The 57,671-nt window shown below is 33.1% G+C and carries 57 protein-coding genes, 5 tRNA genes, 2 pseudogenes and 1 riboswitch; of the genes and pseudogenes, 26 read left to right on the top strand and 38 right to left on the bottom strand.

Annotated elements, in window-relative coordinates:
* Positions 1–45 precede the first annotated feature (45 nt).
* Entirely contained in the window at positions 46–1,536 is a 1,491-nt protein-coding gene (locus tag AB671_RS01655; protein WP_066679444.1) for a xylulokinase, read from the bottom strand.
* Positions 1,537–1,829: 293 nt separating this feature from the next.
* Between AB671_RS01655 and AB671_RS01650 the strand changes: the two genes are divergently transcribed.
* From AB671_RS01650 to AB671_RS01605, 12 genes are all read left to right on the top strand, one after another.
* Entirely contained in the window at positions 1,830–2,543 is a 714-nt protein-coding gene (locus tag AB671_RS01650; protein WP_066679443.1) for a DUF434 domain-containing protein, read from the top strand.
* A 2-nt stretch (positions 2,544–2,545) separates the two neighbouring features.
* Complete coding sequence (locus tag AB671_RS01645; protein WP_066679442.1) at positions 2,546–3,196, top strand: hypothetical protein; 651 nt, start codon at positions 2,546–2,548, stop codon at positions 3,194–3,196.
* 89 nt (positions 3,197–3,285) lie between these two features.
* Entirely contained in the window at positions 3,286–4,650 is a 1,365-nt protein-coding gene (locus tag AB671_RS01640; RefSeq protein WP_066679441.1) for an SDR family NAD(P)-dependent oxidoreductase, read from the top strand.
* A gap of 9 nt (positions 4,651–4,659) precedes the next feature.
* Positions 4,660–4,733: transfer RNA gene (locus tag AB671_RS01635), tRNA-Asp, on the top strand.
* A gap of 7 nt (positions 4,734–4,740) precedes the next feature.
* Positions 4,741–4,810, top strand: a tRNA-Ser gene (locus tag AB671_RS22150).
* Positions 4,811–4,816: 6 nt separating this feature from the next.
* Positions 4,817–4,888 (top strand) — tRNA-Gly (locus tag AB671_RS01630).
* 4 nt (positions 4,889–4,892) lie between these two features.
* Positions 4,893–4,966 (top strand) — tRNA-OTHER (locus AB671_RS01625).
* Between the two features lie 103 nt (positions 4,967–5,069).
* Positions 5,070–5,456: a hypothetical protein gene (locus tag AB671_RS01620; protein ID WP_082987211.1), complete on the top strand. Its 387-nt coding sequence runs from the start codon at positions 5,070–5,072 to the stop codon at positions 5,454–5,456.
* Positions 5,443–7,377 (top strand): hypothetical protein, encoded by a 1,935-nt coding sequence (locus AB671_RS01615; protein ID WP_066679440.1) that lies wholly within the window; start codon positions 5,443–5,445, stop codon positions 7,375–7,377. The genes AB671_RS01620 and AB671_RS01615 overlap by 14 nt, the downstream gene beginning before the upstream one ends.
* Before the next feature lie 8 nt (positions 7,378–7,385).
* Positions 7,386–7,455: transfer RNA gene (locus AB671_RS22145), tRNA-Val, on the top strand.
* A 20-nt stretch (positions 7,456–7,475) separates the two neighbouring features.
* Complete coding sequence (locus tag AB671_RS01610) at positions 7,476–7,796, top strand: hypothetical protein (RefSeq protein WP_066679439.1); 321 nt, start codon at positions 7,476–7,478, stop codon at positions 7,794–7,796.
* Positions 7,793–8,578: a TatD family hydrolase gene (locus AB671_RS01605; RefSeq protein ID WP_066679438.1), complete on the top strand. Its 786-nt coding sequence runs from the start codon at positions 7,793–7,795 to the stop codon at positions 8,576–8,578. The genes AB671_RS01610 and AB671_RS01605 overlap by 4 nt, the downstream gene beginning before the upstream one ends.
* Positions 8,579–8,631: 53 nt before the next feature.
* Here the strand turns inward: AB671_RS01605 and deoD are convergent, their stop codons facing one another.
* Complete coding sequence (gene deoD, locus AB671_RS01600) at positions 8,632–9,342, bottom strand: purine-nucleoside phosphorylase (RefSeq protein ID WP_066679437.1); 711 nt, start codon at positions 9,340–9,342, stop codon at positions 8,632–8,634.
* A 195-nt stretch (positions 9,343–9,537) separates the two neighbouring features.
* On the opposite strand from deoD, the gene AB671_RS01595 reads away from it, so the two are divergent.
* Complete coding sequence (locus AB671_RS01595) at positions 9,538–11,679, top strand: S9 family peptidase (RefSeq protein WP_066679436.1); 2,142 nt, start codon at positions 9,538–9,540, stop codon at positions 11,677–11,679.
* 189 nt (positions 11,680–11,868) lie between these two features.
* Here the strand turns inward: AB671_RS01595 and AB671_RS01590 are convergent, their stop codons facing one another.
* From AB671_RS01590 to lpxK, 4 genes are all read right to left on the bottom strand, one after another.
* Entirely contained in the window at positions 11,869–13,341 is a 1,473-nt protein-coding gene (locus tag AB671_RS01590) for an alpha-amylase (protein WP_066679435.1), read from the bottom strand.
* 42 nt (positions 13,342–13,383) lie between these two features.
* Positions 13,384–14,478, bottom strand: coding sequence for a DNA polymerase IV (gene dinB / locus AB671_RS01585; protein ID WP_066679434.1), 1,095 nt, complete (start codon positions 14,476–14,478; stop codon positions 13,384–13,386).
* An 84-nt stretch (positions 14,479–14,562) separates the two neighbouring features.
* Positions 14,563–15,078, bottom strand: a complete 516-nt coding sequence (locus AB671_RS01580; protein WP_066679433.1) for a TlpA family protein disulfide reductase — start codon at positions 15,076–15,078, stop codon at positions 14,563–14,565.
* 133 nt (positions 15,079–15,211) lie between these two features.
* Positions 15,212–16,240, bottom strand: a complete 1,029-nt coding sequence (gene lpxK / locus AB671_RS01575; protein WP_066679432.1) for a tetraacyldisaccharide 4'-kinase — start codon at positions 16,238–16,240, stop codon at positions 15,212–15,214.
* Positions 16,241–16,437: 197 nt separating this feature from the next.
* On the opposite strand from lpxK, the gene truA reads away from it, so the two are divergent.
* The 3 genes from truA (at position 16,438) to AB671_RS01560 (ending at position 19,541) form a co-directional block, all read left to right on the top strand.
* Positions 16,438–17,175, top strand: coding sequence for a tRNA pseudouridine(38-40) synthase TruA (gene truA / locus AB671_RS01570; RefSeq protein ID WP_082987210.1), 738 nt, complete (start codon positions 16,438–16,440; stop codon positions 17,173–17,175).
* Between the two features lie 131 nt (positions 17,176–17,306).
* A complete protein-coding gene (locus AB671_RS01565; protein ID WP_066679430.1) occupies positions 17,307–17,660 on the top strand; it encodes a hypothetical protein in 354 nt (117 codons plus the stop codon).
* 123 nt (positions 17,661–17,783) lie between these two features.
* A complete protein-coding gene (locus AB671_RS01560) occupies positions 17,784–19,541 on the top strand; it encodes an ABC transporter ATP-binding protein (RefSeq protein ID WP_066679429.1) in 1,758 nt (585 codons plus the stop codon).
* Here the strand turns inward: AB671_RS01560 and AB671_RS01555 are convergent.
* Complete coding sequence (locus AB671_RS01555) at positions 19,536–19,886, bottom strand: hypothetical protein (protein ID WP_066679428.1); 351 nt, start codon at positions 19,884–19,886, stop codon at positions 19,536–19,538. The genes AB671_RS01560 and AB671_RS01555 overlap by 6 nt on opposite strands.
* A gap of 377 nt (positions 19,887–20,263) precedes the next feature.
* Between AB671_RS01555 and AB671_RS01550 the strand changes: the two genes are divergently transcribed.
* On the top strand, positions 20,264–20,476 hold the full coding sequence (locus tag AB671_RS01550) for a hypothetical protein (protein ID WP_066679427.1): 213 nt from the start codon (positions 20,264–20,266) through the stop codon (positions 20,474–20,476).
* A 47-nt stretch (positions 20,477–20,523) separates the two neighbouring features.
* Here the strand turns inward: AB671_RS01550 and AB671_RS01545 are convergent, their stop codons facing one another.
* The 20 genes and pseudogenes from AB671_RS01545 to AB671_RS01450 form a co-directional block, all read right to left on the bottom strand.
* A complete protein-coding gene (locus AB671_RS01545) occupies positions 20,524–21,285 on the bottom strand; it encodes a DUF3575 domain-containing protein (protein ID WP_066679426.1) in 762 nt (253 codons plus the stop codon).
* 136 nt (positions 21,286–21,421) lie between these two features.
* Positions 21,422–22,243, bottom strand: coding sequence for a T9SS type A sorting domain-containing protein (locus AB671_RS01540; protein ID WP_228390955.1), 822 nt, complete (start codon positions 22,241–22,243; stop codon positions 21,422–21,424).
* A 275-nt stretch (positions 22,244–22,518) separates the two neighbouring features.
* Entirely contained in the window at positions 22,519–23,166 is a 648-nt protein-coding gene (gene ribB / locus AB671_RS01535) for a 3,4-dihydroxy-2-butanone-4-phosphate synthase (RefSeq protein WP_066679424.1), read from the bottom strand.
* Between the two features lie 90 nt (positions 23,167–23,256).
* Positions 23,257–23,382: riboswitch (FMN riboswitch) on the bottom strand.
* Between the two features lie 680 nt (positions 23,383–24,062).
* Positions 24,063–24,476, bottom strand: a complete 414-nt coding sequence (locus tag AB671_RS01530; protein WP_066679423.1) for a DUF1801 domain-containing protein — start codon at positions 24,474–24,476, stop codon at positions 24,063–24,065.
* 29 nt (positions 24,477–24,505) lie between these two features.
* The gene (locus AB671_RS01525) at positions 24,506–25,141 is read right to left on the bottom strand and encodes a hypothetical protein (RefSeq protein ID WP_228390954.1); all 636 of its coding nucleotides are present in this window, start codon (positions 25,139–25,141) and stop codon (positions 24,506–24,508) included.
* A gap of 63 nt (positions 25,142–25,204) precedes the next feature.
* The gene (locus AB671_RS01520) at positions 25,205–26,101 is read right to left on the bottom strand and encodes an urea transporter (RefSeq protein ID WP_082987209.1); all 897 of its coding nucleotides are present in this window, start codon (positions 26,099–26,101) and stop codon (positions 25,205–25,207) included.
* Positions 26,102–26,113: 12 nt separating this feature from the next.
* Entirely contained in the window at positions 26,114–26,551 is a 438-nt protein-coding gene (locus AB671_RS01515) for a DUF1801 domain-containing protein (protein ID WP_066679421.1), read from the bottom strand.
* 28 nt (positions 26,552–26,579) lie between these two features.
* A complete protein-coding gene (locus AB671_RS01510) occupies positions 26,580–26,918 on the bottom strand; it encodes a DUF2200 domain-containing protein (RefSeq protein WP_066679420.1) in 339 nt (112 codons plus the stop codon).
* A 5-nt stretch (positions 26,919–26,923) separates the two neighbouring features.
* Positions 26,924–27,685: a hypothetical protein gene (locus AB671_RS01505; RefSeq protein ID WP_066679419.1), complete on the bottom strand. Its 762-nt coding sequence runs from the start codon at positions 27,683–27,685 to the stop codon at positions 26,924–26,926.
* Positions 27,686–27,831: 146 nt separating this feature from the next.
* Positions 27,832–28,691: pseudogene (locus AB671_RS01500) on the bottom strand (AadS family aminoglycoside 6-adenylyltransferase).
* Between the two features lie 88 nt (positions 28,692–28,779).
* On the bottom strand, positions 28,780–30,837 hold the full coding sequence (locus AB671_RS01495) for a M48 family metalloprotease (protein ID WP_066679418.1): 2,058 nt from the start codon (positions 30,835–30,837) through the stop codon (positions 28,780–28,782).
* Between the two features lie 78 nt (positions 30,838–30,915).
* Positions 30,916–31,383, bottom strand: coding sequence for an NUDIX hydrolase (locus tag AB671_RS01490; RefSeq protein ID WP_082987207.1), 468 nt, complete (start codon positions 31,381–31,383; stop codon positions 30,916–30,918).
* A gap of 81 nt (positions 31,384–31,464) precedes the next feature.
* A pseudogene (locus tag AB671_RS01485) lies at positions 31,465–31,983 on the bottom strand (DinB family protein).
* Positions 31,984–32,068: 85 nt separating this feature from the next.
* Positions 32,069–32,482: an NAD(+)--rifampin ADP-ribosyltransferase gene (arr, locus tag AB671_RS01480; RefSeq protein ID WP_066679417.1), complete on the bottom strand. Its 414-nt coding sequence runs from the start codon at positions 32,480–32,482 to the stop codon at positions 32,069–32,071.
* Between the two features lie 158 nt (positions 32,483–32,640).
* Complete coding sequence (locus tag AB671_RS01475) at positions 32,641–33,720, bottom strand: alpha/beta fold hydrolase (RefSeq protein WP_066679416.1); 1,080 nt, start codon at positions 33,718–33,720, stop codon at positions 32,641–32,643.
* Positions 33,721–33,793: 73 nt separating this feature from the next.
* Positions 33,794–34,342, bottom strand: coding sequence for a GNAT family N-acetyltransferase (locus tag AB671_RS01470; protein WP_066679415.1), 549 nt, complete (start codon positions 34,340–34,342; stop codon positions 33,794–33,796).
* A gap of 14 nt (positions 34,343–34,356) precedes the next feature.
* Positions 34,357–34,998: a GntR family transcriptional regulator gene (locus tag AB671_RS01465; RefSeq protein WP_066679414.1), complete on the bottom strand. Its 642-nt coding sequence runs from the start codon at positions 34,996–34,998 to the stop codon at positions 34,357–34,359.
* Positions 34,999–35,170: 172 nt separating this feature from the next.
* Positions 35,171–36,154 (bottom strand): phosphotransferase, encoded by a 984-nt coding sequence (locus AB671_RS01460; RefSeq protein WP_066679413.1) that lies wholly within the window; start codon positions 36,152–36,154, stop codon positions 35,171–35,173.
* Positions 36,155–36,819: 665 nt separating this feature from the next.
* A complete protein-coding gene (locus AB671_RS01455) occupies positions 36,820–37,410 on the bottom strand; it encodes a hypothetical protein (protein ID WP_066679412.1) in 591 nt (196 codons plus the stop codon).
* Positions 37,411–37,765: 355 nt separating this feature from the next.
* Positions 37,766–38,692, bottom strand: coding sequence for a Kelch repeat-containing protein (locus tag AB671_RS01450; RefSeq protein WP_157444102.1), 927 nt, complete (start codon positions 38,690–38,692; stop codon positions 37,766–37,768).
* A 470-nt stretch (positions 38,693–39,162) separates the two neighbouring features.
* Between AB671_RS01450 and AB671_RS01445 the strand changes: the two genes are divergently transcribed.
* Positions 39,163–39,771 carry a hypothetical protein gene (locus AB671_RS01445; RefSeq protein WP_157444101.1) on the top strand — a complete coding sequence of 203 codons (609 nt, stop codon included), beginning with the start codon at positions 39,163–39,165 and terminating at the stop codon, positions 39,769–39,771.
* 200 nt (positions 39,772–39,971) lie between these two features.
* Here AB671_RS01445 and AB671_RS01440 read toward each other — a convergent pair whose 3' ends face one another.
* The 6 genes from AB671_RS01440 to AB671_RS01415 form a co-directional block, all read right to left on the bottom strand.
* Positions 39,972–40,562 carry a hypothetical protein gene (locus AB671_RS01440; protein WP_066681834.1) on the bottom strand — a complete coding sequence of 197 codons (591 nt, stop codon included), beginning with the start codon at positions 40,560–40,562 and terminating at the stop codon, positions 39,972–39,974.
* Between the two features lie 134 nt (positions 40,563–40,696).
* Positions 40,697–42,322, bottom strand: a complete 1,626-nt coding sequence (gene groL / locus AB671_RS01435; RefSeq protein WP_066681831.1) for a chaperonin GroEL — start codon at positions 42,320–42,322, stop codon at positions 40,697–40,699.
* Positions 42,323–42,426: 104 nt separating this feature from the next.
* On the bottom strand, positions 42,427–42,783 hold the full coding sequence (locus AB671_RS01430) for a four helix bundle protein (RefSeq protein ID WP_066681828.1): 357 nt from the start codon (positions 42,781–42,783) through the stop codon (positions 42,427–42,429).
* A gap of 46 nt (positions 42,784–42,829) precedes the next feature.
* The gene (gene groES / locus AB671_RS01425; RefSeq protein ID WP_066681821.1) at positions 42,830–43,108 is read right to left on the bottom strand and encodes a co-chaperone GroES; all 279 of its coding nucleotides are present in this window, start codon (positions 43,106–43,108) and stop codon (positions 42,830–42,832) included.
* Positions 43,109–43,261: 153 nt separating this feature from the next.
* Entirely contained in the window at positions 43,262–45,640 is a 2,379-nt protein-coding gene (locus tag AB671_RS01420) for a M1 family metallopeptidase (protein WP_066681814.1), read from the bottom strand.
* Between the two features lie 11 nt (positions 45,641–45,651).
* A complete protein-coding gene (locus AB671_RS01415; RefSeq protein ID WP_066681811.1) occupies positions 45,652–46,023 on the bottom strand; it encodes a winged helix-turn-helix transcriptional regulator in 372 nt (123 codons plus the stop codon).
* A gap of 86 nt (positions 46,024–46,109) precedes the next feature.
* Here AB671_RS01415 and AB671_RS01410 point away from each other — a divergent pair, with 86 nt between their 5' ends.
* Positions 46,110–47,495, top strand: coding sequence for an MFS transporter (locus tag AB671_RS01410; RefSeq protein ID WP_066681808.1), 1,386 nt, complete (start codon positions 46,110–46,112; stop codon positions 47,493–47,495).
* Here the strand turns inward: AB671_RS01410 and AB671_RS01405 are convergent.
* A complete protein-coding gene (locus tag AB671_RS01405) occupies positions 47,475–48,053 on the bottom strand; it encodes a HupE/UreJ family protein (RefSeq protein ID WP_066681806.1) in 579 nt (192 codons plus the stop codon). The two genes, AB671_RS01410 and AB671_RS01405, sit on opposite strands and share 21 nt — an antisense overlap.
* A gap of 66 nt (positions 48,054–48,119) precedes the next feature.
* Between AB671_RS01405 and AB671_RS01400 the strand changes: the two genes are divergently transcribed.
* From AB671_RS01400 to AB671_RS01390, 3 genes are read left to right on the top strand one after another with little or no spacing between them, the layout of a single operon-like run.
* Positions 48,120–48,371, top strand: coding sequence for a hypothetical protein (locus tag AB671_RS01400; protein WP_066681805.1), 252 nt, complete (start codon positions 48,120–48,122; stop codon positions 48,369–48,371).
* Positions 48,347–48,649, top strand: coding sequence for a hypothetical protein (locus tag AB671_RS01395; RefSeq protein ID WP_066681804.1), 303 nt, complete (start codon positions 48,347–48,349; stop codon positions 48,647–48,649). The genes AB671_RS01400 and AB671_RS01395 overlap by 25 nt, the downstream gene beginning before the upstream one ends.
* Positions 48,646–49,146, top strand: coding sequence for a DUF6702 family protein (locus AB671_RS01390; RefSeq protein ID WP_066681798.1), 501 nt, complete (start codon positions 48,646–48,648; stop codon positions 49,144–49,146). Before AB671_RS01395 ends, AB671_RS01390 begins: the two co-directional genes overlap by 4 nt.
* Positions 49,147–49,149: 3 nt before the next feature.
* Here AB671_RS01390 and AB671_RS01385 read toward each other — a convergent pair whose 3' ends face one another.
* From AB671_RS01385 to radA, 4 genes are all read right to left on the bottom strand, one after another.
* Entirely contained in the window at positions 49,150–49,743 is a 594-nt protein-coding gene (locus AB671_RS01385; RefSeq protein ID WP_066681795.1) for an ACP phosphodiesterase, read from the bottom strand.
* On the bottom strand, positions 49,740–50,447 hold the full coding sequence (locus tag AB671_RS01380) for a VanW family protein (RefSeq protein WP_066681840.1): 708 nt from the start codon (positions 50,445–50,447) through the stop codon (positions 49,740–49,742). Before AB671_RS01380 ends, AB671_RS01385 begins: the two co-directional genes overlap by 4 nt.
* A complete protein-coding gene (locus AB671_RS01375) occupies positions 50,444–51,115 on the bottom strand; it encodes a class I SAM-dependent DNA methyltransferase (RefSeq protein ID WP_066681793.1) in 672 nt (223 codons plus the stop codon). Before AB671_RS01375 ends, AB671_RS01380 begins: the two co-directional genes overlap by 4 nt.
* A gap of 135 nt (positions 51,116–51,250) precedes the next feature.
* On the bottom strand, positions 51,251–52,600 hold the full coding sequence (radA, locus tag AB671_RS01370; RefSeq protein ID WP_066681790.1) for a DNA repair protein RadA: 1,350 nt from the start codon (positions 52,598–52,600) through the stop codon (positions 51,251–51,253).
* A gap of 100 nt (positions 52,601–52,700) precedes the next feature.
* Between radA and AB671_RS22895 the strand changes: the two genes are divergently transcribed.
* From AB671_RS22895 to yidC, 4 genes are all read left to right on the top strand, one after another.
* Positions 52,701–52,961, top strand: coding sequence for a YceI family protein (locus AB671_RS22895; protein WP_262484079.1), 261 nt, complete (start codon positions 52,701–52,703; stop codon positions 52,959–52,961).
* Complete coding sequence (locus AB671_RS22890; protein WP_262484078.1) at positions 52,937–53,269, top strand: YceI family protein; 333 nt, start codon at positions 52,937–52,939, stop codon at positions 53,267–53,269. Before AB671_RS22895 ends, AB671_RS22890 begins: the two co-directional genes overlap by 25 nt.
* Before the next feature lie 206 nt (positions 53,270–53,475).
* Positions 53,476–55,083 (top strand): CTP synthase, encoded by a 1,608-nt coding sequence (locus AB671_RS01360; RefSeq protein WP_066681787.1) that lies wholly within the window; start codon positions 53,476–53,478, stop codon positions 55,081–55,083.
* Between the two features lie 439 nt (positions 55,084–55,522).
* Positions 55,523–57,346, top strand: coding sequence for a membrane protein insertase YidC (yidC, locus tag AB671_RS01355; protein ID WP_066681778.1), 1,824 nt, complete (start codon positions 55,523–55,525; stop codon positions 57,344–57,346).
* The last annotated feature ends 325 nt before the right edge of the window (positions 57,347–57,671 follow it).

Genomic DNA, 57,671 nt, shown 5'->3' with positions numbered 1-57,671 from the left:
AATCGCTAACAATTGAATGTAAAGCTAAAAGCCAATTGCCATTCGCTAATAGCTAGTAATTACTTGCTCCAGTTTTGTTTTCCACTTTGCATAACTTTCTCTGTACTGATTCATATTTTTAAAATCAGGAATATAAGTTGTGGTAATATCTTTTTCTGTTAAAATATCGTTGAGTGTATCAAATGCTCCTGCTCCGATTGCTGCTGCTCTTGCCGCTCCTGTAGAACCGGTAGTATCAAAAATTCTAATTTCAGTATCTAGCAAAGATGCAATCGATTGCGCAAACAAAGAAGAACGAAATAAATTGTCACCTCCAGCTTTAATGATTCCTTTTTGAAGACCATCATTCATAAGAATTTCAGTTCCATAAACGAAAGAGTAGGCGATGCCTTCCAATCCGGCTCTGAAAAGATGAACGCTTTTGTGACGGTTAAAATTTACGTTGTAAGTAGAAGAACCAATATCTTTATTTTTTAAAACTCTTTCGGCTCCATTTCCAAATGGTAAAACGATGATTCCATCTGATCCGATTGGAATTTGCGATGCTAAATCATTCAGTTCCTGATAAGAATGTCTTTTCTGGTCAACCTGATGTCTCAACCAGCTGTACTGAATTCCTGCCCCATTTAAGCAAAGCATTTTCCCGATTCTTGGCTTTTCCTGAGTATGGTTAATGTGTGCAAAATTGTTTACTCGCACAGATTCTTTAGAATGAATATTATCGGTCACACCGTAAACTACTCCGGAAGTTCCACCCGTTGCGGCAATTTCTCCGGGATTCATTACGTTTAAAGACAAAGCGTTATTCGGTTGATCTCCCGCTCTGTACAGAATAGGAATTCCTTCGGGTAAGCCACTTTCTTCAGCGCCTTGCTTCGAAACGACACATTGCTCCGTAAAATTATCAACCACTTTTGAAACCAATGATTTATCAATTCCCCAATAATTTAATAATGTTTTTGAAGGCTGATGTTTCTGGAAATCCCAAAGTACACCTTCAGAAAGTCCGGTAACCGTTGTTGTTGCTTCACCGCTTAATTTTAAAGCAATAAAATCTCCGGGAAGCATAAATTTCCAGATCTTTTCATACACTTCGGGCTCGTTCTCTTTTACCCATTTTAATTTTGAAGCAGTGAAATTTCCTGGAGAATTAAGGAGTTTATTCATACAAACTTCTTCACCCAAATCATTGAAAGCCTGGTCGCCAGTTTCTACGGCACGACTGTCGCACCAAATAATTGATGGACGAAGAACCTGTTTATCTTTTCCCACCAAAACCAAACCGTGCATTTGGTAAGAAATACCAATTCCTTTGATTTCGTTTTTATCGATATGGCTTTCTGCAATTACTTTTTGAGTAAGAATTCTGAGATTTTGCCACCATTGTTCCGGATCTTGTTCTGCCCAACCAATTTTTGGAGAATCAATAGGCATTTCTGTTTCCGGATATTTTGCATGGGCAATCACTTTACCCTGTTCATCTACGACAGAAGCCTTTATCGATGAGCTTCCAACATCATATCCTATAAACTTCATTAATGAATTAATAATTGTTAACCTTTAAATGTAATAATTTTAGGCAATACTCAGTAAATTTTTAAGAATATGTGAATTTGAAATAACGGATTTAATATTAAGCCTTTATTTTCAGTGTCTTAAGTATATTTTGAATTTGTATTATTTGATTTTAAACTTAAATTATTTTGATTATAGGAAAAACATTTTCCCCAAAAACAAGCTCTAAAATGTAATTTTGAGTAATCGATTGCGCAAATATGTGATTTTAAATGAAAATAGTATGATTTGCTTCAAAAATTATATTTTTGAATATGAACAATAGAAATCGTGGAAAAAACACAGGCGACGACACCTTATTTTCTTCACAAAAGCAGATTGATAAACTGAAATTATCCATTCAGGATATGAAATATTTGCTGAGTCGGAATTATGCAGAAAAAGCGTCCTCCGAATTAGTGGGTAATCATTACCGACTGAAAGCCCGACAAATTCAGGCTTTGCGTGGAGCTTCGGCTTCTGAAAATCAGATTCAGAGCAGAAAAAATATAGAACTTCTAATTTCAGATTTAAAAGATAAAACGATTTACCTGGATGGCTTTAATGTATTAATTTTATTGGAAAGTTTACTTTCTGAAGCTTATATTTTTGAAGGAATCGACGGTTGCTTTCGTGATCTTTCCGGTGTTCATGGAACTTACAAAAGAGTCAATCAAACACAAAAAGCGATTGAATTGGTTGCTACATTTTTTCAGAAATCTCAGGTACAAAAGCTAATCTGGATTTTTGATAAACCTGTTTCAAACAGTGGAAGGATCAAAGAAAAAATTTTAGATCTTGCTCAAGAAAATAATTTTGATTGGAATGTTCAACTGGAATTTAATCCGGATAGATTTTTAGTTGAAAATGCAGAAATAATAGTTTCTTCTGATGCCTGGATTTTAGATTATTCTAAAAATTGGTTTAATCTTGTTAAGTATTTGATTAACGAAGAAAAATTGTATGTTAATCTTGTGAAAATGTTTTAATCATGAACTTATTTGAAGACTATATTCCATTATTTTCAAAAGACTGGAAAGAAAAATATCAGGGAATTTTAGCTGAAGAACATCTTAAAAATTTGAGTCTGAATATTCAAAAATTTAAAGACCAAACTTTAGATCTCGATTTTCCATTTTTTAACGATGAAATTAAAATTAATCGTGATGACAGTTTCAATTTATTTACTCATATTTTACATTCTGAAAATTCAGATACAGTTAAAGTAAAACAACTGGAAGAAATTTCTTTTGAACATTGGTTGAATATTTTGGGACAAAGACTGACTTCAGCAAGTTTGCGAGACGAAAATGCAATTCCTCCTTTGAAAAGTTTATTGATAGAAGCTTGTGAAAGATCTTTCAATAAAGAAATTAGCATTGCACAGAGAGCTTGGGAAAAGCACGTCGGAAGAATGGAAGACCAGTTTTGGGGTGAAATAAAAGGAAATAATCATCAAAAACAGCAAATCGTCATGCAGAAAATCAATTTTGTTTTAGAAAATAAAACGTGGTGGAATGTGTTCTTTCATTACAAACACGAATTGGTTTTTGAGGTCAGAGAAAAAGACGGCCACGGAATTCGTTGGAGCCACGGCGGAAAAAATCTGATTGGTTTTTTGGAAGGTTTTATAAATGAGTAACGAAAAATTAAAATTAATTTTAAATAAAAAATACTGCGTAAAAAGATTGCGTATTACGCAGCTAATTTTGTCAACATAAAATAAAAGCAATGGATTTTTCTAATGAAAATTTTTCACAAAACGAATGGGAGTCATGTCTTAAGGTTTTGAATGCCTTGAAAGATGAGCCATTTCTGAATCCCGATAATAAAACGTTCTCCGGATTAATTACAAAAATTCATAAGAATGCTAAAAAGCAAAACCGTCAGGAAAGTTATTCTGAAATGAAAAACCATGATTTGGAAGTCAATTCTGAATCTGTTTTGATGAAAAAAGCTTTGGCTGGAGTTTCTGATTTTTATGATGACGAAAAAAATGATACTCAACTTACAAAATTACAAATACCCAAAAACTGCTACAGCTGTAATCAAAGCTATCAATACGCTCATTCTTTTTATACAAGATTGTGCCCGAAATGTGCCGATGAAAATTATGAAAAACGGTTTTTATCAACAGATCTATCAGGACGAAATGCGATCTTGACAGGAGGACGTGTAAAAGTAGGTTTTGCGGCAGCATTGAAATTATTAAGAAATGGAGCTAATTTGGTTTTAACAACTCGTTTTCCCGCTTTAGCGTTAGAAACTTTGCAACAGGAAGTTGATTATGAAGATTGGAAAGATAGACTTTGGGTGTATGGTCTGGATTTGAGAAATTTAAAAGCAATTCAGGAGTTTATAGATTTTTATAGATCAAATTTTGAAACGCTTGATATTTTGATCAATAATGCAGCTCAAACCATCAAATATCCTGATGAATACTATTTGCCGATCATTAAACGTGAAAACGAAATGTTGGTAGAATTTAAAAATTACAAGAAATTAATTCCGAATAAAACAGAAATTTCAACTGAAGTTGGAAAGCTTGAATATGCTCAGAACGAAGAAACCAATGTTGCTTTAACACGTTTTGGACAACCCGTTGACAATAGAGATAAAACAAGCTGGAATTCTACCTTGGAAGAAGTCTCGATGTATGAATTGGTTGAGGTGAACTTAATCAATCATATTGCTCCGTATTTCCTAATTAAAGAACTAAAACAATTATTGAAAGACTCATCTTTTAAAGAGAGATTTATCATTAATGTGACTTCTTCGGAAGGGATCTTCAGTTATGATAACAAAACAATGTTTCATCCTCACACCAATATGACGAAAGCTGCTTTAAATATGATGACTCTGACTTCTGCAAAAGAATTTGAAAAAGACCAAATTTATATGACCGCAGTTGATGTAGGGTGGATCTCTACAGGAGCAAAAGAAAGTTTGAGAAAAAAACAATTTGAACAGGGATATATCCCACCGTTGGATTCTGTGGACGGAGCTGCGAGAATTTTGCATCCGATCGTGGAAGGGATCAACGGAAATTGTTTTAGTGGAGTTTTATTGAAAAATTATAAAGTTAATAACTGGTAAAATATAAAGGAAGCGTTAGTTCAGCAGCGAAGAATGCCGCCATATCACGGCGGAGGTCGTGGGTTCGAGTCCCACACGCTTTCCAAAACGGAGATAATAGTTTAAAAGGAAAAATACATCCTGCTAAGATGAGTTGCAGGTTCGATTCCTGCTTATCTCCCAAACAGAAACGTTAGCTCAAAGGAAGAGCGCTGACCCTCCAAGTCAGAGGTTGTGGGTTCAAGTCCCATGCGTTTCGAAAGGAGTACATAGTTCTAATTGGAAGAACACTGACTTCACTGATTAGAGGTTGCGGGTTCGACTCCCGCTGTACTCCCAAAAAATAAAAGAAGTAGTTTAATTTGGAAAAATGGTATTCTATCAGGAATAAGTTGTCGGTTCAATCCCGACCTTCTTTTGTTTTAAATAAATATTATGTCATGTTAAAAAAAATATTAAATTTTTTCAAAATTATAAATAAGCCTCAGATTTTCTTATCTGTAAAAGGGCATGTAAGAATTTCTGTGGAAAAAGAATGCAAAGTACAGCAAGATATTATTTTTTTTAAAGAAGAAAAAAATACTGTAAAGGATAAGGAGAAAAAAGAATATTTTCTTGAGAAAACAGGAAATCCACATGTTTTAAGGACTTTGAACTATGAAGTTTTGGATAAAAAAGGAACAACAGAAACATTCTTTATTTCAGAAAACGGCTTTATAACACATAATGAACATGAAACGCTTCAAATAGACAGTGAATATTTCATAAAATATATTCAGCAGGAATATAATCCGATAACACAAACGATAGAAAATGCATACGATTAATTATATAAAACAGTATAAAATATTCTCCGAAAAAGATTTGGCGGAGAATATTTTTGATGATAATACATCAATAGAAATTTATGCTAATAATATGATTTTTGATTTCGAAGTCATTGAAGGGAATTTACTTTTACGCGGAAGGGGTTGTGCTTTTCCAAATCTTATTAGTATAAAAGGGAACCTTTCCATTGATGCCGAAAATGGAGAGTTTCCTAAACTCAAAAAAGTCGGAGGAAACCTTACGATGCATTGTACAGCAGTATTGGATCAGCTTGAAAAAGTGGATGGAAATTTTAAATGTATAGTAGATTTCAACTTTAAGAATCTGGTAACAATCAGTGGAAATATATCTGTGAAAAATGCTTTAGTTACAGCATTTAACAAAGCGTTGACGAAAATAAAAAAAGTAATACCCGTCAATCATCAGGATGAAGTAGAAAGTCTTTCAGAAAAAGGAATTTTCAATATAGATATCTTTGGAGACAATATTATTATTCCACATCAGGAAATTCATGGTGAAGTTAATATTTATGGTAAAAATACATCCTTCCCTAATCTGGAGTTCATTCATGGTTTGCTGAAAATAGAAAGCCGTGATGAATTAGAACCTCAGTTCAGCTACGACTTTCCGATGCTGAAAAAAATGAAGGGAAATTTGAAACTTATCAAAACAAAATTATCTCTTCCTCAACTTAAGGAAATAAATGGAACTATTGACTTGATTATATCTTCGTATGCAGTTTTTCACATCATGGAAAAATCTGGGAATATAATAATCAGGCATAATTGCGGGGCAAAGCTTTCTGAGTTGAAAGAAATAAACGGAAGTTTTAATAATTATGGTTTTGAAACCTGTTACTTAGATAAGCTTGAGAAAGTAAAAAATCGTTTTTGTGTTTTTAAAACAAACAGTCCGAATCTTACAGAAGTGGGAGATTTATTAATGAATATGGGAGTTGTCTATGATTTTAGACATTTAAAAAGGATTAACGGAAAGGTGTCATATTCTCATAAAACTAATTTTGATACTTTAGAATATCTTGGGAAATGGGGAGATGAACGAATAAAATCAAATTACAAAGATTATACGTTTCCTTCATTAAAAGAAATAGAACATTATTTGTACGACAAAAATGAAGGATTTGAGCATAAAGCAAAAAATATTTATTTTAAAGTCAATGATAATCTTTATGTTACAAAGAATAAATTTATTATTTGCAAACTACCTTTCTATGAGGTTTTTCATTTCCCGAGCTATCATATCAGTAAATTGGTATCTGTTTTAAAACTGCGACATCATAATTTTGAGAACTTTATTACTCGCGAATATGAAAGAGAATGGGAGAGGTATGAAACTCCGTTTTTTACGAAAATTTTAAATAAAATTGAAAAGCTGTGGAACGAAGTCGAACCTATGAAATATGAAGAGTTTTTTAATGCTAAAAACAGAAACTTTAGACTTTTCTGTTTCAGTTATTTTGGAGTAGAAAATTTAATGGAAAAACTCGGAGCGGAGAAAATTAATGAAGCGGAAATTGAAGTTAATTATTATAAATATAACGAAAATAAAAACAAAGTTCTGATTAAAAAGATTAACCGCTATGAAGTTCACGGGATTAAAAATGAAAAACTTAGATTGTTTACCAGAAGAACGTCACCATATTCTTATGCCATAAGATGCTGGTGCCCCTCTACAGAAAAAGAACATTGGTTATGGATAGAGGAAGAATATAAAGATAATGCTTTAATGGCGATTGCTTCAACATTTAGAGTTCATGAAAATATTATTCCATACATCAAATGTCTTAAAAGGCAAGGAGATCTATTAATTTGTGAATTAACAAAAGAAATTATTCCGCAAGGCTTTCCAAGACCGCTTACAGCGGAAGAATATTTCAGTCTTTTAGAAGTTGAGACCTGAAAAATATCGAAGCAGTAATTTAAATGGAAAAATGTCTCAAACCTCGAGAAATTGCGAGTTCAAATCTTGCCTGTTTCCCTTTTATAATTTAAATCAATATGAAAAACATTTACAATAAAGGAACTTTCAGAAGCTTCGAATATGGTAAGATTGGACCTTATTTAAAAAAGCATGGCAATAAGAAATGGAGGAGAACTGAAAAATCTGAAATCGAAGACCAGCTTAGTGAAACCATTAAATTTTTTAAGCAAAGGAGAAAAAGACACAAATTAATCTGGGTTAAAATCACAAGAGAAATCAACGGAACAACTGATTCTGATTACAGAAGTTTCTATTCTGAAAAAGCCTTCAAAAGCTCAATCAACAGAGCACATGTAACGAGATATTTTTTAATAAATAATAAAACAAACAAAAAATGAACATATTTATCGATATTGGCATCAATCTGACCAATAAACAATTTTACAATGAGCAAGAAGAAATCATCAACCGAGCTCTCGACAATGGAGTTGAACAAATGATTCTTACTGGAACGAGCGTCCGTGGAAGCAAAGAGTCAGCGGAAATCGCAAAAGATTATCCCGAAATTTTATTTTCTACAGCAGGAATTCATCCGCACGATGCAAAATCTTTCAACAACGAAAGTATTAATGAATTAAGAAAACTTTTAAAGCAAGATCATGTCGTTTCGGTTGGAGAATGTGGATTAGATTTTGACAGAGATTTTTCACCAAGACCCATTCAGGAAAAATGTTATCGCGCTCAACTAGAATTATCAATTGAAATTAACAAACCTCTTTTTCTTCATGAAAGAGCCGCTTTCAAAAGATTCAACGAAATCACAGACGAATATTTATCAAAACTTCCGAAAGCAGTGGTTCATTGTTTTACGGGAACTTTAGAAGAGGCGAAAATTTATCTGGATAAAGGATTTTATTTAGGATTCACCGGAGCCATAAGTGATACAAACAGATTTAAACATTTGGAAGAAGTCATCAAATATGTTCCACTCGATAGAATGATGATTGAAACCGATGCGCCTTTTATGCTTCCGAAAAATATACCGAGAATGCAAAACCGCAGAAATGAACCGTCATTTTTGCCTTATGTAGCACAGACAATCGCACATCTCAAAAAAATAAATATTTCTGAAGTTGCCGATGAAACTACAGAAGTCGCCAGAAATTTTTTCAGAATATAAAAAAGAGCTCTACTCACAAAGTAAAGCTCTTTTTATTGATCAACTGATTTTTATTAAATTACTTTCAAAGCAGCTTCTAAAGCCAATTCGATCATTGGTTTCAAAGCGGTCTCTCTTTCGTCTGCTGAAATAAATTCCTGGGTTGGAATAATATCAGAAACCGTAAGAATAGTCGCTGCATTTTTACCTAAATGTTTGGCATTGGCAAACAATCCAAAAGCCTCCATTTCTACTGCAGGACAATTGTATTTTGTAGCAATTGCAGGAGTTGCAGGATCTTTTCTGTAAAAAATATCACTGCTGTGAATGTTGGTTGCTTTAGCTTTTAACCCTAATTCTTCAGCTGTTTCGTTGATGATATCATAAATGTTTCCCTGGTGAGAAAAAATCTCTTCTTCAAATCCCCAAGCATATTTTGCATACGTGCTTTCGCTGGCTGCATTTTCTACATTTAAAATATCGAATAATTTCACATCACTCGAATATCCGCCGCAAGTTCCGATTCTGATGATCGTATCAACTTCATATTCTGTGTACAGCTCGAAAGAATAAATTCCGATACTTGGGAAACCCATTCCACTTGCTCCTACAGAGATTTCTTTTCCTTTGTAAGTTCCGGTATAATAAAAAATACCTCTTGTTTGGCTTACTAATTTTGCGTTTTCAAGAAAATTTTCTGCTATATATTTTGCACGAAGCGGATCTCCCGGTTGCAAAACAACTTTGGCGATCTCTCCCTTTTTTGCACTGATGTGTACGCTCATATTTTTGTTTTAAATTTTTTACAAAGATAACAATTTGTAGATTGAGAACAGTAAAATGATATTATTCAGGAACTTTTCAAATTATAATGTATAATTCTTTTTAAAGTTTAAAATGCATTTTCACAATCTTTTTATTTTAACATTTCTTAACGGGTGGTTTTTATTTCTTATTTTTGACGGATTCAATTTTATACAATGAAATTATATAAATTTTCTTTATTGATGGTTGTTTTGGGTGGAACAGCTTTTGCACAAACCCAGAAATTTACCATGGCGGAAGCTGTAAACGGGATGAGAACTAATCTTGCGGTAAAAAATATCTCGCAATTTTCATGGTCAAGCGACAGTAAATCTTATATTCAGGCGGTAAAAGGCGGATATTTGACTACGGATATTAAAACGAATAAGCAGGATACTTTAATCTCTTTATCTCAATTGAACAAAAATTTTGCAGATAAAAAGTTGAAAGGTCTTCCTCCTGTAAAATTTATCACCAATTCTGAAGCTTATTTGACAGCTAATAATCAAATGTATTGGTTAGAAAAATCGGGTAGTGATTGGAAAGTAAAGCGTTCGGTAACTTTAGGAGATAATCCTTCTAATGTAAAAACGTTGGCAGATAATCAGACTTTGGTTTATACAAAAAACAATAACCTATTCATCAATAAAAACGGAAAAGAAGTTGCGATAACGAATGATTCTAACGAAAATATTTTGAATGGAGCTTCTAATGTTCACAGAAACGAATTTGGAATTGACACAGGAATTTTTCCGTCTCCCAATTCTGAAAATGTAGCGTTTTACAGAATGGATCAGACCATGGTTGCAGATTATCCTGTAATTGACTGGTCTGTAACTCCGGCAGTGAATACCAATATTAAATATCCGATGGCTGGAAAAACTTCTCATGAAGTGACATTGGGAGTTTATAATATTAAAAACCAGTCTACCACTTTTCTTAAAGTAGAAGGTGAAAAAGATCAGTATTTAACAGCAGTTACCTGGAGCCCGGATTCTAAATTTATTTTCGTTGGGGTTTTAAACAGAGGTCAGAATCATTTAAAAATGAATAAATATGATGCTGTTACAGGAAACTTCATCAATACATTGTTCGAAGAAACGAGTGATAAATATGTTGAACCACAGCATCCGTTGACGTTTTTCCCGAATTCAAATACAGATTTCATCTGGCAAAGTCAGAGATCAGGGTATAATCATTTGTTCCACTACAGTTTAGAAAAAGGACTCATTGCTCAAATTACAAAAGGCGATTGGTTGGTTACCGATATTTTAGGGTTTAACGAAAAGAAAAAAGAAATTTATTATGTTTCTACCCAAGATAATCCTACCGAAAAACATCTGTACAGAATCAACTGGAATACGTTCAAAACCCAGAGAATGGACAACGCAGAAGGAGTGCATTCAGGAGTTTTGAGCAGCGATGGTAATTATTTATATGATACTTACAGCAATGCAACGACACCTAGAGTTGCAGATATTCTTAACACAACGACTTTAAAGGCGACTAATCTTTTGAAATCCGACAACCCGTTGAAAAACTATGACCGTCCGGAAATTAAAAATATTAATCTGAAAGCAGATGACGGAACAATCTTATATGGAAAAGTCATTCTTCCAACCAATTTCGACCCAAATAAGAAATATCCTGCCATTGTTTATTTGTACAACGGTCCGCATTTGCAGCTTGTAACCAATACTTTCCCTGCTTCAGGAAATCTTTGGTATGAATATATGGCTCAAAACGGATACATTATTTTCACAATGGATGGAAGAGGTTCTTCAAACCGTGGGCTTAAATTTGAGCAGGCTGTTTTTAGAAACTTAGGAACGACAGAGATGGAAGATCAAATGAAAGGCGTTAATTATCTGAAATCACTTCCTTATGTAGATTCCGAAAGAATGGGAATTCACGGATGGAGTTTTGGTGGATTTATGACAACAAGTTTTATGCTTCGCAAGCCTGATGTTTTCAAAGTAGGTGTTGCAGGTGGTCCTGTGATTGACTGGAGCATGTACGAGATCATGTACGGTGAAAGATATATGGATACTCCACAGGAAAATCCTCAAGGTTATGCTACTTCGAATCTATTGGATAAAGTTCAGAACTTACAAGGTAAATTATTAATGATTCATGGAGCGCAGGATGATGTGGTAGTTTGGCAACATTCAATGAAATTTATCAAGTCTGCAGTAGATCACGGAGTTCAGATGGATTATTTTGTTTATCCGGGACATCCGCATAATGTGGTTGGGAAAGACAGAGTACATTTGATGCAAAAAGTGACCGATTATTTTGATTTGTATTTAAAAAAATAATAAAAACGAAATCCAGTCTTGAAAAAGGCTGGATTTTTTGTTTAAATATCAATATAAACGGGCTTTATCCAATTTTTTTTTGATCAATAAATGCTTTAGAATATTAATCTCTCGCAGATTTTGTAGATTACGCAGATTTATTTAATATTCTTAAAATCTGCTCAATCTGCGAGAGTTTTAGAAAGAATCTTATTCAGGAATCCAAACACTTACATTTCCTGCAGGAACAGGAAAATCTCCCCAACCGTCTTCTCGTATTTCTATTTTTTCCTGAAATCTTCCCAAGGCATCGTAAAAGATTTTTCCAATGTATTTTTCGCCCATTTCCATAGGTTTTTCATAAGCATCTTTATTGCTCAAAACAACGGCACAACCTTGATGTTCTTCATCTCCTTCACGAATCCAGCCTAAACAATTGGCATCTTCAAAATAATCTCTTTGAATTCCGTAAGCATTTTCTTTTCTGGCTTTTAAAAGTTCCTCAATACCGTCTACTTTATCTAAAAATATTTCCTGTTCGTTTCCTTCACGATCGTTATCTTTATAATGAGCTCCAAACAAATCCGGATAAAAAACGCAAGGATATCCTTTTTCTCTTAATAAAATAAGGGCATAGGCAAGAGGTTTAAACCATGCTTCAACAGGCGCTTCCAAATCCTGCAAAGGTTGGGTGTCATGATTATCAACTAAACTTACAGAATGCATCGGGTCAGCTTCTGTTAAAGTTTCAGACAAAATATTTCTTAAATCATAAGAATCACCTTCTTTGGATGCGGTGTGAAAATTATTTTGAAGCGAACTGTCGAAAAGACTCATACAACCTTCTGTAGCTTCAATATATTTTTGCAATAAATTCAATTGTCCGGGAGCCCAATATTCACCAACCGCAAAAATATTTTTTCCGGAATTAGAACGGAGCATCGTTAACCATTCTTTATAAAAATCAAATGAAATATGCTTTAAAGCATCCAGTCTTACTCCATCAAAATCTGTTTCATCAAAATACCATTTTGCCCATTTATTCAGCTCTTCACGCACATGAGGATTTCGGTGTTCAATGTCATTAAACATCAGATAATCGTAATTTCCTTTTTCATCATCGATCATTTCTTCCCAGTCATCACCATATTCAGATTTGATTTTATAGATATGTGATTCTTTGCCTTCTGCATAATCTACACCGCTGAAGCAAGTGAAATTCCATTCAAAATCTGAATATTTTTTTCCTCGTCCCGGAAAAGTAAATTTTGTATAAGATTCTATTTCAATTTCTGAAGAAATGACTTTTTCACGGTTGTTTTCATCAACTTTTACTACTTTAAATTTTTCTAATTCATCTCCACCAGCTTTATGACCTAAAACCACATCTACAATAACCTCAATATTATTTTTCTTTAAGCTTTGAATGGCTTTTTTATAATCGTTTTTGGTTCCGTATTTTGTTGCAGTTGAATTTTTTTGGTCAAATTCTCCAAGGTCAAAAAGATCGTAAGCATCGTATCCTACAGAATATCCACCATTCGTTCCTTTATAAGCCGGAGGAAACCATACTGATGTAATACCGAATTCGGATAAATATTTTGCCTGTTTTTCTGCCTGCTTCCATAGTTTCCCATTTCCTTCTGTATACCAGTGGAAAAACTGAATCATGGTTTGGTTCATAGTTAATGTTTTAGGTGAGATTATGTATTGAAAATCAATCTTTTAATTTTCAAACTCCTCAAACGGAATTTTAAGCTGTACTGAAACCTGCTTTTTTTCTTCGGTGTTGAGGTGTGACAATGATAGTCCCAATAATCGTACCGCTTTATCAAAAGGACGGAGCTCCCAAAGTTTTTTTGAAGTTGAAAAATATTGTTCGGGAGATGTAAAATATTCATCCTTCGTAAAACTTCGGGTAAATAATGAAAAATCTTTGTATTTAATCTTCAATGTTAAAGATCTTCCTAGAATTTGATGTTTCTGTAAACGCTGATGAAGTTCTTGGCTAAGATTTTCTAATTTTTCGTTGATCTGCTGTTCATCAAAAAGATCTTCGAAGAACGTACGTTCTACGGCAACGCTTTTTTGGATGCGGTTGGGTTTTACCTCAGAATGATGAATTCCACGAACAACATTGTAATAATATTTCCCCGATTTTCCGAAAAGTCTCGTTAAATCTTCAAGAGATCTGTTTTTTAAATCTTTTCCTTTATAAATTGCGAGGCTAAACATTTTGTTGGCGGTAACTTTTCCGACGCCGTAAAACTTTTCAACAGGCAATTCTTCCAGAAATTTTTCTATTTTTTCGGGGTGAATAGTTTTTTGTCCGTTTGGTTTATTAATGTCTGAAGCTACTTTTGCTAAAAATTTATTAATTGAAATTCCTGCTGAAGCGGTTAAACCGGTTTCTTCAAATATTTTCTGACGGATTTCTTTGGCAATCTGATTCGCAGATTCAATCCCTTTTTTATTTTCGGTAACATCAAGATAGGCTTCATCCAGAGAAAGTGGTTCTACCAAATCGGTGTATTCGTAGAAAATTTCGCGGATTTTTCTGGAAATTTCTTTGTACCGTGCAAATCTAGGCGGAACGAAAATTAAATGCGGACATTTTTCTTTCGCAGTTTTACTGGGCATCGCAGAACGGACTCCAAATTTTCTTGCTTCATAGCTCGCCGCCGAAACGACTCCACGATGACCACCGCCAACTGCAATCGCTTTTCCTCGTAATTCAGGATTATCATACTGCTCCACAGAAGCATAAAATGCATCCATATCAACATGAATTATTTTGCGGAGTGGAAAAGAAAAATCCATATCACAAAGATATGGATTCTATGGTTTTTGTTGAAAAGTTCTGTGTTTAAGATTTAAAATTTAGCCTAAATTTTAACCTCAACTTTATTTTAAAAGTCTATCAATTGTCTTTTGTATTTCAGGATCTTCGGGAGAAATGGCGTAATATTTTGCAATCGCAGATTTTTGATCAATCACCATATATCGCGGGATCCAGTTAAGGTCAATATAATTATTAAAATCATTTTTCCAGCCTGAAGCAAACCAGTAATTTTCTTTTTCTTTCATATTAAATCTTTCCAGGCTGCTGTCAAATTTTTCTTTTGATCTTTCAAGTGAAAAGAAAACGAAATCGATGTTCGGATTATTTTTCTCCAATTCTTCAGCTTTTGGTAATGCTTGAAGGCAGTCTCTGCACCAACCAGCCCAGAAATCAATGACCAAAACTTTTCCTTTATGTTGATTTAATATTTCCTGAACGCTGATGTTTTTTCCATTTTCATCTTCCAGTTTCTGATTTAATGCTTCTTTTGAAAATTGAGTTTTGGAAACTTCAGGTGTTTTTTGTGCACAACCCAGAGTGAAAATGCTCAACATCATAAAAGTTAACAGCTGTTTCATATGCAGATATTTATTTTTACAAATCTAAACATTGAAACGTAATTTAGAAATGAAAATATATGAATTGGCTTAAATTTAAGAATTGAAACAATCTATAGTAAATGAAAAATCTGCAACTTTCGCCGCAGATTTTCTATTGTTTTTTACTTACATAATTCATAATCATTTGATTGAATTCTTCCTTTTTATCAATCACCACATTGATTGGCCAGTAATAGACCATATCTCTAAGATAGTCGAAAGTTTTCAGGCGTACATAATCTTTTTCAGTCGTTAAGATTAATTTGTATTCGCCCATTTTTTTGTATTCTTCGATGATATTTTTAATATCCGCATCAGTGAAATTATGATGATCTCTGAATTTCAGGTGCTTTACACGCTGCGAAAACTTTGCTAAATGTGCCAATAAAGGTTTCGGATTGGCAATTCCTGTGATCAAAAGAATGTCGTAATAATTCAGGTTATTATCTGGAAGCATTTTCTCTCTTGAATAAACATTTTCGTCATATCCAATAGATGAGAAAAACACTTTTTGACTGCGCTCTGGTTTTATCCTTGAAATATAATATTGCTTGGTTTCCTCAGTCAGTTCATCAGGGCATTTGCTGACCATGATAATGTCTGCTCTTTTTGCTCCAGCTCTAGATTCTCTTAAATCTCCAGCCGGAAGAAGATGATCTTTAAAGTAAGGATCATTAAAATCGGTCATCAAAATATTGAATCCTGCTTTGATGGCTCTGTGCTGCATTGCATCATCAAGAATCAACACATCAAGATCCATATCATCGATTACTTTTTTTGCGCCGGGAACTCGGTCTTCAGAAACTGCAATCACAAAACGGTTTTTGAAACGCTCAAAAAGCTGCATCGCTTCATCACCCACAGTTTTATAATTGCTGTCGTAGTTGGTAACGTCATATCCTTTGGTTAATCTTCCGTAACCTCTGGAAAGAACGCCTGTTCTGTAATGTTTAGATAAAGATTTAGCCAAATACATTACCATTGGAGATTTTCCGCTTCCGCCCACAGAAAGATTGCCGACATTGATGATCGGTGTCTTAAATTCTGTAGACTTAAAAATTCCTAAGTCATACATGGTGTTTCGGATGCCCGTAACCATATGATAACCCAAGGAAAAAGGGTAGAGGTACCATCTTTTCATACACTGGCAAAAATAAGAATTTTAAAACCGTTAATGGATGTTTTTAATCAGTTTTCGAAATAAATTAACAATTTTTTTTGCCATCAAATTAAAGTATTTTTGCAGGAACGTTTAAGAAGTAAAAAACAAATGACAATATTTTATCATTTTGATGGGAATTTATCTTCCATTTTATTTCTGAAATTTAATATTGATCGATTTTGAGATATTTTATAGAATTTTCATACAACGGAAAAAATTATTTTGGTTACCAGATCCAACCGAAAGATATTTCCGTACAGGAAGAACTGGAACGAGCGCTTTCTACAATTTTACAAGAAAAAATTAAAACAACTGGAGCGGGAAGAACAGATACCGGAGTACATGCCAAGAAAATGTTTGCCCATTTTGAGACGGATCAGGTTTTAAGCGATCAGCTTACTCATAAGCTGAATAGTTTTTTACCTGCTGATATTTCGATAAAACGAATTTTTGAAGTTAAAAATGATTTTCATGCTCGTTTTGATGCCACTTTCAGAACCTATGAATATTATATTTCTTTGGAAAAAGATCCGTTTACGCAGGATTTGGCTTGGCAACATTGGAGAAAACCTTTAGATATCAATAAAATGAATGAAGCCTGTAAGATTTTATTTGAATACGAAGATTTTACAAGCTTTGCAAAACTGCATACCGACAACAAAACCAATCTCTGCAAAATGTATAAAGCAGAATGGGAGCAAAACGGAACCGAATTGAAATTCACCGTTTCAGCAAACCGTTTTCTGAGAAATATGGTAAGAGCAATTGTAGGGACAATGGTAGAAGTAGGCTCCGGGAAGATACAACCGGAAGATATCCGAAAAGTAATAGAAAATAAAAACCGAAATTCTGCAGGAACTTCTGCACCGGCTCATGCATTGTTTTTGGTGGATGTAGGCTATGAATTTGATTGATATTTAAACACAAATTTCACGAATATCAACACTAATCTTCACAAATAATTTTCGTGCTTTTGTGCTAATTTGTGAAAAATATTTGTGTAATTTGTGTTTAATTCAAAAAACATATTAAAAAACTAAAAACTATGATGTCAATAATTATTCTTGTGGGCGCATATCGTTATTATGCAGGTTTGGCCGAGAGATTTGGTAAAACCAAATGGCATTTCGGGCTTTTGGCAATTGGGATTTATTTGGGATTTCAACTATTATTTTTGTTTTCCTATGGAATGTACGTTGCTTTTACAGATCCTAATTCTTTGAATGATAATAATTATGCAGGTTTTTCCGGTATTAATATTATCAGTTGGCTTTTTGCAATTGGTGCTGTTTATGGAGTTTATAGAATTCTTGAGAACAGATTTAAAAAAGAAAATATTCAAAGTCCGGTTTGGGAGATTGAAGAAATCGGAACCGAGCATACAAAAGATCTTCATTAAATATACATTTGGTAAATAACAGATATCTTTAATTTTCTATCTCAATTCTTCGAGCTGTAAAATTTTAAAGCCGTATTTTTGCAGAGAATTTTTTCAAAATAATTCTTTACGTCAATTTCTATAATGAAAAAACAAGATACCTGGGCAATTGTAAAAAGGCTTTTCTTCATCGGTATGAAGTTTCGTTCCTGGTTTATTTTTACCTTGATTATTTCCATCATATTATCGGTTGTTTCTACGTACAGACCTTATCTTACAATGCAGATTGTAGATAATGACATCACGAAGCTGAAAGATAAAGCGCTCATGATGAAGCATATTTATGTTTTGGTTGGGTTGGTATTTGCCGAAACGATTTTAAATTTCTTTTTGGTTTACTTCTCAAACTACATTTCGCAGAATGTTATCAGAGATATTCGTGAAAGACTTTATAACAAATTGATTTATTTCAGAACTGCTTTTTTTGATAAAACTCCAATTGGTCAGTTGGTGACTAGAGCGGTGGGTGATGTAGAAACCATTGCAACGGTTTATACAGACGGTTTTCTAATGGTTTTCGGAGATGTTTTGAGAATTGTCTTCGTTTTATTTATGATGTTTCAGGTTGATGTGCATCTGAGTTATATTTCTCTTGCCATTTTACCTTTAATGGTTGTGATTACACGATTTTTCCAGAAAAGGCTGAAGAAAGCATTTGGTGATGAAAGAACCTGGACTTCCAATCAAAACTCTTTTGTGCAGGAAAGATTGGCGGGAATGCCGATTATTCAGGTATTCAACAGGCAAAAGGCAGAGTTTAAAAAGTTTGATGATATTAATATCACTTTAAAAAGTGCTTTGTTGAGAACAGTTTTTATCTTCTCCTTATTTTTCCCTGTTGTTGAATTGATTTCATCCCTTTTCATTGGTTTTGTCCTGTTTTATGGAGGTTATATTACCATCAGTGCGGGTGTTGTGATTGCGTTTATTCAGTTTATTTCGATGTTGATTCGTCCTTTACGACAGATTGCAGATCGTTTCAACAATATTCAGCGTGGAATTGTAGGTGCAGAAAGAGTTTTGGGTGTGATGGATGAAGATTACGCGATGCCAAATACAGGGACCGTAAAGAAAGATCATTTCGACGGAAAGATAGAATTCAAAGACGTTCGTTTTGCGTATGATGAGAAACAGGAAGTTTTAAAAGGAATTGATTTTAAAGTAAATCCTGGAGAAACTGTGGCTATTGTTGGTGCAACCGGAGCTGGAAAATCTACAATTATCAGCTTAATTACGAGATTGTATGATATCAACTCGGGTGAAATTTATATTGATGATGTTGAACTTAAAGATTATGAACTGTATAACCTGAGAAGTCATATTGGTGTAGTTTTGCAGGATGTATTCCTGTTCCACGGAAGTATTTACGAAAACCTTGCATTTGGTGACGATGAGGTAACTTTAGAGAAAATAAAAGCCGGTGCAAGAGAAATTGAAGTTGATGACTTTATTGAAAGTCTTCCTGGTGGTTACGAATTTGTGGTGAGCGAAAGAGGTTCGTCTATTTCATTAGGACAGAGACAGTTGCTTTCTTTCTTAAGAGCATATTTGTCAGATCCTAAAATCTTAATTTTAGATGAGGCGACTTCGTCAATTGACCACGAAAGTGAAAAATTGATCCAAAGAGCGACAGAGAAAATTACCCAAAACAGAACATCAATTATCATTGCACACAGACTTTCAACTATTGAGAAAGCCGACAAAATTATTGTGATGGAGCATGGTAAAATCGTTGAAGAAGGTAAACATCTGGAACTTTTAGATAAAAACGGATATTACTCTACATTATATAAAGCACAGTTGAGACACGAAGTTGAAGTAGAAGAAAAGCAGAGTTTATAAACCGTAAGGAATGATTTCTAAATCTTTTTTCCAGCTTTCACCATATTTTTTGTTTAAATATTGGGCAACTTCCTGATTATTCTTTTTTGCCTTCTCAGACATAAATGGAGTGATAACGCAGTTTTCGTAAAGTACATGTACTCCATATTTTTGTTTAAAACTGTCGTGGTTTCGTGACATCATTCCGAACTGTAGAAAATGCTTTATCTCTTCTTTTTTAGCCGAGGCATTTTGCTTTTCATTTCCTTTTTTAGCTTCTAAAATTACGGGCTCATATTTTTGTGCAGAAATGCATACTGAAGTTGCAGTAAAAACTATAAGAGAAACAGTTGTGAAGATATTCATGGTGATATATTTCCCTTTTTGATGTTTGAAATTGCTTAAGGTTAAATTTTTTTTTCATTTTTCATTAAAATTTTATTAGTTAATGAAATTTATTTTAAACCTTATTTTACTAAATGATTCAATAAGAATCAATTATGAAAAGTCCGATCAAATCCGTATTTGTTAACATTTGGTTCATGTTAAATTCATCTTTCATTAATAACTATTCAGTTAGGTATAGTTTTTGCAATTAATATAAATCATTAAAAATTGACCCAACCCCTTTGCTGAGTTAAATATATTTGCTAAATTTATTAAAAATTTAACCTTATGTTGATTTTTATAGGGGTAAATAGTGAAACAAATGATGATTTTATAACTTAAAACAAAATGTAAAGATGAATAATATTCAAGACGAATTTCAGGTCTTAAAAGATGAATTGAAAAAATTGAACATTGATGTTCAAAAAATTGTAAAAGTAGGTAATGGTAGTATGGATTTCCATGAAGTGTTTTACAAATCTCCAAGATATGAAGATGTAAAAACAGTTTATGTACAGAGACATACGATGGATAACTTGATTTCTAGATTTAAAGAATGTTACAGTTAAAATATTAAATGCGCCTCAGAAAACTTTCTAAGGCGCATTTTATATTATTAGAATCTATACCCTAGCGAAAAACCGCTTCTAAATCCTGCCCAAGGACCATCTACTTTAATACGAGCTCCGTTTGCATTAGTTTCTACAGTGTAATCTACAAAGGGAACATCCAGATTTTGAATTTCTTTTTTCAGCTGTGCCTGCATTTCAGGAGTTAGAATAACATCACTTGTCAGCGTGAAGTCTCCTTTTCCTGAACCGTAGTGTGCACCGGCAATCCAGAAATCTAAGATAAAGCTGTGTTGCGTATTCAGAAAAAACTGTGCACCTATCATCAATCCGCCACTGTTACCATTGGCATCACCCAAACCTTTTAGCGGAACAGGATATGTGGTTTCAAAAGCATTGTAATCGAAAGTAAAATCAAAAGTATTGGTAGAGACTTTTGAATATCGGTAATAAGGTGCAAAATAAAATCCTTTGCCATAGCCTTCGCCAATGTAAAATCTAGGCTCTATGGTAAAATTGGTTGCTTTGATTTTAATATTTTGAAATTTTTTCTCATCCTCTTCATCCAGAAAAGCATTCATAAAAGGAACTTTGCCTTCTGCAACGGTTCCAAAGCCTACATTTACGGCAAACCAGCGGTTAATTGATCTTTCGTATGATAAATTGATATTTCTGAAAGCGTAACCTGTAACATTGGTTTTAATAATATTCATTTTATCTTCCGGAAGCGATGGTTCGTTATTCATAATTCCCTGTGCCGTTGCTTCAGAAATAATGAAGTAGGGGATAATAAGAAGTAGTTTTTTCATGGCTTTACAATTTTAATTAAAATAAGAGAAAAGCATCTGGGTAAGTTCACGAATGAAAGAACAAAAGTTTATAAAAACGTTAAATCAAAAACCGTTCTAAAATCTTAGAACGGTTGAAAGTTTTATAAAAATAATTTTATTTCTTTATGAATTTAGTAGTTTCTTTAAGGTTTTTTGAGTCTGAAACTTCAATAAAATAGGAACTTGGAGATAATTCTGAAATTTCAATTTTTTCTGATTTTAAATCTGTAGTTTTAATTAATTTTCCATCCAAACTATAGATTTTAATTTTAGAATCTTTTGAAACATTCCCTTTTAATTGAATAAAATTCTGCGCCGGATTAGGGTAAATGCTTAGTTTTTCTCTTAATTTTAAATCTGAAACAGCCAGGAAAGTCTCATTTAAACCTTGCGCTATATTGGTGTTTTGTGGAGTTCCCTGAACGGTAATTACAGCATTAGTAGTACTTAATAATGGTGCTTTATGTAAATTATCATAATAAGCATAGGTTGTATTGACAATGGTTCCTACCGGAAAACTAAATACAGTCAATGTGAAATTCTGTATTGATTTTATTCTTAAAACATTAGGGTATGTTTTAGTTCCGATGAGAAGAGTTCCATAAGCATCCGCTGAAATATTGATTGTTCCCGAAAAATTCCCCGATCCTGCGGTTGCACTAAATGTTCCGGCTGCTGTATCACTATCCGAATAACCAAAAGCTGCTGGATAGCCGATGAAAGTTCCGTTGTTGGCAGAAAAATTCAGCGTAGCATCAGGAGTTACCAATCCTGTGATCTCAAGTTTCGTTGCGGTCTGTTTGTAGTAAGCAGTACTTCCGCCCCCTGTCATTTTAATAGTCGATCCAGGAAAAGTAGAAATTTCAGTTGAACTTGGTGCAGAATAATTTGCTGAAGATGCCGAACCCGCTGTTAAGCTTGTATTGGTAAAGGTCACATTATTACCTGTTGAAGAATTATCAACCGTTCCGTTGATATTAACATTGTTGATTGTTTCACCGATAATAGGGTCATTAAATGCTTTTGTAATCGTAGTTTGAGCAGATAAGAAACCTGTTGAAGAAATTAAAATAAGTAGAGTTTTTTTTCATTTTTTATTTTTAATAAAGATATATTATTTGTGAAATATTTTACATAATTATTTGATTCTGAATGAAACAGTCCACTTAAGATTACTTAAGTGGACTGTTGATGTGCGTTAAACCTATGTTTTTAGTTACTCAAAATCATTTTACGATAAGCGTAAATATCTTCTATAGTTACTACGGTCATATTTCTTTTTTCTGCAAAATCTACAATTTCGGGAAGCCTTGCCATACTTCCGTCTTCGTTGGTCAATTCACAAAGAACGGCATCATCGCCCAAATTTGCCATTTTTACCAAATCTACACTTCCTTCTGTGTGACCTCTTCTTTCGAAAACTCCATTTTTTCTGGCAATTAAAGGGAAAACATGTCCCGGACTTGCGATGTGTTCTGCCAAAGCATTTTCGGCAATGGCTGTTCGGATGGTTGTAACGCGGTCTTTCGCAGAAACTCCGGATTCAACACCTTCTTTAGCTTCAATGGAAATAGTAAATGCGGTTTGATTTTTTGAATTGTTGGCTTCCACCATCGGACGAAGATTAAGATGTTTACTTTTCTCTTCCGAAATACACAGACAAACGATTCCGCTGCATTCGCGAATTAAAAGTGCCATGTCTTTTTCTGTAATGGTGGAGGCGGGAAAGATGATATCGCCTTCGTTTTCGCGGTTTTCATCATCTACTAAAAGGATGCCTTTTCCTTGTTGCAATTTTAGAAGTGCATTTTCTACACGTTCTCTCGAAGTAGCTCCGAATTTTTCTAATAATTTTTCCATGTTATTTTAATTTTAAGTTAAAATACACTTCGGTACATGGAAATGAAATACAACACAATAAGTCTATCAAAATAGTCTTATTGATTGTTTCATTTTCTTCTCTCATCCAGACTGTAACTGTCGGTTTTGGAATTTCACCAAATCAGTCCTTTCGTAAAAAAGGAGTCGCGGACTATAACCGCCGGTAGGGAATTGCACCCTGCCCCGAAGAAAACTTATGCTAAGTTTTACTGTATGTTTGTTTTAATTGTTCTTTAATTCATTAATTTTTTTGTTTAACGCACAGACTGTAAATTTCGGGAAGTTTTTTGAAATAGAGAAGAGGTTTTAATGAGAATTCAGACTAACTGCATTAAAAATTAAATTCGTGCATTCGTGGTGATTGATTTATTTTATGCAGATTTTATTTTCAATCATCTGTGAAAATGTGTGTGGTTGATGGAAGTTTTGCGTTCAGCTTTTTTGCCACGAATGCACGAATTTTATTTAATAATCTGGGTTCGATTGTTATAAAATATTAAATTGTTGATAATAAAAACTTTTACATTTTAATCAATAGCGTCGGGCTTTAGCCCGATGTAAATGTGAAGACGACAATTGGCTTTAGCCAAAACTTATTGTAAATTTCGGCTAAAGCCAATTAAGTTTACGATTATTTAAAATGGGCTAAAGCCCATTCCTATTGATATTTAGTATTAATTTTAAGAATCAACTCATGTTAATACGCTATTTGCTATAATTCTTAATTTCACGCAAAGGCAAACAAAGAATTTTAAATAATGACCGTTTTTAAGTTGTACAAAGGCGTGAACTTAACAAAAAAATACAAGTATTTTGAATGATGAGAATATTCTATAATTGTTTTAATTATTTGATTTTGCTAAAAATTATTGATTTCAAAGAACAGATTGTATTGCTTCTTTCAAGACTTCCAAATTAATATCATCCAGCTTTTTGAATTTTATACAATAGCTTGTCACGCTGGCTTTACCTATTTTTTCTCCAAATGTATTGACTAAATATTTTTTGTCTTCAATCCCCATGATGTAAACAGAAATTCCTGTTGTATTGGCGCTCAATCCGATTTTATAAAAGTCTCTGGTTTTTCCATCAGCATATTTCATGATATGAAATCCATAGCCGATATTTGGATTGGAAACGGTTTTGTTTTCATCATTTTTACCGTCTAAAAACCATAATTTACATTTCGGCATAAGCTCAAGAATAATCTGATGCAGATTTTCTAAATCACTGCGTTTTGGTTCTTTGTGGCTTGTGATGTATTCTTCTATTTGATTTTGAATGGTCATTGTAAAAGCGAAAATTTAAAGTTATTTTACTAATCAAAATGGTAAGGATAACCAATTTCTTTAAGGTCGGCTTCTAACTGTTCCCAATCTTCAACTTCATCAACAATTGATAAGACCATTTTTTTTGTCAAAATTTGACCAGCGTAAATTTTTTTCACCGTTTCTAAAGGAATTCCAGACTCTTTGTAGCTTTCTTCAAAATATTCTGTCACCCAATCGATGTAAGTTTGAGGATTTCCATCAAAAATATTCAGCATTTCTTCAGAATTATCGTCAACATTTTCAAGCTTTCCTGTGTGCCAGTTTTTTTGCTCGGTAGTCCACAGGCAAAAAGTTGTTCCAATGGAATTAACCGGTTCGCCAAAAATAAATTCATTAAAAATAGAAGGTAGATTTTCGGTTAGTTTTTGTTTGTCTTGTTGCTTATATTCGTTAGCGAAACCATTGATAACGCAATCGTTTTGGGCAAATAAAACAAGCATTTGGTCTCCTGACCCATCACGCATTTCAAAAAACTCTTCGTGGTCTGACCAATTATTATTGTAAGAATAATAACGGTATTCCCATTCCTGAGAAAGTATAGCATCTAAAACCGAAATAGCTTTACAGATAGATTTTAATTTTTGAGCATCGGGTAGGAGTGTGTAATCTTTGGTAGAAATCATGATTAATTCAGAAAGTTTATGGTTATTATAAAATTCTAATTTACAATTTTATTTTTTTTGATATTAATTATTTTGAAAACGGTTCTCGTATTTTTCCTTTACAAAGAGAATAATACAAGAAGCTAAAACAAAAGGAAATGTAAGCTGCATAATATCAAATTTCAATAGTAATAAACTAATGAAGAGTGATAATATGACTGCGATAACACTCCAAATGCAGTCTTTCATTTGTTTCCCTGAAAATACGATTGCGCATAATACGGCATTAAAGCTAAACAATCCGATACTTATGTCTTCTACTGGTGCAGAAAATATAAATGCAATAATTGCTGATATGATAGCACCTGCAAGTCCATACAATGCAGAGATTGGGGAACTGATAAGTATCCCGATAAAAAACAGGATTCCGGAAATAATGCTTCCCTGGAAAATAACCTGTCCATATCCTTTAAACCCAACCGTAAAATAATTAATTGATGAAGCAGTAGTTATTGATACCTCTGATAATAAACCTGTGAAGTAATTGTTTGTAAAAAACAGTATTAACCAAGTTATTACAACAAAAGGAAGTGTGAATACGGGTATTTTACGTTTCATGAAAAAATGCTGTATTACCGTTGCTAGAGCAGAACCAATGACTAAAATTATCCAGCTTATGAATACTGGTTTTAAAAACAGCATGATGGCAACGCCTACCAAAGCTGCGCTGAAACCATAAAGTCCTTTATTAATTTCTGCCTTGTCGTATTTCAATAAAAAGGCTGTAGTAGTTCCACAAATTGTTGCTAAAAGTGCAGCAATCCCCATTGTCAATGACCCATAGAAAATGCCAACTAAAAACAGAAATCCAGTCACAGAATTTCCCTGAAGCATTATTTGCCCGAGACCTTTTAATAGAATAATTGTTAAAGAAATAGCCTTTCTGCTAAATTTATTTTTAATGAAAATGTTGGGAGTCATACTTATGTATTTTTATTTGGCTCTGCAAGAGCATTCATGATGCTCGCTGATGTATTGAATTGATTCCATACAAAGCTCCTTTAAAATAGAAACATCAATATCCGAAAGTTTTTTTATATAAATACAGGCTTTGCTCATTTTAAATTTCCCCAAATTGGGTAGTAATAATTTGCTTTTTTCTGTGTCGGAATAAATGTACAATGAAAATGCAGCTTTTCTGGGCGAAAACCCAATAACCGGCGCATCGCCTTCGTGTCCGCTTACGTATTTATAATGATAATTTCCAAATCCGATAATCGATGGTCCCCACATTTTGGGTTCAGAATCAGACCATTCCTTCATCAGTTCTATCAATTGCAAACTGTCGGTTTTTTTCTGCTCATTGTCAACATAAGAATCCAAAAAATCTTTTACGTCTATTTCTGTGTAAGTTGTCTTTGTTTTTGCCATGATTTTGATTATTATCTTAAAATCTTTTTCATTTTTCTTTTGCCAATTCGTCGACTAATTTATCTAAATTTTTCGTCTGTTTAGTCAGTGGGTTTTCAATTTCTTCAATTCTGTAGCCACAGATTACTCCTGTTATAAGATGAGCCTTAGGATTTAGTTTTGCATTCTTAAAAAACGTTTCAAATGTTACCTTTTCGTGAATGAGTTCCTGCAATTTTTTAGCATCAAAACCGGTTAGCCATTCTATCACCTGATGCAATTCTTCAACGGTTCTGCCTTTGCTCTCTACCTTTGTAATGTAGTGTGGATAGACTGATGAAAAGGTTATTTTTGCAATTCTCTCATTATGTTGAGGTGTGGGTTTCATGTTTTTTATTTTAAGATTAAAGTTCCATCTTGATGCAGAATTGTTTTTTCATTTTCTTCAACTTCAAGGGTGATATCGGGTGTATTTTCTTCGCCCAAAATATTTCTGTAAACTTTATAGATATAATTCCCATTGGTAAAAGTAATCAGATGATTTCCGCCACTTCCCTGAAATTCTAATTCTCCATTATTCAGAATGAGGTCGGGTTTTGAAGATTCTTTTTCACTTATTTTCCAGGAAGCATATCTGTATTTGTTATTTGCCAGTTTGTCAATTCTAATCAGATATTTTTTAGTTTTTATTTTGCAAGTCGGGCTTTCGAAAGTTTTTAACGAAGGATGTACATTTTCTTTTTCTTTATTAATCAGTTCTTTTCTCAGCTTTTTTTCAAAATTACTTTGATGGTTTACTGCAATTATTTTTCCCTCATAACTATCAATCCAGACATCGCCATTGTCGAGCATAATTCCTCTCCAGCCAACTTCCGACCATTGCTCGGTTTTTGAATGAGCTATTTTATCGATTAGTTTTTTATCAAAAACTTCATTGAAACGCTGTTTAAACTGCTCTCTATTTTTAATTTCCGGAATCGGATATTCTCTTCTTAAAGGGAAATTCACGAAGTTTGATATTTTTTGAATATTTTTCTGTTGGAATAGAGTAATAATGTTTTTGATGTTGGCAATTTTACCATCATTGAGTTTTTCACCTTGGGAAAAGTAAATTTGAGATATAAATGATATTAAAAGTAATAATCTAAATTTCATTTCGTGTAGTCAGTTTACGGATTATAATTAATAAGTTGTGGTTTTGTAATTGTAGGATTAATTCTCACTTTGAGCCGATATTTTTTCAATCAAACTAAATTAAACAAAAATGTGAAATAGGAAAATATTGTCTGGAGAAAACAATCCTATTTCATTTGAAGTTCGTTCAAATACTTCCGGATATCTTTTTCTAATTTAAAAGGATATTCATGATCTAATTTTTCCGACAATTCTATTCCAATCTCTGAAACTAAATCAGCCATTGCGAATAAAGCTATCCAATTATCTTTGATGTTACTTCCTGAAAATGTTTGTTCTGTTTTCATCCACATTTCGGTGCTTAGATATTTTTTGAAAAGCCTTCCGTATTTATTGGTTGTTATATTCCAATGATGCTTACTTGCTATATGCCATTCAATAAGAGGAATTAAATATTCAGTTCGGATAATGCTTTCCGACATAAATTTTGCATAAAATATTTCATCTCTTGCTAGACATTTTGCAACGTAGGTTATATCCCACCAAAAGTCTTTGAGAATATGTTGGAACTCTTCATTTGATGGTTTCTTGATGATAGAAACCTGAAAACTCGATTTCTGCATTTCCTTTGTAATCTCCTCTTTGTCAATCAAAACTTTATAACCAATGTCCCAATCTTCAGGTAATTCTTTCAGCCTTACTTCTTCCAGAAACTTGGCTTTGCTGAATAGTTTAAAATCAACTTTTACATAATCATCGTATAAAATCATTTTCATTGCGTGTCTTCCGTCAAAGCTGGTTTCATCCTCTTCAATCATGGCAATTGGATTTCCAAAATGATGAATCCAATTCTTATCTGAAATATATTTGGAGTTATTTCAAAAATAAGTTCGATATCCAAATCACTAAATTCATCAACAGGCGCAAGAGGATTTACAAGCGAACTTGTGAGTAAAACCGCTCTTACATCCTCATTATTTTCTGACCAATTAATGATTGATCTTAATTTTTCTTCTCGGGCTTTCATTTTGAATTGGTTTAATAAACAGGCCAGTTTTTAAGCATTAAATTACACAAAAAAACCGCTCAGAAGATTTGAACGGTTCATGAAATTTTTAAGAAACTTTTTCTACACGCTGATTTTCTTCTAGGTCTTTCATTAGAATAAGCAATTCTTTTTTCTTCAAAAAATACTTTCGGTGAAGGAAATACGGTAAAGTATTGATTGCATTCATGAGTATCTTTAGGTTGTGGTCAAAATATTCTTTGTTATTGAAATATATATGTTCTTTTTCTACATAATATTCTAAATCTTTTACATCCTGTTCGCTCAAATCTTTAGTTAAAAGTGAATTTTGAAGATGAAACCTTAATTCATATTTTAATTTTTCTTCAAGAGTTTTAAGAGTAATAAAATTCTGTTTTATTTGCTCGAACGGAGTTCTTGCACTAATGAAAGCAGTTGCATTTACAAGATCTATATACAGCTTATATTTATCTTCGTATTGCTTATCATAATCTGCAAAAGCTTGATAAAGACTTATAAACCCTGATTTCCTATTCAGGTTTTCTGCAATTTTTAGAAAATAATTGTAAATATCAGAATCATTTTTAGCAATCAGATCTTTATTTTGTATGATAGATCTATCTATTTCCGGAATGAGTTTTTTTGCTTCAGATGCTTTGTATTTTCTTCCGTCGTAGTCGAATGTTTTTAAAATAAATTCTTTATTAGCAATAGCTTCAATGGTTTTCTTATCATTTTCCAAAGCGATCAATGTGTAGACAAGTTCCACTTTTTCGTTGTCGTAAAGGTTCTCAAACTGAATGTTTTCGGATGAAACATCTTCTTTAGCCTCAGGATCTGGGTTTTTGTTGTCGTAATAATTATTAAAAATCTTATCGAAAGAATCGTTTTGATATTGTGCTTCAAATTCTGTTTTAAAAGTTTCAAACTCTAGATCTGTTCTGCCACGTTGATATTTTACGTTTGAAAAAAGTTTGGCAGTGAGTTTTTCTTCAGTTTTTTCAAAGTCTTTAAATAGATTTTTTGCAGGTCGATTATCAGTTTCTTTAACGACATTCAGTTGTCTAAGTTTTGCAACACGATCTTCGGTGGAGGGATGCGATGCCCACTGATTTTCGATATTCAATTTAGACTTATTAAACAATCCAGATTCTGCAAGCTTTACGTGCGGAAGATTGTATTTTGTTTCTAATTCGGTTTGCTCTGCAAGAAAATTCATCACAAAAAACTGTTCTCTGTAAATGTTTTTACTCGATTGATTTTTCGAAATTCTCGCTTCATAAAAATTGATCACGTTATTGTAAGAATTGCTGGCAAGTTCTAGTCTTAAAAGAGATTCTTCCAAAGAAATAGAACCTGAAATATTGGCTGCAACTTCATCTGCATGAAATTCCATTTCTCTGGAAAGTGCCATGTGACGGATGTTGACGTAGGAATACATTTTGGCAAGAACCCACTGTATTTTTGAAGTAAAAAAAATAGCAAGCGATGCGAAAATTGAAAAATAACCGCTGAAACTTGCAAACTTTTCGATAGAATTACGATAAGATGTATCGTCATTCACTAAATTAAAAATAATCTGATTCACATTGTATACATAACTTCCAACCTTCATTGAGCGTTGTGAGAAATGCCCAAATTCGTGAGATAAAATTGCTTTAAGCTCCTGCTTTGTGGTGGTATTGATAAGCCCAACCCCGATCGTAAGATTTTTCTGAATAGGAAAAAACATGCTCCAAAAACTGGAATCGTAGAATACACTTGCATTTACATCATAAGATAAATAGACTTTTTTCGGAAAATTGGTTTCTGCTTCTTTTACGATCTCATCGATCATCTTAAAGAGTTCAGGCTCGTCTGATCTTTTTATTTCAGAGAGATAGCTTCTGTCGTTGATGTGTTTTTTAAATAAAAATTTAATGATAAAAAAGAATACGAAAATTCCTGTTCCTGCCAAACCTACACCCACCATAAGGGTAATAAACATCGGTTTTGCAATGATAAGCCAAATTCCGCCACCGATACAGGCTAAAGCCAGCACAATAGTGAAAAGAAAAATAAGGATATAAACGAAAATAAAAATGACGATTGATGAAACCGCCGCCTTGGTCTTTTCTTTAAAATCCTGTGAAACCTGAATGTGCATGAGTATTTTTTTACAATAATACATACATTGGTTTAATGGAACAAGAAAAATCCTTTGTGTTAGATTTAAATTAAAATATTAATCTAATAAATGGTCATCGTGTAAGCTGTCGAAAATTATTTTATCAACTTCAGATACTTTGTCTTTATCTGAATAATTGAGCCATTTTATTTCTTCAATTTCTGAGTTTGCTTTTAGTTCGCCAGAATATTTTCCGGAATAGCAAGTCATTTTAACGATGATGCCTTCTGCATGTCCATGTGCTTGAGCTTCGAAAGTACCGATATATTGAAGAGAGTTTTTATCAAGAGTTACGCTTAATTCCTCATTTATTTCACGGATTAAAGCCTGCTCATCAGTTTCCCCAAGTTCTCTTTTGCCACCCGGAATATAATATTTGTCTTTTCCATAACTTTTTGTGGAGAGAATGGCTTTGTTCTTTATTTCTATCCAAGCCAGCTTATCGATGATTATTGGTTTTACAGGTTCTTCATAGTTTTGAAAATCAACTTGTCTTCCTTCAGTATTGTAATTTTTACCTGTCATATTGTCCTTTCAATTTTTACGTGTGGAATTTACATTTTATCTGAATATTATGGGAGCGAAATGTTTTTAATTTACCTTAGCTCAATTCTTAGCCGATACGTCTGAATCTTTATAGATATTCCAGAAATTATAATCGGTCATTGGCGCGTCGGTGATTCCCCCATTTCTTCCCATCGTTACAATTTGCCCTCTGTGATAAGTCCCATGTAAAACGATATGCTGAATGTATTCATATTTTTAAAAATCACACTGGAACCATTGTGAGTCAATTTTTACGTTTTTTATAAAATCTTCTTCGGATAAACTTTCTACATAGTCCATTAGTTTTCGAGAGTTGTTTCTGATAGCATTGAAAATTTCTTCTTTACCGGTTGTTGCTGAAGCTGCAGCAAAATCGAAATCATTATTTTCTCCGATATGGCTCCACCAATATTCCTGGGTTTGCCAAATGTGATGCAATGTTCTTAAGATCGTTGGAAAGCTTGAGATAACTTCCTGATCAAGTTGTTCGTCAGACTTTGTAGAAAGCCAGTCGATGTACTTATTAACAACCCAATTGTTGTACTGAACGGTGTGGGTGATTAAGGTCTTTAGATCCATATTATATTTTTTGTGGTTTTGTAAAATTACTTAATAATGGTGTTTTCAGATCATATTTTTGATGGATCAATTTTAATTAATAATTTCAGCATCCGGATTTTCCCGAAGCTTTGCAATCCTTTTCCTTCCAGTTTTGAAGTTCTTCATCTGTTAGTTTAATCCATTCTGTGACCTCGCCAATAATCTTTAAAGGTTTTGTACTTCGATAAGAACGGGTAGGGTTTCCGGGAAATTTTTTATCGGTGACGTTGGGGTCATTTTCAAAAGTTCCTGTTGGCTCTACGATGTAAATCCTTTCAGACTTATCACCTTTTGCGAGTGCAGCAGCTAATCCGGCGCCGTTTTGTAATGCTGTAAAGTAGATGTGGTTCATAATAATTTCGGGATAATAATTCGACTCGAATCCCGGATTGAGCAGATCGCCAATTTGTAGATCAGCTTTTGTACCGTGGTAGAACGGACCGTTATCCAGAATTTGTTCGTCTTTTTTGTTTTCCATTACGAAAGGATCTTGAGTTTTGCAGAACTTATAAACTTAGGAATTTGTTTTGAAATTGGAAAACTGCTTTGAGATGAGCGGTTTTAATTTAGATAATAAGTCTACGAGATTTGGAAGCTAAAGCCGCCGGGCAAATGTTAGCTAGCCATTGATTTGTTTTAATTATATTTTTTAAAGAAAGCTGTTAATGCGGCATACAATTGTTCTGGTTCTTCGGCCGGTATATTGTGAGAGGTATTCTTGATGTAGATTAATTCTTTATCCTTTTTAGGAACATTTTTTAGAGCTTTATAAATCATTCTGCCAGATTCTAGACCAATTGCATAATCGAATTCCCCTTGAAGAACCAAGACTGGGGTTTTGATAACCCCAATTTCATTTAAAATATTGAGATTGTTATAGGCTTCTTGACCATGAAAGGTTTCGTTGATGTATTCAAATCTAGTCATGGCTTGTTCTAAAAGTTCGGGCGTATATTTATTTCGCGTATAGAAGTCAGGGTCTTTTATAAGCGCCTCAATTTTTCCTTTCTTTTTGGGTTGAGCCCAATATACATCAAATCCTAAGTCTTTTGGAAATACGTACCTTATGGTATTCATGTCACCAAAAAAGCTTTTAAACCCACTGTTTTCGATAACGTCTAACTTCTGCAAAATTTCTTTATATCGGTTGATTTTGGTAGAATCTTTCGTTTCCTTGATGAGCTTATTCGCTAATTGTTTTTCGTGTTTTATTAATGCAAAATTATTATGCTGAATATTGGCAGTACCCGAATTGCTAATAAATGAATTGATTTTTTCTTGATGTTTTATCAGATACAAAAAGCCATACATCCCGCCCCAAGAAGAACCTAAAAGATTTATTTTTTTGTTTGGATATTTATTTTTTATATACTCAACTACTTTGTCTAGATCTTTCACAAATTGGTCTGTAGTAAGCATTGTTTTATCTTTCCATTCATCTGATTTACCACTTCCTCTTTGGTCAAAATAGACCATCAAATAATCGTTTTCAAAAACATCTCTATAAAATTCATGGTCTACATTAAAAGCGCCTGGTCCGCCGTGAAGTGTGATAATGATAGGCTTGTCAGGATTACCGACCACTCTTGTATAAAGGTTTGATTTGTCAATAGGAATAAAAAATTCGGTGTCTGTTTGCGCGGTTCGAGATTGTGCTGTATAAAAATTTGAAGATAAAAAAGTGATGATTATAGAAAGTAAAAGGAATTGTTTCATTATAAGTTTTTTTATTAGTACTTGAAATTTATGGGTAATATTGAATAGAAATTTTGATTCATTTCTACTTTATTTATTTTCTTAAATCGGTTGATAAAATTGCGTATCCATAGTTGTCTGACCAACCAGATTTCAGCGGTAATAATTGTCTAGTATGTGCTTCACGCAACATCCCAACTTTTTCTAAAACACTTATAGAACCAATATTTTCAATTGCACAGCCTGCCTCAATTCTGTGAAGTTGTAAAGTTTCAAAACCAAAATCGATTATCTTTCTCAAACTTTCTGTTGCAAAACCTTTATTCCAAAAAGCGGAATCGAACTTAAACCAAACTTCTGCATTTTTATATTTCTCTTTCCCTAAATTAATTCCCATTAATCCGATAAATTCATTTTCTTCAATGAGTTCAACGGCAAAAGTATAGCTTTTGTTATTTTCTAGATTATTTTCAGAAATCCATTTTTCGGCAATAGTTTTTGTTTCGGCTATATCTTTTGGAATTCCCAAAGTATTAAATTCATCGGTTTCGGGTAAACTGTGTAGTTTGTGAATGTTTTCAACGTCTTGTTCTGAAATTGGTCTCAAATTCAGCCTTTCTGTTTTTAAAATTCTGTTGTTCATTTTTGATTGAAATATTATTTATTTTGAGATTGCAGCCAAGTAAGCATTGTATCCATACCGACTAAATTATTTTCAGCTAATAGTTCTGTCGCTTTTTGGAGGTGTCCTTTTTGTAATTGAAGAAGAATGTTTTCGTGTTGATTGCTAGATTTTTCAACCGTTTTGTTCATCGCCATATAAGCGTATTCATAGCGTTGAGATTGGCGGTGTAATGTTTTTATTAACTTTAATAATCTTTGATTGGGACAGTTTGAAATCAGTAATAAATGCCAACTTTCATCTAATTCAACAATTTCTTTGGGCGATTTTGAACCGAGAATTTTTAAATTAATTGCATTGAGTTCATCCAAAATTAATTGAGTTGGAATACCCGATAACTCCAAAGCAAACGATTCTAATTTTGCTCTTAACGGATAAATTTCAAAAATGTCATTTTCCGAAAATTGAGCTAACCGATATCCTTTCCTCGGTTCCGAAACTACAATTCCTTCCCATTCCAATTGCTGAAGAGCATCTCTTAGAGGTGTTCTACTGATATTGAGCAATTCGGTCAATTGTATTTCGCGCATCGGTTCATTGGGCATTATTTTGCCATCAATGATTAGTTGCCACAATGCTTTTATGATTTGACTCTTAAGTGATTCTTGTGTTATCATACTCTAATTGCATATTGTATACAATGTGCAAACGTAACGATTTTTAGCTGAATACCATCATATCGGTTGATATTTTTGTTTTGAAATGAAAAAACCGCTCTAAGAATTGAGCAGTTTTGATTTTGTAGATAAAACAAATTATGTAATCGTGTGTGAACGGAGGATGCTAAAACTAATCTTTCAGTTTATGATAATCCATCCAGTTTTTTATTCTTCCAACAAACATTTTAAGATAATTTTCTGTGAAAAATATGTTGGACCAATCAAATCTTTGCGCCTGAACACCAAGATAAAACATAAATATTGAGGCTCCGGCTTCAGGGACTAATTTAATTTCTTGATCAGATAAATTTCTTGTTTTTTGATAGCCCTCTAGAAAGCTTTGAACTTTAAGTTCATATTCTTTTTTGTCTGATTCAATAAAAAATAGCTGTTTACAAAAATAAGCTACATCTAAAATAAAAGCCCCATTTCCACAATTATCAAAATCGAAGATGGTGATCTCATTTTCATTATTTACACTTAGGTTATCATACCAAATATCAAGATGAACGATGCCTTGCTGATCTTCTGACCAATCGGCTTCTTTGAAACTGCTTGATATTTGATTTCCAATTTTCTTGAGGTATTGCATCTCTTCCAAATCTTCAGAAAAAAAAGAGGTCATCTGATGATAAGCCTGATGTAAAAGAATATCGGAATTATAACGTACTCTATTGATTTTTTTTCCCGCTGTATTAGTGTGAATTTTTGCCATTAAAGAGCCAACTGCAAAACACGATTCATTGCTCATGAATCGCATTTTTTTACCTTCTGCAAATGTAAAGAGTACAGCATAGCGTAAGCCTTCCGGAGCATTGATCTCCTGGATAAAATTGCCTTCTACATCCGAAATTGGATATGATACCGCAAGATTATTATCTTTTAGAAAGAGTAAAAGTTCTAATTCTTCCTGAATCTCAGACTTCGTTCTCCAATGAAGACAGTAAACGCGGGCAACAAATTTAGTTTCATTATCAGAAATAAAATAAGTGTGGTTAACGCCTGTTCTGAACAATTTACAATCAACATTTTCTCCTAAGCGGTATCTTGTTTTTATAAATTCCGCTAATGCTGTTGCTGATAATATGGAAGCTATTGCTGGAAAAGTAGGCATTTTTTTATTTTTATTTTAAGATTGTCAAAAATATCACTATTCGTTTATTTTTTTACTTAAAAACAGTTCTGTTTTTTGAAGTAATTTTCGAAAGATGTTAATTGGTTACAAGCCAGAGCCTGGGAAGAATATTGTTTTATAAAGGAAGAATATTACTCTAAGTCGCTATAATATAAAATTGTATCGTGCCAATCTAAAACAATGTTGCCAGAATACTACTTTAAGTCACAAGAATATTACTTTAAGTTGCTGTAATATAAAATCATATCGTGCCAATCTAAAACAATGTTGCCAGAATACTACTTTAAGTTGCAAGAATATAGTTTTATGACGGAAGAATATTACTCTAAGTCGCTGTAATATAAAATTGTATCGTGCCAATCTAAAACAATGTTACAAGAATACTACTTTAAGTCAGAAGAAGATTGTTTTATGACGGAAGAATATTACTTTAAGTTGCTATAATATAAAATTACATCGTATCAATATGAAATTATTGATATACATCCGTTTTTACTAATGACCCATAATTTAACGCAAAGGCAAACAAAGAATCTTAAAATTTGACCGTTTTAAAGTTATACAAAGGCGTAAATTTAGTAAAGAAATACAAGAAGTTGTAAAATATGAGAAATTGTGAATAAGCATTAATTGTTTTTATCAAGTTAAATTTCTTTATTAATTAGAAAACCTCTGGATTGTAAATATTCATCAATTTCTATTTCAAATGGAAGTTCAAAACCATTATCTAAATCAAATATTCCGGCTGAATTGTCTGATGATTCTAAAAATCCGATTGTTTTTGAGCGGGTATTTTCTTTTGCGTTTTTCCAGCAGTTTTTAATGAAATCAATTTCCAATCCGTTTTGATTTTCCCAATAATTGGCAAAATCCAAGTGATTTTCATCATTGAGATAGGCTGAATAATCAATATTGTTTTCATCCAAAACCGTTTTACATAATTCCTGAACATCAAAATAGGAGTAGTCTTCCAAAGAATGGTCTTTCAAATGCAATTCTGCAATCTGCGTGGTTTTATCCGGAGCGTAATATTCATAATTGGGCAAAGCAAATAAAAAAGCCAAAGGATTGGTAGCGTAATAATACAAACTGATTACTTCTATCTTTCTGTCATCTTCTCTGAATTGATATTGCGAACTCAAAACATTCATTAAAAAATCGGTCACTACCTTTTCTCTCGGAAGCAGGAAAGTAGTAATAAATGCTTCATCAATTTTCGTTTCTATATAACCCATAATTTATTGTTGACTGTAAAATTAATAAAAACCGTTCTGGAAATAGGAACGGTTTTGATTTTTTGATAGCGTAGATTTATAATTTATATAGGATGTTTAAACTAATTTGAAATTTAACCACAAAAGGAACAAAAGACCATTATAAAGCTATTATTAGATAACCAAAGTTTTCAAAAGAATAAAAAATCAAAGATTTTTAAAGGTTTTTGTGTGCTTTTTTCTTTGTACTCATTAACTTTAAATAGAAAATGTCTAAATCTTTTGTCTCTTTTGTGGTTAAATAAAAAGATTAAACAAGTTTTATATTAAAAGGCACGGATTGCAAATCTGCGACAGCGGATACATCTTCATTCGTTTAATTAGCGGAAAGTGCTTCTTCGCTAATATCTGCAACCTGAATGCTTTTAATAGCTGATTTGGTTGAGGATGCTGTACTTCCACCTATGATGTATAATTTATTGTTATATATTTCCGCAGCTGCGTGTCGTCTGGGAATCATGTTGGATGATAACTTATATAATTTATTCGTTTCTGTATCAAAATAGGCCAGAAAATTTTGATTATTATATCCACCTGCAATAAAAATCTTATTACCGGACACCGCTAATGAATGACCGGATATCGCAGCAGACATCGTGTATTGCTCAGTCCAAAGATTTTTGTTGAGATCGTACACGTTGACCAAACGTGATGAGGTTCCGTTAAAGCCACCAATAACATAGAGTTTATCATTCACAATTTTGCCCCTTGCTTCTCTGGCTGTTGGCATATTCGGCAACGGATGCCATGTGTCTGAAGCGATGTCGTAATATTGGAATCTATCAGAAAATACGGTGGTGGCGGCATTGTTTAGCCCACTTCCTCCGAAGGTATATATTTTTCCGTTATGAATGGCAGAACCTGCATTTCCTGTGTAGGCATGATTAATAGCTCCCTTCGTTTTTTTATGAGTTTCAAGGTCTATAATTTCAAGATTGCTGTTTCCCCAACCGTTAAAAATGTAGATTTTATTATTGTAAGTCTCCGAATTGGCGAATCTTTTAGGAACCAGACTAGAGTTGATGACACTCCAACGGTTATCTTTAATACTGTATTTTTCAATAATAGTAGCATTACCATCCGTATCTTTATACCCATTGCTTACATAGATATTGTCAACTGCAATGGCACTGCTTATCGCTCCTCTTTTCATAGACATATCCGAAAGATGTTTAAAATTTAGGGTTTGTGCGTTCGCTAAACATAAACCGAAAAGTGAAAGGAGTAATAATTTTGTTTTCAATGACGTTGAGGTTTGGTTTAATTGATTTTCTGTGTAGAAAAATATGTTTTAAATATAGGGAAAAGTGGTGGATTGGAAAGTTGAGATCTTGAATTCGTTTTGATATGGAAAAACCGCTCAGATAGGAGCGGTTTTGTTTTATCATTATTGCACAAAGTCATGAGACTTTGCGCAGCGGGGGATTTGGTTTTAAAGATAGGGAAAAGTGGCGGATTGGAAATCTGCGACATCGGGTTCTAAATTATTAATTCAAGAAAGTAAATTTTATTGAGTAAATGTTTTTTATGAAAAAGCCACACGAAGGGATTCGTGCGGCAGCGAAGGGGGCTCACACAAGCGAGGGATTCGCATTAAAAAAATAATTAAATTTACATCAAAATTTCATGTTGAAAAAAATACTGCCTTTCTTCGTTCTAGTAATTCAATTCTCGTACTCACAATGTACAATTGATGACTTAAATTTGAAACTTATGGGTAAACAGCTCTCAGAAGTTAATAATTATTTATATTCATCAACTGAAGTGTCTGATATAAGGGAAAATGGTAGTTGGGATGGTAGAAAAATACCAGATATAAAATCAAATTATGGCTATTTAGATGAAGAATTTTCCAAAAAATCTATTTCTTTTAAATATGGTTTAAATAAATGTTTTACCAATTTTTCCAGTAAAGATAAAACTTCATATAATTTAAAATTAATAAATAATAAAGTGTATGCGATTTCCATAAAAAGGAAATATGATTTCGATTCTGAACAATTTAAGAATGATTTTAAAGATGTTACTTTAATTATACAAAAAAAATTTAATCATGTTTCGGATAATAAAATAATACAATATAAATTTAACGTGTCTGAAAACAATGTGAATGGTGAATATATAGCAACAGCAAAAAGTACTATTTATGATAACTTAAAAAAGTATCCAAAAATTTGGAAGGTTAATCAAGTTGAAATTATAAACGGCAAAGATTATACTACCAATAAGCTAGGAGGATATGCTTTACCACCAATAAATCTATTTATAGAGATAGAGTTTACAGAATTGGAGGGAACACCTTTAGATAATAGAGGATATTAATTTTGGAGTATTACAAATAAAAATACATTTCTCTAAAAACAAAAAACTGTTTAATATACTAAAGTATCTCTGACAATTAAATTCTACTGGCATTACAAATCCCACCAAATAAGAAAGTCTAAGATTTAAATTTCTGAATATTTGTAAGTGATGTATTTTGTAGAGTTGGCTTTAATATTTATTGGTTACGAACAGTAAAATTATTTTTCACCCTTGATTTTTTCAATCTCACTCCAAAGTCGATCATCGATTTTTTTTAAGCTTTCTTGAAGTCTAGCATTTGCGTAGTTTTTTAAATCAAGTATTAAATCTTTTAATAGGTTTAAATCCTTTATTAGTGGTGAAGCTTGCACAACAACCGGAAGATGGTATTCAAATCCTACTTTTCCATTATTTCTATTTTCTGCAACAAGCAAGAGACAATTTTCAATTTCATTATCTTCCCTATGTGCAATAAATTTATTTCTTAAATCTCGTAACTCATTGTGAATATTTTTGTATTCTGTTTTGATACAATGTTGCTCTACTAAAGATGTAAAGCCATTTTTAGATTTTGTAAAAATTTTACCATAAGTTATAATGATATTGTTCCATACGCTATTTAAGACAAGTTCTTCCTTATTTTGTGAAGTTGTAATTATTTCAAAACAATCCAAGATTGTATCTAAGTCTATAAGAATTAATTTAAAGGAAATTGCCCGCTTAGCAAATTTATCAGATATTCTAATATGCTGCCGTCTATTTAATTCATTATATTTTTTAATTATTTCTTTATTTAATTCTTCATTCACTTCAAAACATTTTTTAGTGACTTAAATATACGTAAAAATTAGAATTTATGTCTATCCTCCTATTAAAGAACGAAAAAACCGCTCAGAAAAATCTGAACGGTTTAATATATTTGCCTCGGTCGCTGACCGGGCTGTTACATCATTCCTGGCATTCCACCTCCCATTGGCATAGCTGGTTCAGCGCTCTTTACTTCAGTGATCACACATTCAGTTGTTAAAAGCATTCCAGAAACAGAAGCTGCGTTTTCAAGGGCAACTCTTGTTACTTTCGTAGGGTCGATGATTCCTGCTTCAAGCATGTTGACATACTCGTCAGTTTTAGCGTTGTAACCGAAATCTCCAGTTCCTTCAGCAACTTTAGCTACGATCACAGAACCTTCACCACCTGCGTTAGCAACGATTTGTCTCAATGGCTCTTCGATCGCTCTTTTTACGATCTTGATCCCTGTAGTTTCGTCAGCATTGATCCCTTGAAGATCTTCTAAAGCAGAAATAGCTCTTACAAAAGCAACACCACCACCTGCAACGATACCTTCTTCAACTGCTGCTCTTGTAGCGTGAAGTGCATCATCAACTCTGTCTTTTTTCTCTTTCATTTCAACTTCAGAAGCTGCACCTACGTAAAGTACGGCAACACCACCAGCTAATTTAGCCAATCTCTCCTGTAGTTTTTCTCTGTCGTAGTCAGAAGTAGTCGTTTCCATCTGAGCTTTGATTTGAGCAACTCTTCCTTTGATCTTGCTTTCTTCACCACCACCGTTTACAACTGTAGTGTTGTCTTTGTCGATAGATACTTTTTCAGCAGTTCCCAACATATCAATGGTAATGTTTTCCATTGTGAAACCTTGCTCTTCAGAAATCACTGTTCCTCCTGTAAGGATTGCGATATCTTCCAACATTGCTTTTCTTCTGTCTCCGAATCCTGGAGCCTTTACAGCAGCAATTTTAAGAGAACCTCTCAATTTGTTTACTACTAAAGTTGCCAAAGCTTCACCTTCAACTTCTTCAGAAACAATTAATAAAGATTTACCTCCTTGAGCAATTGGCTCAAGAACCGGAAGCAATTCTTTCATTGAAGATATCTTTTTCTCCACTAAAAGGATGTAAGGATTTTCTAGTTCAACCAACATTTTTTCAGGGTTAGTCACGAAATATGGCGACTGGTAACCTCTGTCAAACTGCATCCCTTCTACAACGTCAACCGTTGTATCGATACCTTTAGCTTCTTCTACTGTGATAACTCCTTCTTTACCCACTTTTCCGAAAGCTTCAGCGATCAATGCACCGATCGTTTCGTCGTTGTTAGCAGAAACTGAAGCAACTTGCTTTACCATTTCTGTAGAATCACCAACTGTTTTAGATTGAGATTTAAGGTTTTCAACAACTGCAGTTACTGCTTTGTCGATTCCTCTTTTCAAATCCATTGGGTTTGCACCTGCAGCTACGTTCTTAAGACCTTCTCTTACGATAGCCTGTGCCAAAACAGTAGCGGTAGTAGTACCGTCTCCTGCGATATCATTGGTTTTGGAAGCAACTTCTTTTACCATTTGCGCTCCCATATTTTCTACTCTGTCTTCAAGTTCGATTTCTTTTGCTACAGAAACACCGTCTTTAGTAACGTGAGGTGCACCGAAAGATTTTTCGATTACTACGTTTCTACCTTTTGGTCCTAAAGTTACTTTTACTGCATTAGCCAATGCATCAACCCCTCTTTTTAGAGCGTCTCTTGACTCGATATCGAATTTTATTTCTTTTGCCATGTTGTTTAGCTTTTGGCGATTTGCTTTTAGCTTTTGGCTTTAGCAATTCGCGGTTTTAATTTATAATTTGATTTTTTTTTAAGCTATCAGCGATTTGCTAAAAGCTATTTTCCATTGAGCCTGTTCCAAAGTGTTACAAGCTTCTTTTTTAATATTATAAGTTCTTCTGAAAGATTTTGAAAATCAATTTCGTTGATGTAATTTAAATCTTTAGAAAGTATTAATTGGTTTTCAGCTTCATTTGACGAGCCTAGTGCAATATTGATGAAATTAGCAAATTCTTTATCTGAATTTCTTCCGCTTCCTTCCGAAATATTATATCCGATTGAGGCAAATGATCTTCTGATTTGAGAGGTCAATCCAAAAATCTCTTCTTTAGGAAAACTCTTGGTTGAATTATAAATTTTTAAAGTTAATTGATGGCTCAATTGCCAAACTTCAAATTTCTTAAAATCTCTCATAGTATTAGCTTGAACTTAATTGCAAAAAGCTAGAAGCAAAAAGCCATTAGCCAATTATTCCTAGTAGATCAGCTTCCTTAACGATTAAGAAATCTTTACCGTCTAATTTTAATTCAGAACCTGAATATTTTCCATAAAGAACTTTGTCACCTACCTGTACTGTTGTTGGCTCATCTTTTTTACCAGGACCTACTGCTACAACTGTACCTTCTTGTGGTTTTTCTTTCGCCGTGTCTGGAATAATAATTCCTGAAGCTGTTTTAGTTTCTGCAGCGATCGGCTCAATCAAAACTCTATCTGCTAATGGTTTAAAGTTTACTGACATAATATATTTTATTTTTTAATTATTTCTGTGTAGGAAGTCTCTAATTGTATGCCAAGAAGGGGTTTTAAAAATTTTGGCAGACTTTTGAAATGTTAATGTGAAATTTTGGCAGAAAAAAAGTCCACCTGTTATCAGTGAACCTTCTATTAAATTTTAGTTTTTCTTTCCTGCAGCCTGCATCGGATTGACCTTTCCATTGGCGCCTCCTCTCACAGTTCCATTTTGTTTTTCTTTGAAAACATGGAATTTTGAAGTTTCAGAAGAGCTTCCGTCATTGCTCCAGAAATTGTTTGAAGTATCAATATCTGCAGTTTCTCTCATAGGATCCAGTTGAATTGATTTTAATTTTTTATCGAAATAGAACGTTTTTGAAATTTTCTTTTCATTGTGTCTCCAAATTTGAGCCGAAGATTTATCTCTTAATTTTGAACCGTCTTCAAAAGTGAATTCAAGAATAACAGGCATTACTAAACCTCCTTTATTTACAAAGTCAATTTGATAAGCATTGATGTTTTTAAGCTTTTCCTGTTCTTTTTTGTCTAAAGCGATATTTGCTTCTGTTTTTAAAGTGTATTCTTTATTGGTATCTACTTTTTCCTGACCACGGTCATAGCGGTAATAAAAATCCTGTAGATTTTTATCTTTATCTACTTCAAATGCAATCGTTTTATCTTCTTTATTTCTGACCTTTGAAATGTCTTCAAAAGGATTTTGTAAAGGTTCTTCTACTTTGTATTTAGTTACATTAGCTTCTTTTACAGTGCTGAAATCCGGACTAGCCATGGTCACTTTATCGATCGCAATGTCTACAGGGTCTGTTCCATAAAACCAACCTCTCCAGAACCAGTCTAGGTCTTCACCACTTGCATCTTCCATTGTTCTGAAAAAATCTGCAGGTTCAGGATGTTTGAACGCCCATCTTTTAGAATAGGTTTTAAAAGCTTTGTCGAAAAGCTCTCTTCCCATAATGGTTTCACGAAGAATATTCAATCCTGTTGCTGGTTTTGAATAGGCATTCGGTCCAAACTGAATAATGTTTTCAGAATTACTCATAATTGGTTCCAATTGGTCTTTCGGAAGCTTCATGTAATCCACGATCGTCCAAGCCGGACCACGTTTTGAAGGGAATTTATTGTCCCATTTTTCTTCCGTTAAATATTCGGTAAAGGTATTTAGACCTTCATCCATCCAGCTCCATTGTCTTTCGTCTGAATTGATGATCATCGGGAAAAAGTTGTGCCCCACTTCATGAATAATTACACCGATCATTCCGTTTTTGGTACCTTCAGAATAAGTTCCGTCTTTTTCTGTTCTTCCAAAGTTGAAACAGATCATCGGATATTCCATTCCATTTGAAGCTTCTACAGACTGCGCTACCGGATAAGGATATGGAATTGTAAATTCTGAATACGTTTTAATGGTATGAGCAACGGCTTTTGTTGAATATTTTCTGTACAGGCCATAAGCTTCTTTCGGGTAGAAACTCATCGCCATTACTTTATTGTTGTTTTCAGGAATGGTAACTCCCATTGCGTCCCAAACAAATTTTCTTGAAGAAGTCCAGGCAAAATCTCTTACATCCTTTGCTTCAAAAACCCAAGTTTTTCTTTGTTTTGAATGATTTTTTTCTGCTTTTTTAGCTTCATCCAAAGTCACAATTTCTACAGGTTCAGCTGAAGTCTGAGACTTTTTATATCTTGATAATTGTTCTGATGAAAGAACCTGTTCGTAATTTTTACATTCTCCGGTTCCGCCAATAATGTGATCAGCGGGAACGTTCATCGAAACTTTATAGTTTCCAAAAACTAAAGCAAATTCACCTCTTCCTGTAAACTGATGATTTTGCCATCCATGAAAATCACTGTAAACGCACATTCTCGGGAACCATTGCGTGATGGTGTACAAATCATTTCCATCTTCTGCGAAATTTTCGTAACCGCCACGACCACCCATTTTTATACGGTTTGGAATATTGTAATTCCAATCGATCTTAAAAATGAATTTTTCGCCTTTTTTCAAAACTTTAGGAAGATCAATACGCATCATCGTTTTGTTGACGGTGTATTTCAAAGGATTTCCTGAAGCATCAGTTACTTTTTCCAAATTTACGCCAAGACCGTTATCTTTTGCAGGAAGATCTGTCGTTTTTAGCTGCTGGTCATTCAACGATTTTGGAAGGGTAGAAGAGAACTGATAATCTGCTTTATTTAAAGTTGATTGCTGGTTTTCGTCTAGCTGAAGCCAAATGTAATCTAAATCGTCAGGTGAATTGTTGTGATACGTAACCGTTTCCGAACCTTTCAAATTTCTTTTATCTTCATCCAGATATGCGGTAATGTCGTAATCAGCTCTGTTTTGCCAATAAGCCTGTCCCGGAGCTCCTGATGCTGTTCTGTAAACGTTTGGCGTAGGAAGAATGGTCCCTAATTGTTCAAATCTGTTCCCATGGTTACTTCCCGGATTATTTTGAATATTCTGAGCAAAAGCGCCGGTATAAAATAGAACTGAAAGTGCAGCAACTTTAAATTTCATAGCTAATATTTTTAATTGTTTTCAGGAAAAGCTAACCACCAGTCTTCCATTGATTTTATAATAGGCAAAAAGGCAATCCCTTTTTCTGTTAATTTATATTCTACTCTCGGAGGAATTTCAGCATAAGCAATTCTCAAAATAAGACCATCATTTTCCAATTCTTTTAAAATCGTGGTTAATGTTCCCTGTGCTAAATTATCTAATTCCCGCTTCAGAACTCCGAATCTTTTTGGACACTCATTAGCGATAATTTTTATCAGAGAGATCTTCCATTTTCCATTAATCATCTTCAAAGCGTGCTCTGCGTAGCAATTATTTGCCAGAAAAAGAAAATTTTCTGTACAGCTAACGGTTTCATTATCAGAATTAGTATTAAAATTCATACTGAGTATGTTTTTCTTACCTACTTGACAGCAGGATTTGAGGTTCTTACTTTTGATGCCGTAAAGTTAAAATATTATCAATAAAAATGAGAAATTTTCAAGAGTTTAACAAATGGCTGAGTTTAATTGTCATTTCGATGTCGATTTTTTTATGTGTTCTGGATCTTTTCATTGTTAATATTGCAATACCATCCATCAAAAATTCTATCAATGCAAGTACCGCCGAAACGCAGTTTATAATTGTTTTTTACATCATTGGTTACGGTGCTTTTCTGATTACAGGAAGTAAAATAGGGAACAAATATGGGCACAAGAAAACTTTTATCGTTTCCATGTTCAGCTTTATGTTGTTCTCATTTTTTTGTGGAAGTTCTACTTCTGCAATAGCATTGAATGTAAGTCGGCTTTTCCAGGGAATCTCGGCTGCTTTTATGGTTCCGCAGGGTGTTGCTTTAATTTCCAATGTTTTTACAATTGAAGAAGAAAGGGTAAAAGCTTTGGGGATTTATGGTGCGATTGCAGGAATCGCCTCGGTTATAGGACAGGTTTTAGGCGGAATAATCCCTGATTTTCATTTTAGTTTTGATGCGTGGCGACTTGTTTTCTTTATCAATATTCCGATTGCGATTTTGGTCATTATTTTAGCGAATAAATATTTGAAAGAAGTTGAGATTAACCGAAAAGAATCTATCCAAATCTTTCCACAAATAATATTGATTATTCTCCTGATTGTTTTGATGTATGAAATTGTAATTGGCGGAGAAGAAGGGTGGAGTCCAAGCAATATTTTATTGTTGCTTTCATCTTTAGCAGGTTTGATTATTTTTATTTTAAATCAAAAAAATAAATTTAAAAAAGGAAAAGAGGTTTTAATCAATATGAAACCTTTTTTATATCCAAGTTTTAAAATTGCACTTTTGGCGGCGGTTACTTATTACCTCGTTCAGGATTCTTACTTTTTCATCAATGCCAATTTTTTTGAAGAACATCATCATTTAAGCTCTACAAAAACAGGATTATTGTTTGCTTGCCAGGGAATCGGTTATGTTTTAGCCTCTCTTTTATCCGTGAGATTTTTAAATAAATATCAGGAAAAATTTATTGTTTTCGGTTTACTGATCATGATCTTAGGACTTGTAGCCCATATTTATAGCATCAATACCTCAATAATCAACTTACCAATTATTTGCGTTGTATTATTCTTTTACGGAATAGGATGCGGAATCGTTTTGCCGTCTATGTTTACCAATGCAATGAGAAAATTACATGTTTCAATTACTTCCCTTGCAACCGGAGTTTATTTGACGATACAACAGATCTCTATAGGATTTGGGGTAAGTTTGGTAGGCAGGGTTTATTTTAGTTTTGAAGATGGTTACTTTATGGCAACTTTAGTAATGATTGTTTTACTGTTGGTTACCATAAGTATATTTTTAATTTCAGGCTTTAGATTAAAAAGGAATTCTCTCTAAAGTCATTTTTAAAGCTAATGCAAAAACTCCCGACGATACAAAAAGGATCCAGTCTTTTTTGTTTACCTTGAATAGGTTTAAAAGAATGAAAAGCAATATTAGAATAGCAAAAACAATAACAATTTGACCCGCTTCCAAACCAATATTAAAACCTAACAACGGAACGGCAATGCTCTGACTTTTGGCAATCATCACTCTTGCGGTATTGGCAAATCCCAACCCGTGAATGAGCCCAAAAAATAATGCTAAGTAGTAATTTGTTTTATTTTGAGATTGTTTTTTATTTTTCATTACAATATTTCCGGCAGCAGTTAAAACAATCGTCAACGGAATCAAAAATTCAACCCAATCTGAAGGAAGCCTTACCACATCAAGAATACTTAATGCCAATGTTATCGAATGTCCGATGGTAAATGCAGTTACCAAGATCAGAATTTTTTTCCATTCTTTGAAGGTGTAAACAGCAATTAAAGCCAAAACAAAAAGCTGATGATCAAGCGCATCTAATGAAATAATGTGTTCCCAACCGAGTTTTAAATAAAATAAAAAGTCCTGCATTTTCCGATATTTTTTTGAAATGCGATGATACAAAATTTATTTTAACTTTGTATAAAATTCAGTGTTATGATTGTTAATATAGAACTAGAAAATGTGGAAGATTTTGCCTTTATCAAGCAACTTTTAGAGAAAATAAAAGGGGTTAAATCTGTTTCTATAAAGGAAGATGAAGAATTTTACGAAGATGGTACGCCAAAATGGTTTATCGAGAAATTGGCAGATTATGCAGACCGACTAGAAGAAAAAGATATGATTTCTGAGGAAGAGTTTTTTAATTATATTGATGAAGAAATATGCAGATTAAAATCTCCCAAATAGCAAAAATTTCCTTACGTGACCAAATAGAATTTCTTGAAAAGACCTGGAGTAGCCGAGAAATTGTAATCTTTCTGGAAGACATTAGAAAGGTTTCTGGTGATTTAAAACAAGGCAAATTTAGGCAGTTTCAAAAATATTCTAGCGATATCCGTTCAGCTTTAATCGGTAAAAAACACGTAAGAATGTTTTTCAGGAAAGAAAATGAAAAACAAATAAGGATTCTTCTTTTCTTTGACGTGCGACAGGATCCACAAAAAATTATTGATTTACTAAAATGAAAAAAATATTTTTCTTTTTCTCCATTCTATTTTTTCTTTTTTCTTTCACTAAAGTAAAACATCCTTATCACGTTGGTTCGGTAGAAATCAATTACAATTCAAAATCAAAAACCTTTGAAATTACCGGAAGGTTTTTCTTGGATGATTTAGAAAATGGTCTTAGTAAAAAATACGGAAAACCTTTTCATTTTAATGATGTGAAATATAAAGCTCAGATTAATGAGGCTTTAAAAAATTACAGTGCTGAATATTTAAAACTCAAAACAGATAATGAGTTTTTAAAAATAAATTACGTCGGTTATGAAGAAGACAGCGAATCTGTAAATATTTATTTGGAATCTGAAAAAGTGGAAAATCCAAAAAAAGTAGAAGCTGCGGTGAGTTTTCTTTACAATTTATTTGATGACCAAATCAATCTCGTTCATATTATCGTTAATGGAAACCGTAAAAGTGAAAAGCTGACGTATCCGAATCGATACTTATTTCAACAGTTTTAAAATTTATTTTTGAAGTTGCAGCAATGCATTTTCAGCTTTTGCATGAGCTAAAAGGTCAGGAAAGAAATCGTCATAGCATTTCTGTAAAATCTCTTTGTTGTTTAAAAAAGCCTGGAAAACGGGAATATCTTTATCTAAATATTTAGCTTTATTCAAAACATTCTGAATACTGAATTTAATGCCCCAATCTTCACGGTAATTGAATAACCAGTCGTCATGCTCCATTTTTGCGAGCATTTTTTTGAAATTTTCTGAAAGAAACTGCTCATTTTCATTAAGTACTCGGTAGACTTTTAAAGAATGTTCTTTCCAACCTTTCAAAGAATTGAGACTGAAATCTGTTGCCAGAAAATAATCCATTGAAACATCTACAAAAGCTCCCGCGTAAAGCCTTACAAGCGGACTGAAGACTTTTTTTGCCTCATGAATAGCTGGATGAGAATCGGTAAACGTATCAATCGAGCGATGAAGAGTAATGCCATCCTGAATGTCTTTCGGGAATGAATAGCGGTCTTTGTTTCGAATAAAATCTTCGAGAAACTGCCCGACAATTTGTCCGTCATTGAAAGTAAGAAAAGAGTGGGCGAGAAAGTTCATAAACGAATATAGAAATTTTTAAATAAACTTCGGTCATTAATTAAAGTTTCTACCCAAACTCCGTTTTTGATTTCATGGTATTTGAAATTGATGGTGTTGAGTTTTATTTCATTTTGAGAAATTATCGTGAAACAAAGTTGTTTTTCATCTACCCGACATTGGAATTGTACAGGAAACGGAAAATTATTCTTGATTTGTAAATCTTTATACCCAAAAACCACAGTAGAATCTGAACCTAAAGGCGTGAAACGTTCGTCTTCTTTATAAATATCCACAGAATGAGGATATCTTTCCAAAATTTCTAATCCGAATTGTAAAGCTGAATAATATAAAATGGATGAAAACTGACAGATTCCACCACCAAAATCTTGTGAAATATTATTTTTAATTAAATTTCTGCCTTCTTTAAAATTGTTTTGTTTGCTTGGCTTTCCTACGGTTTTCCAAAAAGAAAAAACTTCATTTGGCTGAATAATCAGATTGTTTATTTTTTCACAAACGATTTTTAAATTGTGTATTTTATTTTCATGAAAATCTCCTTTTCTGATGCCTTGTTTAAACTCGATTTTGTGATTGCCAATATCATTTTCGCTATAAATTTTAGAATAAAGATGATTGCTTTTTTGTTCATGAAAAAATCTTTGCAATAATCGGTATTGCAATTTCCATTGATAAGGAAGTGAGTCTTTTATAAACTGCTTCATTGTTTTTTCAAAACGATGATTTGATAAGATGCCCATTTTTTCAGAAAAGATTTGCAAATCATTATATCTAAAGGTAAAAACATTTTTCTGAAACTTTTTGAAATTCTATGAACAGGAAAAAACAAAATACCTTTTGTTTCAATAATTTGCCAATTGTTTTTTAATAACTCTGAAATTTCATCTGTGCTAAATGCATTATTAGCATGCCAATCTTCCTGAGTTAAGGGTGTTTTCTTTCTTGCTTTAGTTGGAAAATCAAAAATCAAAATTCCCTCATTATTTAATCTTTTGTGACATTCATTAAGGAAGTTCTCTGTTTCTTGTTTGGTTTGATGCATAATAACATGAAAGCTAAAAATACAGTCAAATTCTTCTTCAAAAGGAATGCTTGAAATATCACCAATCTTTAATGTTTTTTGAGGAAATTTAGCTTGGGCAATATTCAGCATTTCCTGACTGAAATCTACACCATGTGTTGCAAAATTTAATAATCTTCCAGTTCCGCAACCTAAATCTAAAACGTTGGAATAGTTTTTATTTCTAAAAAATGAATTTAAGAAATACCTTTCCTGTCTATCAATATATTTTCCGTAAGAGTTTTCGAACCTGTTTTCATCATAGGTTTTTGCAAGATTATTATAATATTGATGAATTTGATTTTTAATCATTTTAAATTTAATTCTTCGAGAGATGAATTTAGATAAAAAAACAAATCCTCAGAAAAAATTCTGAGGATTTTAGTTAGTATTTTAATATCAATTTAGAAATTAATGTAAAATATTGATATACATGCTTTTTTAATATTAAAACAATCGCTCATGAAAATCCTCAACCTTACTCACTTCTTCAATCTTAATCCCAAACTTTTTCTTTGGAAGTTTATTTAAATTCGAGATGAAAATTTTCTGATAACCCAATTTCTCAGCTTCTGTAATTCTTTGTTCGGCTTGTGCAATTGGACGAATTTCTCCGCTTAACCCAATTTCTCCAGCAAAACAAAAATGTTCAGAAATGGCAATATCTTCATTCGAGGAAAGGATTGAAGCGACAACAGCCAAATCTAAAGCCGGATCATCAGTCTTAATTCCCCCAGTGATATTTAAGAAAACATCTTTTGCACCTAGCTGAAAACCTGCTCTTTTTTCAAGAACAGCCAAAAGCATATTTAATCTTTTAGAATCAAAACCTGTGCAGCTTCTTTGCGGAGTTCCATAAACTGCGGTACTTACCAATGCCTGAATTTCCAAAAGCATCGGTCGGTTTCCTTCCAAAGTTACTGCTACTGAATTTCCGGAAAGTTCTTCAAATTTTTTGGTAATTAAAATTTCGGAAGGATTTTTTATTTCTTTTAAACCTTGAGAAACCATTTCGTAGATACCGATCTCTGCGGTTGAACCAAAACGGTTTTTATTAGCTCTTAATAATCTGAAAAGGTGATTTCTGTCGCCATCGAAATTCAAAACGACATCGACCATGTGTTCCAAAACTTTTGGCCCGGCAATTTGTCCGTCTTTGGTGATGTGACCAACCAAAAATACGGGAACGTTGTTCTCTTTGGCATATTTAATAATCTCATTTGAGCATTCTCTGATTTGGGAAACAGTTCCAGGCGAGCTTTCAATCAATTGAGATTGTAAGGTTTGAATAGAGTCAATAATCACGAAATCTGGTTCTAGTTTTTTAGCTTCATGAAGAATTTTTTCTAAAGAAGTTTCGGTGTATAGAAAACAGTTCGGATTTTTGACATCGGCTAAACGGTCGGCTCTCATTTTAATCTGTGAAGCACTTTCTTCCCCAGAAACATAGAAGATTTTCTTTTTCATTTTTAAAGCAAGCTGAAGAAGTAGAGTGGATTTACCAATTCCGGGTTCACCGCCTATTAAAGTGACAGATCCTAAAACAATTCCGCCACCTAAAACACGGTTTAGCTCATCGGAAGGTGTTTTTATTCTGGGTTCTTCAATGGCTTCAACTTCAATAATATTGATGACGCTTTGTTTTGATTTTGAAAAAGGAGGTGTTTTTGATGAGGTTTTTTCTACCACTTCTTCTACTAAAGTATTCCATTCCAGACAGTTTTTACATTGCCCGGTCCATTGTGGGTATTGCGAACCACAGTTTTGACAGAAGTATGCTGTTTTAAGTTTTGCCATGCCGTAAAATTATGAAAATATGCTTTAATTTTTTATCTTATCATAGGTCAATACTCAATAATAATATACTGACTATATTTGTCATTATAAATTTAAAAAAATGAAAAAAATACTATTAAGCTTTGCTTTTGCTTTGGTAAGCATGTTTACTTTTGCCCAAACTACTTGGACGGTTGATCCGGCACATTCATCTATTAATTTCAACATCAAGCACATGGGAATTAGTTTTGTGCAAGGAAGATTTGATAAATTTATAGGTAAAGTAGAAACTTCAGGAGTTATTTGGATAATGCTAGGTTTGATTTTACTGCTTATCCAGAAGCAATCAATACAGGAGTGGAGGCTAGAGATAAACATCTGAAGAGTGCAGACTTTTTTGACACAGAAAAATTTCCAGAAATCAGATTTCAAGGAGTAACTGTATCACAGGGAAAAGATAAAAGTTACACACTTAAGGGTGAATTAACAATCAAAGATGTTTCAAAAGAAATCAGTATTCCGGTAACTTTTGGTGGTATTGTCAAAAATCAACAAGGTAAAGAAGTGCTTGGTTTACAAGCGAAATTTACGATTAATCGTTTAGATTATAATATTAAATTTGATCCAACAGGAGCAGGTATTGCTAAAGATGTTGAAGTAAGTCTATTTTTAGAATTAACGAAACAATAATTTTTATATATAATTTGGTTTAGGTGAAAGGTTTCTCGAATGATTTTTGAGAAACCTTTTTTATTTTTTAAACAAGGAAGCTTGAGTGTTAATTTTCGCGTGTGAAACATTATTTATTTCTGGAAAAATGAATATTTCAAAATTTAAAACGCCAACAAAATTGCTTTGCTTTGCTTTTTGCCCTAACTTTGCACAAACCTAATCTAATGAGTAAAAAGAATACAAAGTACATCTTTGTGACAGGAGGTGTAACTTCATCTTTGGGAAAGGGAATCGTTTCTGCTTCTCTGGGACTTCTACTAAAATCACGCGGCTTTAATGTAACGATTCAAAAACTGGATCCTTATATTAATATCGACCCAGGAACATTAAACCCTTATGAACACGGAGAATGCTATGTAACCGAAGATGGCGCAGAAACAGATCTGGATTTAGGACACTATGAGCGTTATCTTGATGCTCCTACTTCTCAAAATAACAACGTTACAACAGGGAAGATTTACCAAACTGTAATTGATAAAGAAAGAAAAGGAGACTTTCTTGGGAAAACAGTGCAGGTAATCCCTCATATCACCAACGAAATTAAACGTAGAATTAAAATGCTATCTAAGCAGAACTACGATATCATCATTACAGAGATTGGTGGAACTGTAGGAGATATTGAGTCTTTACCATACATTGAAACTGTACGTCAGTTGAAGTGGGAATTGGGAGAGAAAAATTCTATGGTGATTCACTTAACTCTATTGCCTTATTTGGCGTCAAGTGGAGAATTAAAAACTAAACCTTCTCAACATTCTGTTCGTCAATTGATGGAAAGCGGAATTATGGCAGATGTTTTAGTATGTAGAACAGAGCACACTATTCCCAAAGATCAGAGAGCAAAATTAGCTCAATTCTGTAACGTTTCTTTAGAAAATGTGATTGAATGTAAAGATTTGGAGACAATCTATGAAGTTCCGATGTACCTTCAGAAACAAAATTTTGATGATGTCGTTCTAAAAGAATTGGATCTTAAAAATGATAAAGAAGCTGATCTTAAGGACTGGAAAACTTTCCTTAAAAAATTCAAAAATCCTAAAAGAACGGTAGAAATTGCTTTAGTAGGAAAATATATTTCTCTACAAGACTCTTATATTTCTATTGCTGAAGCTTTCAAACATGCAGGGGCAAGTCTTGAGACTGAAGTGAAAGTAAGATGGGTATACAGTGGAGAGATTACTGCTGAAAATATTCAAGAAACTTTACAAGGTGTTGATGGTATTCTTGTTGCTCCAGGTTTTGGTGACAGAGGAATTGAAGGTAAAGTACTTACTGCTCAGTATGCAAGAGAAAATAAAGTTCCGATGTTAGGAATTTGTTTAGGAATGCAGATTATGACCATTGAATTTGCCAGAAATGTTCTTGGACATACAAAAGCAAACTCTATGGAATTTGATACGTCTACACCGGATCCTGTAATTTCTATCATGGAAGAGCAGAAAAATGTTGTAGATAAAGGAGGTACAATGCGTCTTGGTGCTTGGAAATGTTCATTGAAGAATGCATCTAAGTTATATGAGATTTACGGAGCTAAAAATATTTCTGAAAGACACCGTCACCGTTATGAATTCAACAGTGATTATCTTCAGGAATTCGAAAAGAATGGTTTCTTAGCAACAGGTACAAACCCTGAAACAGGACTGGTTGAAGCACTTGAAATGACAGATCATCCTTTCTACGTGGGAGTACAATATCATCCGGAATACAAAAGTACGGTGGCAACTCCGCATCCTTTATTCAAAGCTTTTATCAAGGCTTGTGAACAAAAATAATAAGGGATTTAATTTGTAAAACCTTTTGGATGGTGATGACTTACAGGTTTTTAAAACCGATAAAGTTTGAATCTAAAGTAATTATCAAATTATAAACGTTATATATAAACTCAGACTGAGAATAATCAGTCTGAGTTTATTATATAGTAACACATTATACTGTAGAGTTTTGATAAAAAAACAGTATTTTTGTCGACTCTAAAATGTATAACATTTTGATATACATTTTAAATTGAAAATTTCTAACTACAAAAGAAACAAAAGCTTTAGGTTTAATGTTTTTGTTTTAGAAAATAAGAAGCTCACAAAAAGAAAAATTGAAGATTTTCAAAAATTATGTGTTCTTTCAGATAAAAAGATAGATGATCTTTAAAAATGAGATATATCTTTTGTGGTTAATTTAATGTAGAATATATTTAAAAATTTTAATAAAAATAAAATGCAACAGAACAACGGACTCGATAAAAAGCAGATTATTAGTTTTGCGGTTTTATGTTTGGTTCTTTTCGGATTCATGTTTTATTTCCAAAGGAATAATGATGAACAAGAAAAACTGAAAGCTGAGCAACAGAAAACAGAACAGGCTAAAATTGCCACCAAACCAACTCCGGCAGCCGATATCAATCCCAATGTAACCCCGAATGCGATTCAGGTTTCCAATTTGGCAAACAACGAGTTGAAACTTGAGTTTTCAAGTTTGGGAGGTCAGGTTTCAAAAGTTGAGCTTTTAAAGTATAAAGCGTATGATCACAAAACCGATAAGGCAGATCTTCCCCTTAATTTGATTACTAAAAATAACTCGAGCTACGGTTTTCAGTTCAAAGATAAATCTGGAAAAACGGTTAATACCAAAGATTTGGTTTTCTCTCCGGTTGTTAATGGTAATGCTGTTACGTTAACGGCAAACTACAACGGTGCAACCATTCAGTTTATTTATACGATTAATAATAATCCTAAAGCAGAGCTTAAAGATCAATATACATTAGACTTTAAAGTAAGAACTCAAGGCTTATCCAATGTAACTTCTGATAACAAAGCAGATTTTATTTGGGATTACCAAGTAAGAAATTTAGAAAAAGGTAGAGCTCAGGAGCAGACCCATTCAGAATTTGTTTATGCATTTAATAATTATAAAGATTATGATTATGACGGGAGAACAGATATGACTGAGGATAAAGAAACCCTTAACTGGATTGGTGTAAAACAGCAGTTTTTCTCTTCTGTAATCGAATCTAAAACAGGGTTCACACACAGTAAAGGAAATCAAGAAGGTATTGAAGAAGGTGAATATTTGAAGAAACTGAATTTTGAAGGTTTCGTAGCCATGAACGGAGGCGAATTTAATCAGGATTTCACATGGTATTTTATGCCATTGGATTTACCTTTATTAAAATCTTACGACAAAAACTTTGACGAAATTTTACCATTAGGTTGGTCTTTCATTGGAGGAATGAACCGTTATTTCTTCATGTGGTTATACAGTGTTATAGCTGGATGGGGAATATCTGCAGGTTGGGTAATTTTCTTAATGACAATTATTGTGAAGCTTATTTTATCGCCAATTATGTATAAGCAGCATAAATTGAGTGCGATGATGAAAGTAATTCGTCCTGAAATTGATGAAGCGAATGCAAAATTCAAGGATGCAGATCCTATGAAAAAGCAACAAGCAACCATGGAAATCTACAGAAAAGCAGGGGTAAATCAAATGGCGGGATGTCTTCCGGCGTTGGTACAGATTCCTATTTTCTATGCATTATTTAGATTCTTCCCGAACTTTATCGATTTGAGAGGACAAGGATTCTGGTTTGCAAAAGACCTTACGGCATATGATGATTTGATTAAATTGCCATTTAAAATTCCTTTCTTGGGAGATCATTTAAGTGTTTTTGCGATTGCATGTACAATTGTGATTTTAATTTATACCGTAATGACTTCAGGAAATATGCAGCAGCCACAACAAGAGGGGATGCCAAATATGAAAGTGATTATGTATATTTTCCCTATCACATTCTTATTCTTCCTGAATACTTCTGCATCTGGTTTATCTTGGTATTATTTTGTATCGAATGCAATTAATATCTTGATTATCCTCGTCATTAAGTATGTAATTCTGGATGAAAAGAAAATCCATGCTCAAATTCAGGCTAACAAAGAAAAGCCTAAAGCGGAAGGAAAGTTCCAAAAGCGAATGAGAGAAATGATGGAAAAGGCTCAGGACGCCCAGAAAGCGCAGGAGCAGACGAAAGGCAAGAAAAAGTAACTTATTATAACAGAAAGAGAAGCAATTTATTGCTTCTCTTTTTTTGTAAAAAAATCATTAATATTATTTTTAATATATTGAGCTACAAAAAAAAAGATATGTTTTTACCATCAAATATTGATTGGTTTTTGATGATCTTTCTATCACTTATGAAATTAGTTTCAGATGTTTGTTTTGGTTGTTGTTTTGCATAATTTTATGTTAATTTGTTATTTTTTTAAATTGTGATTAAATTACGTTAGTTAGTTAGTTAGTTAGTTAGTTAGTTAGTTAGTTAGTTAGTTAGTTAGTTAGTTAGTTAGTTAGTTAGTTAGTTAGTTAGTTA

Source organism: Chryseobacterium sp. BGARF1, assembly GCF_001677955.1.
GTDB lineage: Bacteria > Bacteroidota > Bacteroidia > Flavobacteriales > Weeksellaceae > Chryseobacterium.
Note: the sequence above shows the minus strand (reverse complement) of the source record. Positions and strands in the feature narration are given on the sequence as shown.

Bases quoted from the DNA above. Each gene is read 5' to 3' on its own strand.
- AB671_RS01655 (WP_066679444.1), bottom strand. From the start codon at position 1,536: ATGAAGTTTATAGGATATGATGTTGGAAGCTCATCGATAAAGGCTTCT.
- AB671_RS01650 (WP_066679443.1), top strand. From the start codon at position 1,830: ATGAACAATAGAAATCGTGGAAAAAACACAGGCGACGACACCTTATTT.
- AB671_RS01645 (WP_066679442.1), top strand. From the start codon at position 2,546: ATGAACTTATTTGAAGACTATATTCCATTATTTTCAAAAGACTGGAAA.
- AB671_RS01640 (WP_066679441.1), top strand. From the start codon at position 3,286: ATGGATTTTTCTAATGAAAATTTTTCACAAAACGAATGGGAGTCATGT.
- AB671_RS01620 (WP_082987211.1), top strand. From the start codon at position 5,070: ATGTTAAAAAAAATATTAAATTTTTTCAAAATTATAAATAAGCCTCAG.
- AB671_RS01615 (WP_066679440.1), top strand. From the start codon at position 5,443: ATGCATACGATTAATTATATAAAACAGTATAAAATATTCTCCGAAAAA.
- AB671_RS01610 (WP_066679439.1), top strand. From the start codon at position 7,476: ATGAAAAACATTTACAATAAAGGAACTTTCAGAAGCTTCGAATATGGT.
- AB671_RS01605 (WP_066679438.1), top strand. From the start codon at position 7,793: ATGAACATATTTATCGATATTGGCATCAATCTGACCAATAAACAATTT.
- deoD (WP_066679437.1), bottom strand. From the start codon at position 9,342: ATGAGCGTACACATCAGTGCAAAAAAGGGAGAGATCGCCAAAGTTGTT.
- AB671_RS01595 (WP_066679436.1), top strand. From the start codon at position 9,538: ATGAAATTATATAAATTTTCTTTATTGATGGTTGTTTTGGGTGGAACA.
- AB671_RS01590 (WP_066679435.1), bottom strand. From the start codon at position 13,341: ATGAACCAAACCATGATTCAGTTTTTCCACTGGTATACAGAAGGAAAT.
- dinB (WP_066679434.1), bottom strand. From the start codon at position 14,478: ATGGATTTTTCTTTTCCACTCCGCAAAATAATTCATGTTGATATGGAT.
- AB671_RS01580 (WP_066679433.1), bottom strand. From the start codon at position 15,078: ATGAAACAGCTGTTAACTTTTATGATGTTGAGCATTTTCACTCTGGGT.
- lpxK (WP_066679432.1), bottom strand. From the start codon at position 16,240: ATGAAAAGATGGTACCTCTACCCTTTTTCCTTGGGTTATCATATGGTT.
- AB671_RS01565 (WP_066679430.1), top strand. From the start codon at position 17,307: ATGATGTCAATAATTATTCTTGTGGGCGCATATCGTTATTATGCAGGT.
- AB671_RS01560 (WP_066679429.1), top strand. From the start codon at position 17,784: ATGAAAAAACAAGATACCTGGGCAATTGTAAAAAGGCTTTTCTTCATC.
- AB671_RS01555 (WP_066679428.1), bottom strand. From the start codon at position 19,886: ATGAATATCTTCACAACTGTTTCTCTTATAGTTTTTACTGCAACTTCA.
- AB671_RS01550 (WP_066679427.1), top strand. From the start codon at position 20,264: ATGAATAATATTCAAGACGAATTTCAGGTCTTAAAAGATGAATTGAAA.
- AB671_RS01545 (WP_066679426.1), bottom strand. From the start codon at position 21,285: ATGAAAAAACTACTTCTTATTATCCCCTACTTCATTATTTCTGAAGCA.
- ribB (WP_066679424.1), bottom strand. From the start codon at position 23,166: ATGGAAAAATTATTAGAAAAATTCGGAGCTACTTCGAGAGAACGTGTA.
- AB671_RS01530 (WP_066679423.1), bottom strand. From the start codon at position 24,476: ATGACCATTCAAAATCAAATAGAAGAATACATCACAAGCCACAAAGAA.
- AB671_RS01525 (WP_228390954.1), bottom strand. From the start codon at position 25,141: ATGATTTCTACCAAAGATTACACACTCCTACCCGATGCTCAAAAATTA.
- AB671_RS01520 (WP_082987209.1), bottom strand. From the start codon at position 26,101: ATGACTCCCAACATTTTCATTAAAAATAAATTTAGCAGAAAGGCTATT.
- AB671_RS01515 (WP_066679421.1), bottom strand. From the start codon at position 26,551: ATGGCAAAAACAAAGACAACTTACACAGAAATAGACGTAAAAGATTTT.
- AB671_RS01510 (WP_066679420.1), bottom strand. From the start codon at position 26,918: ATGAAACCCACACCTCAACATAATGAGAGAATTGCAAAAATAACCTTT.
- AB671_RS01505 (WP_066679419.1), bottom strand. From the start codon at position 27,685: ATGAAATTTAGATTATTACTTTTAATATCATTTATATCTCAAATTTAC.
- AB671_RS01495 (WP_066679418.1), bottom strand. From the start codon at position 30,837: ATGCACATTCAGGTTTCACAGGATTTTAAAGAAAAGACCAAGGCGGCG.
- AB671_RS01490 (WP_082987207.1), bottom strand. From the start codon at position 31,383: ATGACAGGTAAAAATTACAATACTGAAGGAAGACAAGTTGATTTTCAA.
- arr (WP_066679417.1), bottom strand. From the start codon at position 32,482: ATGGAAAACAAAAAAGACGAACAAATTCTGGATAACGGTCCGTTCTAC.
- AB671_RS01475 (WP_066679416.1), bottom strand. From the start codon at position 33,720: ATGAAACAATTCCTTTTACTTTCTATAATCATCACTTTTTTATCTTCA.
- AB671_RS01470 (WP_066679415.1), bottom strand. From the start codon at position 34,342: ATGAACAACAGAATTTTAAAAACAGAAAGGCTGAATTTGAGACCAATT.
- AB671_RS01465 (WP_066679414.1), bottom strand. From the start codon at position 34,998: ATGATAACACAAGAATCACTTAAGAGTCAAATCATAAAAGCATTGTGG.
- AB671_RS01460 (WP_066679413.1), bottom strand. From the start codon at position 36,154: ATGCCTACTTTTCCAGCAATAGCTTCCATATTATCAGCAACAGCATTA.
- AB671_RS01455 (WP_066679412.1), bottom strand. From the start codon at position 37,410: ATGGGTTATATAGAAACGAAAATTGATGAAGCATTTATTACTACTTTC.
- AB671_RS01445 (WP_157444101.1), top strand. From the start codon at position 39,163: ATGGGTAAACAGCTCTCAGAAGTTAATAATTATTTATATTCATCAACT.
- groL (WP_066681831.1), bottom strand. From the start codon at position 42,322: ATGGCAAAAGAAATAAAATTCGATATCGAGTCAAGAGACGCTCTAAAA.
- AB671_RS01430 (WP_066681828.1), bottom strand. From the start codon at position 42,783: ATGAGAGATTTTAAGAAATTTGAAGTTTGGCAATTGAGCCATCAATTA.
- groES (WP_066681821.1), bottom strand. From the start codon at position 43,108: ATGTCAGTAAACTTTAAACCATTAGCAGATAGAGTTTTGATTGAGCCG.
- AB671_RS01420 (WP_066681814.1), bottom strand. From the start codon at position 45,640: ATGAAATTTAAAGTTGCTGCACTTTCAGTTCTATTTTATACCGGCGCT.
- AB671_RS01415 (WP_066681811.1), bottom strand. From the start codon at position 46,023: ATGAATTTTAATACTAATTCTGATAATGAAACCGTTAGCTGTACAGAA.
- AB671_RS01410 (WP_066681808.1), top strand. From the start codon at position 46,110: ATGAGAAATTTTCAAGAGTTTAACAAATGGCTGAGTTTAATTGTCATT.
- AB671_RS01405 (WP_066681806.1), bottom strand. From the start codon at position 48,053: ATGCAGGACTTTTTATTTTATTTAAAACTCGGTTGGGAACACATTATT.
- AB671_RS01400 (WP_066681805.1), top strand. From the start codon at position 48,120: ATGATTGTTAATATAGAACTAGAAAATGTGGAAGATTTTGCCTTTATC.
- AB671_RS01395 (WP_066681804.1), top strand. From the start codon at position 48,347: ATGCAGATTAAAATCTCCCAAATAGCAAAAATTTCCTTACGTGACCAA.
- AB671_RS01390 (WP_066681798.1), top strand. From the start codon at position 48,646: ATGAAAAAAATATTTTTCTTTTTCTCCATTCTATTTTTTCTTTTTTCT.
- AB671_RS01385 (WP_066681795.1), bottom strand. From the start codon at position 49,743: ATGAACTTTCTCGCCCACTCTTTTCTTACTTTCAATGACGGACAAATT.
- AB671_RS01380 (WP_066681840.1), bottom strand. From the start codon at position 50,447: ATGAAGCAGTTTATAAAAGACTCACTTCCTTATCAATGGAAATTGCAA.
- AB671_RS01375 (WP_066681793.1), bottom strand. From the start codon at position 51,115: ATGATTAAAAATCAAATTCATCAATATTATAATAATCTTGCAAAAACC.
- radA (WP_066681790.1), bottom strand. From the start codon at position 52,600: ATGGCAAAACTTAAAACAGCATACTTCTGTCAAAACTGTGGTTCGCAA.
- AB671_RS22895 (WP_262484079.1), top strand. From the start codon at position 52,701: ATGAAAAAAATACTATTAAGCTTTGCTTTTGCTTTGGTAAGCATGTTT.
- AB671_RS01360 (WP_066681787.1), top strand. From the start codon at position 53,476: ATGAGTAAAAAGAATACAAAGTACATCTTTGTGACAGGAGGTGTAACT.
- yidC (WP_066681778.1), top strand. From the start codon at position 55,523: ATGCAACAGAACAACGGACTCGATAAAAAGCAGATTATTAGTTTTGCG.